We start from the raw sequence: 54,319 nt of genomic DNA on the forward strand, positions 1-54,319 counted from the left end.
GTCGTCTACTTGTGGCGGGCCGCCGCTTCCTTTACCAGGGCCTCGGCCTCACGCGTCACCGCGTCCTCCGCCGCCTTCTCCTTCTCCGGGACCACGAAGCGGTAGCCCACGTTCCGCACCGTGCCGATCAGCGACTCGTGCTCGGGCCCCAGCTTGGCCCGCAGTCGACGGACGTGAACGTCCACCGTGCGCGTGCCGCCGAAGTAGTCGTAGCCCCAGACCTCCTGCAGCAGCTGCGCCCGCGTGAAGACGCGGCCCGGGTGCTGCGCCAGGTACTTCAGCAGCTCGAACTCCTTGAAGGTCAGGTCCAGCACCCGCCCCTTCAGCTTCGCGCTGTAGGTCGCCTCGTCGACCGACAGGTCGCCGTTGCGGATCTCCATCGGGCTGTCGTCGCTCGACAGCTGCTGGCGGCCGGTGGCCAACCGCAGCCGCGCCTCGACCTCGGCCGGGCCCGCGGTGTCGAGGACCACGTCGTCGACGCCCCAGTCGGCCGTCACGGCGGCAAGACCGCCCTCGGTCACGATCAGCACCAGCGGGCACCCGGGCCCGGTGGACCGCAGCAGCTGGCAGAGGGAGCGGACCTGCGGCAGGTCCTTGCGGCCGTCGATGAGGATGACGTCGGCGCTGGGGGCGTCCACCAGGGCCGGGCCCTCGGCGGGGGCGACGCGTACGTTGTGGAGCAGCAGCTCGAGTGCGGGGAGGACTTGCGACGAGGGCTGAAGGGCGTTGGTCAGGAGAAGCAGCGAGCTCATAGCGGGGGCGTTCCTTCCTCAGTCCTGGCGCGGGGACGATTCGAGCGGCTCTGCCCAGAAAACACGGAAGGACCCGGGATGGCGTCAGTGCCCGGATCCTTCTTTCGCGAGCAGCATAGCCGAAACATTTCACCTTGCGCAGGGGCGCGTATCACACTGCCGCCCGCGAGAGCGCGGGCCGGCGCGTGTACCCGTGCGCCCGCACGCGCGCCCGCCGGTCCATCATGGTGCGGCACACCCCGACGGAACCCGAGAGACGTGAGAGACGAGGAGAGGCCGGATGGCGAGCGGCACGATCCGTTACTGGGCGGCGGCCAAGGCCGCCGCTGGGACGGCGGAGGAGGCGTACGAGGCCGCCACGCTCGCCGGGGCGCTTGAGGCGGCCAGGGCGCGCCACGCCGACCGGCCCGAGTTCGCGCGGGTGCTGACGCGCTGCTCCTTCCTGGTGAACGGGGAGCAGGTCGGCCCCCGGACCCACGAGACGGTCACGCTGCCCGAGGGCGGCACGGTCGAGGTGCTGCCGCCCTTCGCGGGCGGCGCGCGGTGAAGGGGGGTCGGGACGTGAACGGGATGGTGAACGTGCGCGCCGACACGGAGCGGCAGCCGGTGGCGGGGCGGCATCGGGCGCGGTCGCCGATCATCAGCCCGGGGATCCAGCCGGCGCTGCTGACGGTCGCGCTGTCCGGGCTCTTCGCGGCGACGGCGCCGCTCGGCCGGTGGGCCCTGCTGCCGGCGCTCGTGGTGCTGCAGGCGGTGACGGCGGCCGGCTGGTTCCGGCTGAACGGGATGTGGCCGGCGCGGCAGGGCATCGCGCTGGCGTTCGCCGGCGGTCTGGCGGCGGACGCGGCGCTGCTCGTGGTGGACGAGGACCGGCAGCCGGAGGCGCTGCTCGCGGTGCTCGGGGTGTGGTTCCTGCTGGTCCTCGTGCTCCAGCTGCGGCACCGGGGCTCGGCCGACGAGCGGCTCGACTCGTTGACGGCGACGGCCGCGGCCACTCTGCTCACGGGCGTGGCCACCGGGCACCTAGCCGCCGCGACGGTCTCGGGGAGCGCGGTGGCGATGACGGCGTGCGGGGTGGCTGCGGCGACGCTGTTCGCGGCGTTGCGCGTGCCGTTCGTCTGGCCGGTGCTGGCGCTCGCGGCCGCGGCGGGCGCGGGCGCGGTGGCGGAGCCGTTGACGGACCTCGGCACGGACGCGGTCGTGTTCGCGGCGGCCGGCGGCGTCGTGGCGCTGATCGGGCTGCGGGTGGCCAGCTACGACTTCCCTTCCCGGTTCGTGCACTTCACCGCGGGCGTCGCGCTGCCGCTCACGGCCGCGGCCCCGGCCGGCTATCTGCTCGCGCTCGCACTGCTCTGACGGCGCCGAGGCCGCGTGTAACGGGCGTGCTGCAAGCGTCGGCCCACCCTCCTGCGGATCATTCGCGCGCGCTACGCTCGCGGCACTTCGCACCAATGACCGGGTGCACCGATGGACCATGGGGGATCTAGGCCCGATGCGCGCACTGCGAATAAGTCTGATCATCTTGGGCGTGCTCGCCGTGCTCGCCGTCATCGCCGACCGGGTGGCGGTCCGGGTCGCGCAGAGCGAGGTCGCCTCGCAGGCCAGAAGCACGCTCGGGCTCAGCAGCGAGCCGAGCGTCACCATCAACGGCTTCCCCTTCCTCACCCAGGCGCTGGGCCGCCACCTGAACCACGTGACCCTCGGTCTCGACGACTACGAGGCCGAGGTGGACGGCCAGGCGCTGCTGATCTCGGAGCTCTCGGCCGACCTGCGGGACGTGGAGATAGCCGGCGACTTCTCGAGCGCCACGGCCGAGCGGGCCGACGGCGAGGGCCTGATCTCCTACGAGGAGATGACCAGGGCCTACGGCGAGCTGCTGGCCGCCGGCGACAGCGGCTTCGGCGTCGAGTTCGGCTACGCGGGGGACGGGCAGCTGCTGCTGACGCTGCAGGCGACCGCGTTCGGCCAGACGCTCGACGTGGGCGAGGTGCCGGGCGAGCTGGTGCTCGACGGCGACTCGGTACGGCTCTCGGTGGACGACTCGGACATCCCGGACGTCGGCGGGGAGCAGATCCAGGGCGCGATCCGGGAGCAGCTGGACACCGGGCGGACCATCACGGGGCTGCCCGACGGCGTGAACCTGGACTCGGTGGACCCGACCGAGGACGGGGTGCGGATCACCATCAGCGGCTCGAACATGAGCCTCGGCTAGCCCCACGGGAACCGGGGAGACACCGGCCGTTCCACATGACAGTCACCCATGTCTCAGCATCTGGAACGGCGGTGACATAACCGGCATCCGACCGGCTACGATCGCCCCCATGACGCGACAGGCTGCGGGCACCCCCGCCGGGGGCCTCACCAAGCGACGGGCGGTCGACCTCTGCCGCGTCGCCGCCATGCTCTGTCGCCGCGTCGGCTGACGGCCCACCTCATCCCCGTGCGGCGCCTCTCGCGCTGCGCGCTCTCCCGCGCCCGGGTGCCGCACCGCGCCCCGTGCGCCCCGCCCCGCAGGTTCCGCAGATCGCCGAAGGAGAACAGCATGAGCCGCAGTGACGTCCTGGTGGACGCCGACTGGGTGCAGGAGCACATCGACGACGCGAAGGTCGTGCTCGTGGAGGTGGACGAGGACACCTCCGCCTACGAGAAGAACCACATCAGGAACGCCGTCCGGATCGACTGGAAGAAGGAGCTCCAGGACCCGGTCCGGCGCGACTTCGTCGACCAGGCCGGCTTCGAGGCGCTGCTCTCCGCGAAGGGCATCGCCAACGACGACACCGTCGTCCTCTACGGCGGCAACAACAACTGGTTCGCGGCCTACGCCTACTGGTACTTCAAGCTCTACGGCCACGAGGACGTCCGCCTGCTGGACGGCGGCCGCAAGAAGTGGGAGCTCGACGCCCGCGAGCTGGTCGACGAGGTCCCGACCAGGGCGGCCACCGAGTACAAGGCCAAGGAGCAGGACACCTCGATCCGCGCCTTCCGCGACGAGGTGGTGGCGGCCATCGGCACCAAGAACCTGGTGGACGTCCGCTCCCCCGACGAGTTCGTCGGGAAGCTGCTGGCCCCGGCGCACCTGCCGCAGGAGCAGTCCCAGGTGGCGGGCCACATCCCGTCGGCCAGGAACATCCCGTGGTCCAAGTCGGCCAACGACGACGGCACCTTCCGCTCCGACGACGAGCTGAAGGAGCTGTACCAGGGCGAGGGCGTGGACCTGGGCAAGGACACCATCGCCTACTGCCGGATCGGTGAGCGCTCGGCGCACACCTGGTTCGTGCTGCACGAGATCCTCGGCGTGCCGAACGTGAAGAACTACGACGGTTCCTGGACCGAGTACGGCTCGCTGGTCGGCGTGCCGGTCGAGACCGGCCCGGCCAAGTAGGCCCGGCCCCCAAGCCCGAAGTCGAAAGGGAGACAGCGATGTGCGGAGCGAAGGCGGGCGGCCCGGACGCCGCCGGGATCAAGGCCGGTGAGACGACCATCCAGGGTTCGGTCACCCGGGACGGCGAGCCGGTGACGGGCTACGTCCGGCTGCTGGACAGCGGCGGCGAGTTCACCGCCGAGGTGCCGACCTCGGCGACCGGCCAGTTCCGCTTCTACGCGGCGGAGGGCACGTGGACGGTGCGCGCCCTCGTCCCCGGCGCCACGGCCGATCGCACGGTGGTCGCCCAGCAGGGCGGCCTCGTCGAGGTCGCCATCGCCGTCTGACCGATCGACGGCACCAGTACGCGACGGAGGCCGCGCCCGACCCGGGCGCGGCCTTCGCTGTTTCCCCCCGTTGCGTCGGACAGCCCCGCTGTCCGTGAAGTGTCCGTGAAGCTCCGGTCGCAGGTTCAGTAGACGAGGGCCCGTACGCCGCCCGGCATGATCTCGCTCACGAAGACCTGAGCGCCGGCGATCCGCACCCCGTCGAGCACATCCTCCTCCTTGATCCCCCTGCGGGCGGCGCACTGCGTACACAGAGTGATCCGCCCCCCCGATTGGATACCGGCGATCAGCTCGGGCAGCGGCGCCGCGTGCGGCAGCTCGAACTCCTCCGCACGCCCCGGGAGCGCGAACCACGCCGACTCCCCGGTCAGCCACAGCGAGACCTCGACCCCGCTGGCGGCGGCCACCGCGGCCACCGTGAAGGCCTGCGAGCAACGCTCTGGAGCGTCAGCCCCAGCCGTCACCTTGATCACCAGTTTCTCAGCCATGCCGTCACCGTAACGTGGCTACGGAACTAACGTGACGTACCACAAATTCCGCAGACCCAGTCTCCCTGTGGGCCCTGATGCATGGTCCCGCCACAGTTCGGACAATTCATGATCACATCCTTTCCACGCCCTTAGACGCACGAAGGCTCAAACGCGTTCATCCGCAGTGATCACAAAACGGTCAAGGGAGCACGCAAGAGGCGAGCCCCCTCGGCGTACCCTCACTGAGCTCTACCCGGAGCGGGCTACTAGACTCACCTTGCAACGTAACGACCGGCCCAAGGAGGCCCTGTGCTCGAGGCATTCTTCATCACCCTGATGGCACTGGTCGTCGTCGGCTCCGCCGCCTTCGCGGGCCTGGTCGTGAAGAAGCTCTACCAGGGCCAGCGCTGAACCGATGATCGAGATCCCCACGGACCTCCACCCCTCCCTCGTCCCCCTCGCCTTCCTGCTCGGCACCTGGCAGGGCGCCGGGGTGGCCGAGGGTTTCGAAAAGCAAGAGGGCCCCGACGCCGAGGCGTGCAACTTCGGCCAGCAGGTCACCTTCGCGCACGACGGCCGGGACTTCCTCGAGTACGTCTCGCACACCTGGCAGCTCGACGACGAGGGCAACCGCGTGCGCCCGCTGGAGTCGGAGCACGGCTACTGGCGGATCAAGGACCGCGAGGTCGAGGTCGTGATGATCCGCGACCAGGGCGTGGCCGAGATCTGGTACGGCGAACTGGCCGAGGGCAAGCCGCAGATCGACCTCGTCACCGACGCCGTCGCCCGCACCCCGGGCTCCCCCGCGTACTCGGGCGGCAAGCGCCTCTACGGCTACGTCAACGGTGACCTGATGTGGGTCGGCGAGAAGGCCACCCCCGACACGCCCCTGCGTCCCTACATGTCGGCGCAGCTGAAGAAGGCGGTGGACCCCCGGGAGTGGGTCGCCGACCTCAAGGACCTCCCGGACGACGGCATCGCCTTCTTCCGCTGACCGCTGAGTCGCGCGCCTCAGATCGTGCGCAGCGCGCCGCCGTCGACGGGGATGATCGACCCGGTGACGTAGCCGGCCGCCGGGGAGAGCAGGAAGGCGGCCGTCCGGCCGAACTCGGCGGGCTCCCCGTAGCGGGCGAGCGGGATGGCGGCGACCGCGCGCTCCCTGGCCGCGGGGCCGAAGGCGGCGTCCAGGTCCCGCATCCGGTCGGTGGCGATCCGCCCCGGCAGCAGGCCGAACACCCGCACCGCGCGCGGCCCGAACTCGTCGGCCAGGTCCTTGGCCACCATGGCGAGCCCGGGGCGCAGCCCGTTGGAGATACCGAGGCCGGCGATGGGCGAGCGGACCGAGGTGGAGAGCACCAGGCCGACCGCGCCGCCCTCCTCGCTCTCGGACAGGCGCCTGGCGACCGTGCGCGCGCCGCGCACCGCGCCGAGGAAGACCGTCTCGAACGCCTCCCGCCACTGCTCGTCGGTGGCGGTCGCGGCCGTGCCGGGCGGCGGGCCGCCGACCGAGAGCAGCGCGCCGTCGAGCCGGCCGAACCGGTCGTGGGCCAGCGCCACGAGGCGCTCGGCCGCGGAGGCGTCGCCCAGGTCGGCCGCCTCGCCGACCGCGATGTCGGGGCCGAGCCGACCGGCGGCGGCGGCCACGGTCGCCTTGTCCCGGGCTGCGAGCACCACCCGCGCGCCGTCGGCGACCAACGCCTCGGCGGTGGCGTAGCCGAGTCCCTTGCTGCCGCCGGTGATGACATAGACCCGCTCACGGAGCCCCAGGTCCATGGGGCCGCTCCCTTCACTCTGGTCCCACCCCGTCCCGGCCATCCTTCCAGGAGCAGGCGTCCTGTGGGAGGCGGGCCGGCAGGACGGGGTCCAGAACGCAGGGCCCAGAGCGGCGGGGTCTAGAACGCCGCCCGCACCTCGCCCACCGCGCGGCCACCGCCGTGCACGACCTCGGGCGGCACCGCCGAGGCGTCCACGCCGAGCCGGCGTAGCGCGGCGGCCAGCACCGGGCCGCGGGCCCGGGCCGCGCCGTCCTCGATCTTGAGCGCGATCGCCCGGCCGTCCGGCAGCGCGAGCGCCTGCACGCCCTCGGCGCCGGCCTTGGACAGGGCGCCCGGCAGCCCGCGCATCACCAGGGTGTCGAGCCGCCCGGTGCCGGCCACGTACTCGGGGTGCGCGCGCATCGCGTCGGCCACCCGCCGCTCCGGACTGCCGGGCTCGGCGAGCACGAAGGCGCGGAAGGCGCGGGCCAGGCCGGTCAGCGAGAACGCCAGCAGCGGCGCCCCGCAGCCGTCCACGGCGACGTGCGCCACCGGCTCGCCGGTGGCGGCCTCGACGGTCTCGGCGACCAGCCGCTGCAGAGGGTGGTCGGGGTCCAGGTACGACGCGACGGGCCAGCCGCGGGTGACGCAGGCGGCGAGCATGGCGGCGTGCTTGCCCGAGCAGTTCATGGCCACCCTGGTCCGCTCGGGGCCGTCCTGCGGGCAGCGCAGCGCCTCCTCGTCAAGGCCGTGCTCGGCCAGCAGTTCGCGCACGAGCCGCTGGTGGAAGTCCTCGCCCGCGTGGCTGGCGGCGGCGATCGCGAGCCGCTCGCCGGCCAGCTCGACGCCGGCCCGCAGCACGGCGGCCGCCTGCATCGGCTTGTTGCTCGACCGGGGGAAGCAGGGCCCGGTGACGTCGCCCAGGGCCAGCTCGACCGTGCCGTCGGCGGCCAGGACTACCAGCGAGCCGCGGTGCCCGCCCTCCACGAAGCCGGAGCGGACCACCTCGGCCAGCACGGGGGCGGTGACTATCTCGGACGGCATCGCGGGGGGCCCTTCTCACGGTCGGCTAGGAGAGCAGGTCGTCCACCTGCGCCTCGCCCTCACGGTACCTGCGGGCGATCTCGGCCCCGCAGCCGTCCGCCGTGCGGTGCAGCGCCTGCCGCCGGCGCGACACCTCGGCCTCCCAACGGGCCAGCCTGGCGAGCGCGTCGTGCAGCACCTCGTCGCTGAGGCCGCCCAGGTTGGACAGCTCGACCTCGCCCAGCATCTCCTCGGCCAACCGCCGGTACTCCTCGCTCGCGGGCGTGGAGAGCGTCACATGGCGGGCCGAGGAGCGCTGTCGGGACGGCGGGTCGGCGAGGATGCGCGGCAGCTGGTCGATCAGCCCGACCTCGGGGGCGATCCGGCGGCGCCGCTCCGCCTCAAGGATGTCGATCCGCCCCTGCAACAGCCGCCGGACGAAGCTGAGATCGGCCTCCTCGCGCTGCGCCGAGCGGCGTAGCTCGCGCAGCTCGGCCAGCCTAAGTGCCCGCAGATCGGGCTGGACGTCACGCCACAGGGCGCCCGGTGTGATCATGCGGTTTTGTCCCCTCATCCCCATTTCGGTGCGGTGGCGCGCGGTACGTACCCCGTGGCACGCATCGTGTCACTGTGTACCCATCGAGCGCAGCGCTTTGGCACCCATCCGGATGGCTCCGGAGCGCGGCGCCCCCGGGCGGAACGTTCCGGCATGATGGGCGGCATGCGAGCGGTGGTGCAACGGGTCGCCGGGGCGGCCGTCGAGGTGGCCGGCGAGACGGTCGGGGAGATCGTGGGCGAGGGGCTGTGCGTGCTGGTCGGCGCCACGCACACGGACACCCCGGAGGCGGCGACCAGGCTGGCCCGCAAGCTGTGGACGCTGCGCGTGCTGGATGGCGAGAAGTCCTGCTCGGACGTGGGGGCGCCGCTGCTGGTGATCTCCCAGTTCACCCTCTACGGTGACGCGCGCAAGGGGCGCCGCCCCACCTGGAACGCGGCGGCGCCCGGCGAGGTGGCCGAGCCCCTGGTGGCCGCGGTGGTGAGCGAACTGCGCGCGCTCGGCGCGACCGTGGCCACCGGCCGCTTCGGCGCGAAAATGCGAGTTGTTCTGACGAACGAGGGGCCGTTCACCGTGCTTTTGGAAGTCTGAGCCAGCGGCGGGTGCGGCCCGGCGGGACAGCGAGCGGCTGGGCCACCGGTTGTCGCGGGCACCCGCCGAGCGCGTCCACGGTCGCTGGCCGGTTCCGCCGGTGCGGTGTCAGGGTTCGACGACGATCTCCTGAGCGGCCGGCGTGGTGCCGGCCAGGAGCTCGGCGTCGGCCGGCACGTTCCGCTTGACCAGGGCGAGCGCGATCGGGCCCAGCTCGTGGTGGCGGGCCGAGGTGGTGACGAAGCCGAGCTGCCGGCCCTCGGGGCCGTCGGCGGCGAGCCGCACCGGGTCGCCGTGCTCCGGGATGGTCACCTCGCTGCCGTCCAGGTGCAGGAAGACCAGGCGCCGGGGCGGCCGGCCCAGGTTCTGCACGCGGGCCACGGTCTCCTGCCCCCGGTAGCAGCCCTTGTGCAGGTGCACCGCCGACTCCAGCCAGCCGAGCTCGTGCGGGATGGTGCGGTGGTCGGTCTCCCGGCCCAGCCGCGGCCGGTGCGCCTCGACGCGCAGCGCCTCGAGCGCCAGCGCCCCGGCCGGCGAGCCGACGCGCTCGGCGAACGACGCGAGCTCGGGGCGCGGCAGGAACAGGTCGCGCCCGCCCGGCGTCTCCCGCACCACCACCCCGGCCGGCGTCTCGACGATGGAACCGGCCGGCAGCCACACCACGGCGAACTCGGCCGTGCGGTCGGCGACGTCCACCCGGTAGAAGAACTTCATGCTCTCCAGGTAGGAGACCAGCGCGGCGGCCTGTCCCGGCTCGGTGTGCAGCCAGGTCGTCTCGCCGTCGTCCACCAGGTAGAGCGCGTGCTCGATGTGGCCCTTGGCCGAGAGGATCAGCGCCTCGGTGGCGTGCCCCGGCTGGAGCTCGGTGACGTGCTGCGTGATCAGCAGGTGCAGCCAGCTCAGCCGCTCGGGGCCGGCGACGGTCACCACGTCGCGGTGCGAGAGGTCGACGAACCCCTCCCCCTTGGCGAGCGAGCGCTGCTCCCGGAACAGATCTCCGTAGTGCGCGGCCACCCCCGCGTCGGGACCCTCGGCGGGCACGGCACCTGGCAGGGACAGCAACGGGCTGGCGTACGACGACATGCCCTCAAGCGTACGACCGGTCAGCGGCCGCGGGCCTGGCACTCCTCGCACCGGCCGAAGATCGCGAAGTGCTTCATGTCGGTGTCGAAGCCGAACCGCTCGCGCAGCCGCGCGGCGAACGGCGCCGCCATGTCCACGTCCGCCTCAATCACCTTCTCGCAGTCCCGGCACATGAGGTGCATGTGGTCGTGCCGCTCGGCGAGGTGGTAGGTGGGGGCGCCGTGGCCGAGGTGGGTGTGGGACACCAGGCCGAGCTCCTCGAGGAGCTCAAGGGTCCGGTAGACGGTCGAGATGTTGACCCCGCCGGCGGTGCGCCGCACCTCGGTGAGGATGTCCTCGGGCGTCGAGTGCTCAAGCCTGTCGACAGCCTCGAGCACCAGCTGCCGCTGCGGGGTCAGCCGGTATCCGCGGTTGCGCAGATCGGTCTGCCAGTCGGTGCTCGCCACGCGACCCAGTGTAGGGCGACGGATGGGCACGGACCCCGCCCGAGGGGAATCGGCGGGGTCCGTGCGAGGAGGCGGTACTCATCGTGCGGCCTCATGCGTCAAGCCACCGTAAGTGCCTCCGGGGGCCGGTCGCGTCCGCGGCAGCCGTTTTCGGCACCGAGTTCGCCGCCGATCGCGAAGAACCCCCTTCGGCAGCCTAGCCGTTCTCACCGCGTCTCGACGATCTTCGTGTCACGCCGCGACAGAGCTGTGAACGTATCGGTACGTGACGGGCTTGACAGCCGGCGCCGGCGGGCCGGGCCCCGGACCGAAAACCCTTGGCCAGGGGTCGGCGGGTCCGCGTAGCCTCGGCCGCATGGGTCTGGAGATTCGCGACGTCGCCGACAGTGCCGCCGACCAGGACGCCTGGTTCCGAGCGGTGTACACCGGGTTCCTGACCGCGGAGCCGCCGAGCGAGGAGCAGCTGGCGGAGCGGCGGGTCCACAGCGACATGAGCCGGGCGCAGGGGGCCTTCGACGGGGACCGCTGCGTGGCGACCTTCCGCAGCTTCGACCAGGAGCTGACGGTGCCGGGCGGCGGCGTGGTGAGGGCCGACGCGGTGTCGGGCGTCACGGTGACGGCGACCCATCGGCGGCGCGGGCTGCTCAGCCGGATGATGGCGGCGGACCTCGCGGCGGCCAAGGAGCGCGGCGACGTGGTGGCCACGCTGGCTGCCGCCGAGTTCCGGATCTACGGCCGGTTCGGGTTCGGTCCCGCGGCGCGGAGCGTCGAGTGGCGCGTCGAGAAGCCGCTGGCGGCACTCGACCCGCGGTGGACGCTGCCGGAGGCCGAGGGCACCGTGGCGTTCGTGGACGGCGCCGAGGCCCGGAAGGAGGGGCCGGGGCTGCACGAGCGCTTCCGGCGCACCAGGGCCGGCGCGGTCGACAACGTGCCGATGTACTGGGAGCGGCTGACCGGCGCGTTGCGCTGGGGCCCGGACACGTGGAAGGAGCCGTTCTACGTGCTCTTCCGCGACCCGGCCGGCCAGGCGCAGGGGATCGCGATCTTCGAGGTGCAGGACGCGTGGCGAGACGCGCAGCCGGCCAACGTGGCCAAGGTGCGGAAGTTGTTCGCCGCGACGCCGGCCGCCGAGCGCGCGCTGTGGCGGCTCCTGCTCTCCGTCGACTGGGTGACCGAGGTGCGCACCGGCGACGAGGGCGACCCGGACGCGCTGCTGCCGCTGCTGCTGCCGAACCAGCGGGCGGCGACCACCATCTCCGACGCGGACCTGCTGTGGGTGCGGCCGCTCGACGTCCCCGGCATGCTCACCGCACGTCGTTACTCGGCCAGCGGTGCGCTCGTGCTGGACATCCGCGACCCCCTGGGGCTGTCTGAGGGGCGCTACTTGCTTGAGGCCTCGGAGGCCGGGGCGAGCTGCGTGCCGACCACGAGGAGCGCCGATCTGACGCTGGACACCGGCGCGTTGTCCGCTCTTTACCTGGGCGACGCCTCGGCCGCGCGGCTGACAGACGCCGGTCTGGTCGACGTGCACACGGACGGGGCGCCGGCCCGTGCGGACGCGCTCTTCCGCACGGGCCGACGCCCTTGGTGCCCTGACGTTTTCTGATTCGCTACGCGATCCGCATCCTCGTCAGACCGCGACCACGAACAGCGTTACCAGCACCGTCGTGCCCACGCATGCGCAGGTGAAATTGCGCTTGCGCAGCCCTGTCCGCAGGATCAGCAGGCCGATGAGACCCGGCAGACCCCACTGGATGTCGACTGCCCGCTCCACCGCGATGCCGAGGGCAGCCACGGCGACCGTCGAGACGATCATGACTCCTCCTCACATCACGTCAACTCGGGAGAACTTCCCGGAAGTTGTCTAAGTTGTACGCCAACTATACGCTTCTTTTCCCCAGTTGGCGGACTACTGGAAACGTCCTCTTTCCAACCTTCCTGATCTGGCCGAAAGTTGTATGGTGTTCGGCGTGAGTCAGGAGATCGCCCCGGCAAGCGAGGCCCCGCAACACCCCGGTGACCTGCTCTCTCCCGACCACCTGGCGGGGGTGTTGCGTGATCGGATACGCAAGGGGGAGCTGCGACAGCACGAGCGGCTGCCCACTCAACGCGCGTTGGTGGAGGAGTTCGGCACCAACCGCACCACCGTGCGCCAGGCGCTGGCCATCCTGGAGCGCGAGGGGTACGTCAGCACCCGAGGCCGCGGCGCACCCGCCGTCGTCTCCGCCCCGAGCCGGGACAGTCCACGACCGGCCAGCGCGGAGGTGGCCGACCGGATCGCCGTCGCCTTCCACGCCGAGGACATCTCGATCGACGCGTTCTGCCTCACCACCGAGACCCTCAACTCGGCGCTCGCCGCGCCGCTGATCGCGATCTCCGCCGGCGAGTTGACGCCCCGCTCGATCTCCATCCGGGTGCTGCTGCCCAACCCGGACGCGCCGCTCGCCTACCCCCGGCTGGTCTCGGACCCGTCCGACCGCCGACCCTTGGCCCGGCTGCGGCAGATCACCCGCACCTTCTCCACCTCGCTGCGCCACCAGCTGACCTCGCTCGGCGAGATGCAGCTGGTGCCCAAGGTGAACGTCGAGATCAGGGCCGTGCCCATCACCCCGGTGCAGAAGCTCTACCTCCTCAACGGGAGCGAGGTGCTGAGCGCCTACTACCAGGTGGTGCCGCGCGTCGTGGAGTACGAGGACGAGCAGATGGAGATCTACGACGTCCTCGGCCTCAGCTCGAAGGTTTTCAGGTCCTCCTCTGACACCGCGTTTGTTGAAGAGTCACAGCAGTGGTTCGAGTCCCTCTGGTCAACGCTTGCCCAACCGCTCACACTCGGTTAGATGAGGGGACTCATCAGTAACGCACACTGTGTTCTCTTCGACTTCGACGGCCCGGTGTGCCGCCTGTTCGCGGTCCGATCGGCGGAGTCGATCGCCCGACGGCTGCGGGACCTCGCGGCCGAGCTGGCCCTGTCGGCGCTGCTGACCGCCGACTTACGGGACTCGCCCGACCCGCACCACGTGCTGCGGGGCATCGCCGGGCAGCGCCCGGGCCACGGAGTCGTCCAGCGCCTCGAGGCGGCGCTCACCCACGAGGAGGTCTCCGCCGCCGCCTCGGCCCAGCCAACTCCCTACGCCGCGGCCCTGATAGCAGCCCTGTCCACGCGCGGCCGGCAGGTGGCCATCGCCACCAACAACTCGCCGCTGGCCGCGGAGCGCTACCTCGCGCAACACAACCTCTCGGGATACATCGGCGGCCGGGTGCACGGCCGCACCCGGGACGTCTCCCGGCTCAAGCCGCACCCCGACTCCCTGCTGCGCGCCCTGGCGTCGACCAGAACCGCGGCGCCCGACGCCCTGATGATCGGCGACAGCGTCGCCGACCTGGCCGCCGCGGAAGCCGCCGGCGTGCCGTTCCTCGGCTACGCCACCAGTGAGGCGGGCGTCGAGGACTTCAGAACGGCCGGAGCGGAACACGTGGTGACCTCGCTCGAGCAGGTGCTGACGGCGCTGATCACCCCGTCCTTCGGCTAAACAGGTCTTTTTGAGCCATCGGCAGCCGAACCGAACGGGGCGTACCGTGCTGCTACTCGTACCAACGGCTCCCGGGGGAAGCACATCATGAGCCAATCGCTGCCACGGCCTACCCTGCGCGGCAACCATCGCGTCTGGCAGGTCGTGGAGGCGGAAGGCGAACTCGCGGCGCTCGGCCGCCTCAAGACGGGCCGGACTCGTCCCGGAGTACACCGATTCGACCCGCGCTGCTTCGTGAACGAGGAGGACGTGCTCATCGAGCTCGCCCTCCTCGGCATGCGACGCATCGCCCCGGTCTACCGATTGGTGGGCGCCGATGACGAACTCCGGGTCCACGGCTACATCGAGGGCCAGCCGCTGTCCGCCATCCGCCCACCAGGAACCGCACTGACCGGATCCGAACTAGGCCAGCTGGTCGATCTGTTCGGCAAGCTGGCCACGATCCGGCCAAGTGCCTTCGCCCTCGTCCACCGCTGCCCGCCGGTGTTACGCCCGCGCGGCAGCCGACAGTTCCTCCAGACCCTGATCCGGTTCACCCGACGAAGGGTCTACGCCGTCCACCGCCCGCTGATGCGGGACCTCTTCACGGCGCTGCGCATCGGCCCCACCGTCCTCTCCGCCACCGGGCCGCTGGCCCGCGAGGCGGCGAAGCTGACGGACCGGCCGTTCTGCCTGCTCCACGGCGACCTGCACCGCGACAACCTGATCGTGGCGGAGTCGGACGGCATGCTGTGGACCATCGACTGGGAGCTGGCGCTCATCGGCGACCCGCTCTACGACCTGGCCACCCACCTTCACCTGATGCGCTACCCGCCCAAGCAGGAGCACGCGCTGTTGCTGCGCTGGGCCAGGACCATGGACGCCGCCCTGCCGGGCAGCGCGGCCGCGCTCGCCCGCGACCTGCCGCGCTACCTGGCGTACAAGCGGGTGCAGTCCGTGTTCACCGACGTGATCCGGCAGGCGTACGTGGTGCAGGCCACCCCGCCCGCGCAGCTGGCCGAGCAACTGCCACGCACCGTCGAGATGGTGCACGGCGTGATGCGGCGGGCCGCGCGGATGCTGGGGCTCGGCCGGGTGCCGAGCCCCAGGGCCATCGAGGCCGCCTACGCCACCTGGTACGTCAACGCCCCTCCACCGCCAAGTGTGGCAACAGCCGACCAAGCCAGGACGGCAGCCACCAGGCCCGGCGGCCCATGAGCCGCATGGCCGCCGGCACCATCAGGCAGCGGATCACCACCGCGTCCACGAAGATCGCCACCGCCATGCCGAAGCCCATCTGCTGCAGCATCCGGTCGGCGCTGAGCAGGAAGGAGCCGAACACCACGATCATGATGGCGCCGGCCGCCGTGATCACCGAGCCGGTGTGCGCGAGACCCTCGCGCACGGCGCGCGCGTGGTCGCCGGTGCGCACCCACTCCTCGTGGATCCGGGAGACCAGGAAGATCTCGTAGTCCATGGAAAGGCCGAAGGCGATGGCGAAGATCATCACCGGCAGGAAGGCCTCGACGGGGCCCGGCTCCGCGATGCCGAGCGCGCCCTCCTGGAACACCAGGGTCATCGCGCCCAGCGCGGCGCCGATGCTGACCAGGTTGAGCAGCGCCGCCTTGAGCGGGATCAGCACCGAACGGAACACCGCCATCAGCAGGACGACCGACACCCCGACGACGATGGCGACGAACAGCGGCATCCGCTCGGCGACCTTGGCCGCGTAGTCGTCGACGGCCGCCGTGGCGCCGCCCACCAGGTACTCGGCGCCGGTGCGCCCGGCGAGCTCGGGCAGGACGTCGTCCCGCAGCTCGGAGACCAGCTCGGCGGTCGCCTCGTCCTGCGGTGCCGAGTCGGGGAAGGCGATCACGGTGGCCACCGCGCCGTCCTCGGTGGGGATGGGCCCGGCCGCGTGGGCTATGCCCGCAATGTCGTTCAACGTCTCGACGGCGGCGGCCGCCGCCTGCTCGGCTCCTTCACGGCCGCCGTCGGCGACCACCACGAGCGGCCCGTTGAAGCCGGGGCCGAAGCCCTCGGCCAGCAGGTCGTACGCCTTGCGGCTGGTGTTGGCCGCCGGGTCGTTGCCGGCGTCCGCGAAACCGAGGCGCATGCCGAGCGCGGGGGCCGCGAGCGCGCCGAGCGCGACCACGGCCAGCACCAGCACGGCGAGCGGGCGGCGCTGCACGAACTCGCCGAGCCGCCGCCACGCCCGCCCCTCGGCGGCCCTGCCCTTCGCGGCGCGCTTCGCGGCCTTGGCGGTGAACTGGCGGGCGAAGCGCTTTCCGAAGATCCCGAGCAGCGCCGGCAGCAGGGAGAGCGCGGCCAGCATCGTCATCAGCACGGTCAGCGCCACGGCGAGCGCGATGCCCTGGAGCGAGCCGAGGCCGAGCGCCACCAGGCCGAGCAGGGCGACGATCACGGTGCAGCCGGCGAAGAACACGGTGCGTCCCGCGGCGTCGAGCGCGGTGGCGGCGGCGTGCTCCGGGTCGGCGCCGGCGATCAGCTCGCCGCGGTAGCGGGCGAAGATCAGCAGCGCGTAGTCGATGCCGACGCCGAGGCCGACCAGCATCATCACGTAGGGCGTGTAGTCGGCGACGGTGAACAGGTGCGAGGCGAGCACCACCAGGCCGAGCGCGGAGCCGACCGCGAACAGCGCGGTGATCACCGGGAGTCCGGCGGCGATGACCGTGCCGAAGAGGAAGACGCAGATCACCAGCGCGGCCAGGATGCCCATGCCCTCGGCGGCGCCGCCGCTCTCCTCGGTGAGCTGCCTGGCCGCGTCGCCGCCGAGCTCCACCTGGAGCCCTTCGCCCTGGGCGGTGCGGGCGGCGTCGAGCACCGCCTCCGTCTCGGCGAGCTCCATGCTCTCCGACGGCACGTCGAGGACCACGGTGACGTAGCCGACCGTGCCGTCCTCCGAGATGGCGGTGGCGTCGTCGTAGGGGCTCACCACCTGGGCGACCCGTGGGAGCTCGGCGACCTCGGCCAGCATGTCGGCGATCCGCCGTTCGACGGCCACGTCGCCCCGCAGCCCGTCGGGGTCGTGCAGCACGATGCTGAGGCTGTCGCCGGCCTGGGTCGAGCCGTGCTCGGCCAGCAGCTCGGCGGCGCGCTGCGACTCGGTGCCGGGCAGCGAGTAATCCTCGCGGTAGCCGTCGCCGGCGGCCGAGGCGCCGGCCCAGACGCCGACCAGCACCAGGACCCACAGGACGAGCGCGAGCCAGCGACGCCGGTAGGAGAAGCCGGCGATCCTGGCGAACACGCCGGGGTCCGCCGAGGGTTGGGATGGGGTGGTGTACATGTGAGTGCTCCTCGAACGGTGAGTCAGCGCCGCTTGGCGCGGCGGGCGATCAGCGGGCCGACGAACAGGCCGGCGGCGGCGAGTGGGGTGCGCATGGTCAGCTCTCCCCCGGGTGGTGGTTGTGGTGTGCCGTGGTTCTCGCCGTGCGTCCGAGCCACCACTGGGCCGCCAGCAGCAGCGGCAACGCGACGCACGAAACCGGGAGTTGGAGCAACAGGGCGGTGTCGCTCGCCGCGTGCTCGGTCAGCGGCAGGCGGGCGCCGGCCAGCACCGGCAGGGCGGCCATCACGGCCGGGGTCAGCAGCCGGGACGCGGCGTCCGTCCGGCTGCCGGCCAACTGTCGTGCGCGCAGCAACGGTTCGCCGACCAGTCGGCGGACGGAGAGGCTCAGTCCGTGGGCGAGGAAGAGCAGCGCGACGACGGCCGCCGTCAGCGCGCCGGTCACGACCGGCGCGGGCCGGGGCTGTTCGCCACCGACCAGGAGCGAGGCGAGCAACCAACCCCAGGAGCCGGCCAACAGCCAACTCCCCGCCACCACCAGGGCGTCGAGCACGGGCGCCGCCGACACCCGCCGCCACCAGAGACCCGCGTCCCGCAGCAGCCAGCCGGCGAGCAGCGGCACGAGGACCGGCAGCAGCCCGCCGAACAGCTCCCCCTCCAGGGCGGGGAAGCAGCCGGCGAACACCCCCGCGGCGGCGACCAGCCACACCTCGTTCGCGAAGAACAGCGGCCCGATGCCGGCGGCCAGCACCGAACCCCGCTCGGCCCGGCCCCGGCCGAGCAGCGGCAGCAGCATCCCGAGGCCGATGTCGGCCCCCGCCAGCACGAAGTAGCCGGCCACGAAGGTCGCGAGCAGCAGCGCGGCAAGCGTTTCCATGGTCCCCTCCTCACCCGACGCGGAGGTCCGCGTGGCGCGGCCCCCGGGCGGCGGCACGCAGCAGCAGCCACCAGTTGACGGCGATCAGCGCGGCGAACAGCGGCACGAAGACGGCGAGCGACAGGCGCATCTGGACCGCGGACACCTGCGAGACGGCGTCCTCAGTGCGCAGCAGCCCGTACACCACCCACGGCTGCCGGCCGGCCTCCCGGAACACCCAGCCGGCGATCATCGCCACGTAGGGCAGCGGCACCAGCGCCATCAGCGTCAGGTGCCAGATCCGCAGCCGCCGCACCGCCCACGGCCACAGCGCGAGCAGCCCGCTGGCCAGCAGCGGCAGCGTCAGCAGCGCGAAGGCGAGCAGCATCGTGAGCCCCGCGCCCCTGGTCACCGCGGCGTCAGGCAGGTAGTCGCCCGGGCCGAAGCGCGCCACCATCTCGGCCTGCACGCGGGCGAGTTCGGCGGTGTCGTGGTCGAACGTGGCCGCCTTGGCCGGCTGCCACTCGCGGATCGCCGCCATCTGCGTGCCGCCGAAGACGACGGTGACGAACAGCGCCGGCAGCGCCGTGAAGACCCCGACGCGCAGCGACCGCCGGAAGAAGCCGTCCGGCTCCTCGCCACCCCTGAACAGGTGGTAGGCGCTCACCCCCGCCATGAACACGGCCGCCGTGAGCAGCGCCCCCGCCGTGATGTGCCCGAAGGCCAGCAGCGTGTTGGGGTTGGTCAACAGCGCGACCGGCTCCGCCAGTTCGAGCCGCCCTTCGGCCGTCTCGGCGTGCCCGCGCGGGTGGTTGAGGAAGCCGTTGGCGACGAGGATCCAGTAGGCGGACAGGTAGGCGGTGAGGGTGACCACCCACAGCGTCGCCAGGTGCACCCAGCGGTTGAACCGGTCCCAGCCGAGCAGCCACAGTGCGAGGAACGTCGACTCGACGAAGAACGCCAGCACGGTCTCCAGCGCCAGCGAGGCCCCGAACGCGTCGCCCGCGTAGTGCCCGAGCCCGGCCCAGGCCATGCCGAGCTGGAACTCCATGAGGATGCCGGTGACGATGCCGACGCCGTAGTTGATGACGTAGAGCCGCCCCCAGTACCTGACCACGCGCAGGCGCGTCTCGCCGCCACCGCGCACCGTCGCCCACGTCTGGAGCACCGCCAGGATGGTCGCGAGACCGAGGGTCAGCGCCACGAACAGGAAGTGCCCGCCGGCGGTCAGGGCGAACTGCCACCGGGCCAGGTCAAGGGTCTCCGCTTCCACGTCCCCCACGGTCGCGGCACGACATGGCGGCCCGCGTCCCCCGCCGGCTGACACCGGGCGTACCCCAGCGGTTGCGGCCGGGCGTGGCGCCGTACCACCCGGGTTGTCAGTGGTGTGGGTGCGCGGGCTCCGGGTTCTCGCACCACGGGTCCTGGCAGTGGGTGACGTACTCCTCCCGCGTGGGCGTGTCGAGGCGCCGCCCACCGAGGTCGCCTGCGGTCCAGCTGACGCGACCTGGCCGGTCGCCGGTTCGGGAACGGCAGAACTCCGTCACGGCGGCACGGAGGAGGCCGACCGGCAGGGTGCTGCGCCGATGGTGGTAGCGCGGAACGCAGGGGTCGGCGACGACCTCGGGATCGACCGACGGCGGCGTTGGGTTGTCCGAGATCCACACCTGGTCGGCGACGCTCGGATCCAGCCGCGCCGTGGAGCCCTGCGGAACGAGCCAGGTGAGGGCGCCGTGGCCGGTCCTGGCGTTCACCACGACGCGCAGCAGGCTGACGAACCCGCCCAGGTGGTCGGCGGCGCCGGGCTGCCGAGCGGCGAAGCCGAACTCGGCCGTCACCCCGCCGTACGGCCGGTCAAGGGCCGGCAGGCCGGCGAGCACCGCGCGCAGCCCCGTCGCGACGTGCTCAGGCACGGCCTCCGCCACGGGGCGCGGTTCCGGGATCGGGCTGTTCTCGATCAGCTCGGTGATCAGCCGCTCCGTCTCCGACCACGAGGCCGGCCGGCGCCATCGGCCGTGCAGGAAGACGTACAGGTCCACGGTCAGGCCCTAGCTCAGCCAGCCCGGCGTGATCATGCCGGACTCGTAGGCCAGGATGACCAGTTGGGCCCGGTCGCGGACGTCGAGCTTCGTCATGACGCGGCTGACGTGCGTCTTGGCGGTCGCCGGGCTGAGGACGAGCCGGCGCGCGATCTCGTCGTTGGTGAGCCCCGCCCCCACCAGACCCATCACCTCGCGCTCCCGCTCGGTCAGCGCGTTGAGCCGAGGGCTCGGCTCCGGCTGGCGCGCCCTGCGGCTGGCGAACTCCGCGATCAGCCGGCGGGTGATCGCCGGCGCGATCAGCGCGTCGCCGCGCGCGCAGACCCGGATCCCGTGCAGCAGCTCCATGGGCTCGGTGTCCTTCACCAGGAACCCGGACGCCCCGGCGCGCAGCGCGCCGTACACGTAGTCGTCCACGTCGAACGTGGTGAGGATGACGACCCGCACGTCCGCGAGACGCTCGTCCGCGACGATGGCCCCGGTGGCCGCGAGACCGTCCATCTCCGGCATCCGGATGTCCATCAGCACCACGTCCGGGCGGGTTTCCCGCGCCAGCGCCACGGCCTCCGTCCCGGTGGCCGCCTCGCCGACGACCTCGATGTCGTCCTCGTCCTCCAGGATCGACCGGAACCCGGCCCGAACGAGCCGCTGGTCGTCGGCGAGCAGGACACGGATGCGGTTGGTCGCGGTCATGCCGGCCAGCGTAAACGGGCCGGCTGTCGGGCCGGCGGCCACCGAGGCCATCGTCGCGGCGCTCAGAGGCTGCGGGCGGTGACGTCGCCGTGCGAGGTGGTGGCGCGGATGTCGAGTTCGGCGGTGCCGTCGTTCCTGAGGGCGTTGCTGACGCGGCCGTAGCCGGTGCCGGCGTCCAGGGCGGCCGAGACGCCGGCGGCCGCGGTGACCGAGATGTCGCCGGACTGGGTGGTCAGCGTCACCGTGCCGCGCGTGGCCTCGGCGATCCGGATGTCGCCCCGCGCGGTGCTGAGCTCCGCGGGGCCGCCCAGCCGGCCGACCTCGACGGTGGTGTCGGCGCGGTCGGCGGTGATGGACGGGACGCGCCCGGCGGGGATGTCCAGGATGGCGACACTCCCGTTGCAATCGATCGAAAGCGAACGCTACGCGCGAGACGGCGGACGGCCGGCCGAGGAGACCTGCTGGCACCAGGCGGTGAGGCGTTCCGCGAGGGGGTGCCAGGGGCGGTCGGACGGGCCCGTCAGGGAGAGGTGGCGGGAGACGGTGCGGGTGAGCGGGACCATGGTCAGCCGGTGGTCGAGCAGCGTCGCCAGCAGCCCCGGCACCACGGAGACGCCGACGCCGCCGCGCACCATGGCGAGCAGCGTGCCCATGTCCCGCACCTCGTGCGCCCATTGGAACCGGGCGCCGGCCAGCCGGTAGGCGCGCTCGATGTAGGGCTGGCAGCCGCCGGTGGAGAGGATGAAGGGGTCGTCCTCCAGGTCCACGAGGTCGATCACCGGCTCGGCGGCCAGCGGGTGGTCGCGGCGCAGCAGCGCCTGGAAGGTGTCGGTCGCCAACGAGACTCCGGGGGGCGGCTCCTGGCCGACGAGGATGGCGAGCTCCACGACGCCGTCGCGCAGCCACTCCCCCACCTCGTCGTCCTCGCCCTCCAACACCTCGACCCGAACGCCGGGGAACGCGTCCTTCCAGCCCTCAAGCAGCGCCGGGACCACGCCGAGACAGGCCGACAGCGTCGCGGCGAGCCGCATGGTCCCGGCCGGCTCGCCGCGGGCGCCGGCGGCCAGCTCGCAGACGGTGGCGTGCGCGTCGACGGCCTGGCGGGCCGGGGTGAGGATCCGCTCGCCGAACGCCGTCGGCCGGGGCCGGCCCGGGCCGCGCACCAACACGGGTACGCCGAGGGCGCGTTCGAGCGCGGCCACCGAGTGGGAGATGGCCGACTGGCTGATGCCGAGCTCGTCGGCCGCGCTGCCGAAGCCGCCGTGGTCGAGGACAGCGAGGAAGGCCCGCAGGTGGGTGATGCCGACGTTCATCCCACTCATGGTCCGCGCCCACCCGGAGCGTCGCAACGACTTTGCGCCGTGCGGCGCCGGTAGGTCATGAGCGGCGCTCATGGGGGCCGCGCGCCGCTTGTTGGCGACTCGCGCCGGCGCGCCGGCAGCATTGCCGGCACGACGCTGACGAGAGGGCGAGAGGGGCGGTTGTGGAGCGGCGCGACGAGACGCGGTGGCTGCCGGGCTTTCTGGGCCTGTCACTGATGTGGGGGTCGAGCTTCGCGCTGATCAAGGTCGCGGTGGACGCGGACGTGCCGCCGGTGTGGGTGGCGCTGTGGCGTTGCCTGTTCGGGGCGTTGGCGCTGGCCGCCATCACGGCGGCGCGGCGCGACGCGTTCCCGCGTTCGCCGGCCACCTGGGGCCACGCCCTGGTGGTGGCGCTGATGCTGAACTCGGTGCCGTTCGCGCTGCTCGCCTACGGCGAGACCCGGGTCAGCTCGGTGCTGGCCGGGATGATCAACGCGGCCACGCCGCTGTCCACGCTGCTGTTCACCCTGGCGCTGGTGCCGGGCGAACGGCTGACGCGTGGCCGGCTGGCCGGCCTCGCCACCGGCTTCTGCGGGGTGCTGGCGATGCTGGGCGGCGACATCGGCGGCGTCGGCGACGTGACGCTGGCCGGCGCCGCCGCCTGCCTCGGCTCGACCCTCTGCTACGGCGCCGGCTTCGCCTACACGCGCCGCTTCTTCGCCGACCGGCCCGGCTCGGCCGCCGCGCTCTCCACCAGCCAGCTGACGTGCGCCACGGCGCAGTTGGCGCTCGCCGCCCCGCTGCTGGGCGGCCCGCCGTCGTGGCCGGGGTGGTCGGCGGCGGCCGCGCTCGTCACCCTCGGCGCGCTGGGCACCGGCGTCGCCTACATCCTCAACCTCCGCGTCATCCGCGAGGCGGGGCCCACCGTGGCGTCGACCGTCACCTACCTGATCCCGCTGTGGTCCACGCTGCTCGGCATGCTGCTCCTCGCGGAGCCGCTGGGCTGGCGAACGGCCGCCGGCGCGCTGCTGGTGCTCGCCGGGGTCGCCCTGACGCGGGCGCGCGGCGCGGGCGGTGGGAAGCTGGACCATGCCCGTGACGAACCCATGGCTGGCCGGCCCGGCGCCCGACCGCAAGCTTGACCGCGCGCGTCTCGAGGAGCGCGTCCTCAACCTCCTGTCGTCGCAGAACATGTGCGTCGTGGCGACGACCGGCCCGAACGGGCCACTGGCCACGCCCGTGCGCTACTTCCACCTCGACTTCACGCTGCTGTTCACGGCCGTGGCCACCTCGCCGAAGATGCGGAACATCGCGGCCGACCCCCGCGTCTCGCTCGGAGTGTTCGCGCCGCTGGTCGGCCAGGCCAGCAGCCGTGGCGCACAACTCTTCGGCCGCGCCAGGGTGTTGGCCCCGGAGGATCCGGAGTTCGACCACTACTGGCCGGCCTACCGCTGGCAGTCGGACCACGTCGAGCGCTCCCGCCCGCTGGACGAGCCACCGACCGCCCCGCTGGTGGTGGTCGAGGCCGAGCGGATCGTGTACACGGAGCACTGGCTGCGGCGCGAGGGCTACGCGCCACGGCAGTTCTGGCGGCGGTAGGGCTGGCGCGCCGGGCCGAAGCATCCCCGACCCGGGCGTCAGGTCCTGGCGACGCCGTGGTGCCAGGCCCAGGCGGCGATGCCGACGCGGTTACGAACGCCGAGCTTCGCCTGGATGTGCGCGACGTGGGTTTTCGCCGTGCCCGCGCTGATGAACAGTTCGCCGCCGATCTCGGCGTTGGTCAGGCCCCGGGCGACCAACGCCGCGATCTCGGTCTCGCGTTCGGTGAGGGGGGCGACTGCCGGTGCCGTCGGGGTGGCGGGGGTGGTCAGGCTGCTCAGCAGCCGCACGGTCAACTGCGGACTGATGAGGGTGTCGCCCGCCATCGCCGCGCGCACGCCCTCGATCAGCAGGGTGGGTCCTGAACGTTTGAGCAGGAAACCGCACGCGCCGTCGCTCAGCGCGGTGTGCACATACTCGTCCAGGTCGAAGGTGGACACGACGACGACCCGGGTCACCGCCGCCAGTCGCCTGGTGACCTCCAGGCCGTCAAGCCCCGGCATGCGGACGTCGGTGACCAGCACGTCCGGCTTCAACGAGCGGGCCAGTTCGACGGCGGCGAGGCCGTCGGCCGCCTCGCCGACGACCGACATGTCGGGCTGGGAGTCCAGCACCATGCGGAAGCCGCCCCGGATGTCGTCCTGGTCGTCCGCCAGCAGAACGCGTATCGTCACCGGCTCATGATCCCGGAGCGTCGCGGAGAGCGGGAAACGAGGCGACGACCCGCCAGCCGTGCCGGCCGGCACCGGCGTGGGGACCCGCGGTCAGCTCGCCCCCCGCCACGGTGACGCTCTCCCGCAGGCCGACGAGCCCGTGGCCGCCGTGGCGGCGGGTCCCGGGGATGCACCCGCGCCCGGGGTGGTCTCCGGTGACCTCGTCGACCACCTCGACCTCCACCCGTCCCCTCGCTCCCCACCGCACGGCGACGGTCACCGCCGCGGCGGCGGTCGCGTGCCGGCGGACGTTGGTCAGTGCCTCGCTGACCACCCGGTAGCCCACGGCCTGTGCCTCCCGACCGAGCGCGCCGGACGCCTCCGGGTCGGCCGCCAGACGGACGGGCGTCCCGTCGGCCAACTGGAACCGGCGGACCAGGTCGGGGAGATGCCCCAGGTCGTGGGGGGAGGACGTGGTGGGCCGGGCGCCGTCCGCCTCGCGCAGCGCCTGGACCGTCCGGTCCATGGTCTCCAGCGCGTGCAGGCCGGCCGACTCGATGCGTTCCAGGGCGGGCAACGCCTGGCCCGGATCCGTGTCCGCGACGAACCGTGCGGCCTGCGCCTGCGCGACGATGGCGCTCACGTCGTGCGCGACGAAGTCGTGGAGGTCCCGGGCCAGTTGCAGCTGCTGACGCCGCCTCGCCGCGGCGACCACGCGGCGGGTGCGGCGGGCCAGCCGCCGTGGGTAGGCCCCCAGCCCAACGGCGACGCACACCGGCAGGAGCCAGGTCGCGGCCGCCCCCACGCGTTCAAGCCACGACACCGGCCCGTCAAGCAGGACGGCCGGCCACAGGGCGCAGGCGGCGCCTGCCGGCAGCGCGGCGAGAACCGCCTCCCGGGCCGGCGCCCACCGTGCCGTCGCCGCCAGCAGGGCCAGCAGCGCGCCCACTTCGGCGAGCTTCCATCCGGCGGCGGCCTCACCGACCGGGCGCGGCTGTGCGAGCGTCGCGGTGAGGGACAGCGTCGACGCGGCCGCGAGCAGCCAGCCGAGGCGGGCGCGGACGGCTCGGTGCCGGATCGCGACGGCCGTCCACAGGGTGAGGCAGACGGTGACGGCGGCCGGAACGGTGTGCCACGGACCGGTCTCCCCCGCGAGGGTCACGGCCGCGACCGCCGCTGACGCCAGGGCGACGGCAGCGGCCGTCTCAAGGACCGGCACGCGGCCAGGGCACAGGGGTGACATGGCGCGAGCGTACGTCCACCGCCGGGGCGGGCGTATCCGCCGTTCGGCAGGGACCCGGCACCGTGCCAGGCCCGGCGCGTCTGCCGAAACGCCGATGTGGCGGGGCGGGAGGCGGCGGGACGCTGAGCCGGTCACGCCACGCCGGTTCCGAAGGGATCCCGACCATGACCTCGCCCCTCAAGCCCCTGCCCGCTCCGCCGAGTCGGCGGGTCCGCGCCAGCTCCGGCGGCCCGTCCGTTCCGGTCTCCCGACCCGTCCGCTGGGCCGCGCACGCGGCGGCGCTCACCCTGGTGCCCTCCGGCCTGTGGCGGGTGGCCGTCGCGTTGGGGGTGCCGTCCGGCTTCGCCGAGGGGAGCGGTCTCGGCCCGGACAGCTTCCCGGGCCCGTTCTCGTTCTACCTGATCGGGCTGAGCATCGTGGCGGAGGCGCTCGGCCTCCTCGCCCTCGGTCTGGTGCGGCCGTGGGGCGAGGTGGTACCTGGCTGGGTGCCGTGGCTGGGCGGGCGCCGGGTGCCCGTCCGGGCGGTCGTGATACCAGCCGGGCTCGGCGCGCTGGTGGTCACCACCGCGGCGGTGCTGGGCGCGATCGGCTGGAACGGGTCGGAGAACATGGCGCACCCGGACGCCCCCGACGGCGCCGCGTACTGGGTGATGACAGCCGCGTACGCCCCGCTGCTGCTGTGGGGACCACTGCTCGCGATCGTCACCGTCGCCTACTACCGGCGCCGCACCCGCCCGCGGCGACAAGCCGGCGGCACCGCGTGGCAGGGGCTGCCCGCCTGACTCCCGTGCCGGCGCGGCGTCCACCGAGCGGCGTCTGCCAAACGGCATACGAGACACGCCCGGCACCATGCCTCTTTCCTGCCGATCGGCAGATGGTTCCCGGCCCGCGCGGGGACGAGGCTTCAACCACCGATCAGGCCGGCCCAAGGGGGCGGAGAGCCAAGGGAGTTCAGCCGTGTCCCCCAACACCAACCGTCGCCGTCTCACCCCGCGCCGGGCCGCCGCGGTGGCAGCGCTGCTCGCGCTGGCCACGGCGACGGGTTCGCACGCGTCCGCGACGACGCCAGGCGGCGCCCCGGAACGGGCGCACCGGGATCGGGCGTCCGACAACGCCCGCGTGCGGGGATCAGCCGACATCCACTACGCCTTCTCGCCGAACGACACCATCCACTTCACCGTCAACGCGGTCGCCGACCCGTTCTCGCGCCCCTACCCCGGTCCGGACGGCACACAGCCCGGCCTGCCGACCGACGCCCACGGCACCATCAGCTGGTCGCACCGCGTGGCGTCCACCGGGGAACTGATGGAGTCCGAGGCGGCGGTCGACTGCCTGGTGACCGGCGGCCGCACAGCCACCGTCACGGCCGTCGTCACCGCGGTCAACGACGAGAGGCTGAACGACACCATCGGCCAACGCGTCGGCATCAGCGTCCAGGACGGTGGGCCCGGCCCAAGGCATGACCGCCTCGGGTTCTCCTGGGGCGTGGGGAACCTCGACATCGACGACGACGGCAACCTGACGGCCGGACGTACCGGCACCTGCATGGCACCGGCGCCGTTCGCGCCCGTGATCCACGGCGGCTACACCGTCCACCACTCCGAGCTCCCCACGTCCCCCTGAGGACGCGGCGTTGGCCGGTCGCCGCGTCCGCACGGGCGTCGCCCACATGGTCGATCGCACGGCCGCCCTACGGGGACCGTGGCGCCGACCGTGATAAGCGCGTGCCATGACGAAACCCACGCGTATCGGTGCGAAGCCGGCGCCTACTCGGTGGCCGCTGGCCGCCGTGGCGGCCGGCTTCGCGGCGCTGTCCCTGCTGCTGGTGCCGCCGTCGCTGGCGCTGGGCTGGGACGAGATCGTGTACGTCAGCCAGTGGCCGTCCTTCGGCCCGACCGCGCCGTTCAGCGCGCCGCGGTCACGCGGGGTGCCGCTGCTGGTGGCGCCGGTGGCGGCGGTGACGGACTCGGTGGTGGCGCTGCGCTGCTGGCTCGCGGCGGCGGCCGGTCTCGCGCTCTACCTCGGCTATCTGCCGTGGCTCGCGCTCCTCCCGGGGCGACGCGCGCTGGTGCCGGTCGCGGCGGCGGCGTACGGCACGCTGTGGTTCGCGCTCTTCTACGGCGGCTCGGCGATGCCGAACCACTACGTGGCGATGGCCGCGGTCGGCGCGGTGGGCGCCTTCGCCCGGCGCCGCTGGCTGGCGCTGGCCGCGGCGGTGACGGCCGCGGGCCTGATGCGGGCCAGCGACGCGTTCTGGCTCGCCCTGCCGCTGCTTTTCTGGCCAGCCGCAGCGGGCCTGGCGGTCCGCGTGGCGACGGCCTCCGGCGGCGCGAGGTCCCCCGTGAACCCACGGGATCGCTGCGCGACGGCCCCAGCCGACCGGCAAACGGGCATGGCGCGTCTGGCGGCCCGCGTGGCGACTGCCGCCGGACGGCCGCGCGTAGCGGGCCTCGCGGCCCGCCTGCGGGGCCGCCGCGCGGCGGCCTCAGCGGCCGGAGAGGCCGGAAGTCGGCGGCGCCCGCACGGCGCGTGGCAGGCCACGACGAACGCCCGCGCCGACGCGGGCAGCGTCCGGGCGACGACCGCGCCGGACGGCGCGGACGACGCCACGGTCCCTGCCCCGCCGGACGGCGCACGCAGCGCCGCGGTCCCGCCCACGCCGAACGGCCCGCGCGACGCCGAAGCCCCGGCCGCCCCAGACGGCACCTCGTCGCCGCGCCGCAGCCACGCGACGACCGCGCCGGACGACACGGCCGATGCCGGAGCCACGACCACGCCGCACGGCGCCACCTCCGCCGCGCCGCACGGCGCCCGGTGGTCGCGCCGCGTGTGGGCCGCCGTCTCAGCCCGCGCGGCCAGCGCCCTCGCGGTCGTCGCCAGGCCTGACACGGCCAGCGCCCGCGCGGTCGTGGTGGGGTTGGTGGCCGGTGTGGGGCCGTGGGTGGTGGAGGCGGAGGCGCGGTTCGGTGGAGTGTGGGAGAGGCTGCGGGAGGCGAGTGAGATCCAGGGTGGGGCGGGGCTGACGTTCTCGTTGCCGGCGCACGCCGCCGCGCTCGACGGACCGTTGCTGTGTCGGCCGTGCGAGGGGGATCCCGTGGTGTGGCCGCTGCTGGCGTGGTGGCTGGCGCTGCCGCCGCTCACCGCCGTCGGTCTGTACGTCGGCAGGCGGCTGCCGGCCGCGAACGCCCTGTGGCTCGCGGTGGTCACCGCGGGCTCCCTCTCCTTCACCTACCTGTTCCTCATCGACTACGCGGCCACCCGCTTCCTGCTGCCGGTCTACGCGCTGCTGGCGATCCCGGCGATGTTGGGCGCGCGGGACCTGGCCCGTCGGTTGCCGTGGCGGGCCGGTGCCGTCAACGCGGTCGTCGCCGTCGTCGTGTTGGCCCACCTGGCGCCCCAACTGGCCGCCCTGCGCGCCCACGCCGGGATTCAGCGGCAGGCCCGAGCGGACTTCGCGCGCGTCGCGGCGGTGCTGCGCGGGCACGGCGTCGGGCCGCCGTGCGCGCTCGGCGGCGGGCAGGCGATCCCGGTGGCGCACGCGCTCGGCTGCCGCACGGCGGGCCGGGACGAGACGCCGACCGCGCTGGTGCTCAGGGACGAGGAGCCGCCGCGCGAGGCACGGGAGTGGACGGTGGCCGACGTGCCGGACACCTACAACGCGGGCTGGCGCGTCGCCGTCCCGCCGGCGGCCGGGGCGGGGTGAGGCGGCCACGGGCCGAGGTCGGGCAGCCCGGCGGCGGCCGTGGGCGGGATGGTGGGCGCGCGCCCGGCCAGCCAGGCCGCCAGGTCGCGCAGCCGGCCGGTCACCACGACCACGACCGCGCCCGCGCCGCCGTCGACGGACCACTCGCGCGGCACGTCCTCGGCGCGGAGGCGGGTGCCCGCCGGCAGCCGGCCGAGCAGGAAGTCGACGGCGTGCGCGGCCAACTCCGCGGGCCAGTCGTCGGGCCGCACGCCGAGGTCCAGGTCCACCGCGTGGATCCAGGACTCGCGCCAGCGCGCGAAGACCGTCGTGCCGATCGAGCCGTTGCGGAAGGTGACGGGACGGGACCAGTCCGCCTCGCGGACGCGGTCCCAGACCGCCGTCAACCGCGCGGTCTGGCGAGCGAGTTCGGCGCGGTGCTCGGCGGCCGAGCGCCCGGCCGCGGCCTCGATGATCGCGTCGCGCTCGGCCATGCCGCCGTCATAGGTCGGCACGAGCTCGCCGCGCAGGGCGTGTTCCGCGAGGCGGGCGAACATCCGCGCGTTGTCGGTGAGGTGCGCGAGCACGTGGCCGCGCGTCCAGCCGGGCAGCGGGGACGCCGCCCCGACCTGCGCGTCGGTGAGCCCGGCGACGAGCGCTTCCAGGGCGCGGTGGCCTTCGAGCACCGCGGTGACGGGAGGTCGCATGGGTCTTCAGCCTAGGACGCGATGGCCAGGGCGGCGATCGTCTCGACGGCGCGGTCGAGTTCGGCCTCGGTGTTGTAGTAGTGCGGGGAGAGCCGCACCAGCGGGTGCACGCCCCGGTCCTCGGTGTCGAACTGGGTCTGCTCGGGGTGTGTGGTGGTGACATTGATCCCCCGCGCCGCCAGCGCGGCGGCCACCTCGGCCGTGGGCACGCCGTCGACCTTGGCCGTGACGATCGCGCAGCGGCGCTCGCCCTGGTCGTGCACGCTGACGCCCGGCAGTTCGGCCAACCGGGCGCGGAGCGTGGCGCCGAGCGCCAGCGCCCGCTCGCCGACGGCGTCAAGGCCGAGGTCGAGCGCCTGCCGTACGGCCGAGCCGAGGCCGAGGACGGCGGCGTAGTTCTTCTCCCAGGTCTCGAAGCGCGCGGCGCCCTCGTGCCAGGTGAAGCCGCGGCCACCGTCCCAGGTGGCGGAGGCGATCTCGGTGACGAAGGGTTCGACGCGCTCCAGCGTCTCGGGACGCACCCACAGGAAGCCCGTTCCGCGTGGCCCGCGCAGGAACTTGCGGCCGGTGCCGGTGAGCAGGTCGCAGCCGATCTCGGCGACGTCGACCGGGAACTGGCCGACCGACTGGGTGGCGTCCAGCAGGAACGGCACGCCCGCCGCCCGCGTGATCCGGCCGACCTCGACGACCGGATTGACCAGGCCGCCGCCGGTGGGCACATGGCTGAGGCCGACCAGCCTGACGCGCTCGTCCATCAGCTCGGCGAGCGCCGCCACGTCCAGCTGCCCGCTGGCGTCGTTGGGCACGACGACGACCTCCACGCCGGCGCGGCGCGCGAGCTGGAGGTACGCCAGCACGTTGCTGCCGTACTCGGCGCGCCCTGTCAGGATCCGGTCCCCGGGGCGGAAGGAGAACGCGAGGGAGTAGAAGCCGGCCTGCCAGGCGCGCGTCGAGTTGTCGAACAGCGCGATCTCCGTCGGCCGCCCGCCCACCAGCTCGGCGACGTCGGCGTGGACCCGCTCGATCCGCTCCCGCTCGCGATCGGCCGCCTCGTACCCGCCGATCTCCGCCTCGAGCTCCAGGTGCTCGGTCATCGTCCGCAGCGTGCGGCCCGAGAGAAGGCCGGCCCCCGCGTTGTTCAGGTGCGTCCGGCGCTCGACCCCGGGGGTCGCCCTGCGCAGTGCCTCGATGTCCATGGCTCCACGCTGCCGGGCCACGTCTCGACAGTAAAGTGAATCTTTCCGGTGTTCACCCGTCAGAGATGGTGATGAATGGGGGTGGCGCGTCCGTGTACAACCTGCGCCGGCTCGAGATCCTGCGGGAGCTGCGGCACCGCGGCACGCTGGCGGCCGTAGCCGCGGCCCTCTCCTACAGCCCGTCCGCCGTCTCCCAGCAGCTGTCGCAGCTGGAGCGTGAGGTCGGCGCGCCCCTGCTCGAGCCGCACGGCCGCCGGGTGCGGCTGACGCCGCAGGCCGAGATCCTGGTCGCCCACACCGAGGCGGTGCTGCGGCGGCTCGACCGGGCGGCGGCCGACATCGCCGCGTCGCTGGCCGAGGTGACGGGGACGCTGCGGGTGGCCGGGTTCCAGACGGCCGCGCTCGCGCTGTTGCCGTCCGCGCTGAGCTGGCTGCGCGAGACCCACCCGGGGGTGCGGCTGACGTTCACGCAGGCCGAGCCGGACACCGCGCTGCCCGCGCTGCTCGCCCGGGACTGCGACCTGGTCGTCGACGAGGTCTTCCCCGGCCGGCCGCAGGCCCGCGCCGCCGAGGTCGAGCACCGGCCGCTGTGGCGCGACCCGATGCGTCTTGCCACGCGGGGGCCGGCGGATCTCGCGGCGCTCGCCGGGCGGCCGTGGGTGATGGAGCCGGTGGGCACGCCCGCGCGGGAGTGGACGACGGCCGTGTGCCGGGAGGCCGGGTTCGAGCCGGACGTCGTGTTCGAGAGCGCCGACATGCTGGTGCACGCGGAGCTGGTGGCGGCCGGCCACGCGGCGGCGTTCCTGCCCGACCTGCTGTGGTACGACCGCCGGCCGCCGGTCGCGCTGCGCCACCTGGCGGCCGACCACTACCGGGACGTGCTGGTCACCGTGCGCTCCGGCGCGGCCGAACACCCCCTGGTGCGGGCGGTGTTGACCGCGCTCTCGGCTGCGGCCGACACCGCGAGGGGCAAGGTGCGCCGACGCCTGGCAGAGCAATACAACTAGGTCCTGTCCTGTCGAGCTTGTCGGATCTGCCCGCGGCGTCAGACGCGGTGCTCCCCCAGGCTTCGTCCGGGTGGGGGCACCCCCACCCAGGCCGCCAGGCCTGAGGGAGTCGCGGGCCCGAAGAAGATCGGCAGGACAGGGCCCAGACCGGGGGCCTCCGCCTCGACCGGCCTGGTGCGGCGGCCGGCGCCCCGGGATCTCGATCTCGACGACGTCGCCGGGGCGCAGGGCGCACCGGCGGTACTGGACCACGGGACCACGGCGGACACCCAGTCCCGGAGCGACGGCCGGACAGGAACGGCCAGGGCAAGAACGGCCGGGCCGGCCGACCGGCCGAACACCGGCTCGCCGTCACGCCCGCGGTAGCGGTAGCGGCAGCCGGGCGCTGACCCGGAAGCCGGCGGCCGCTTCGCGGTTGGCGGCGGTGAGCTCGCCGCCGAGCGCACGGGCCCGGGCGGCCATGCCGGAGATGCCGCTGCCCAGCGCGCCGGCATCGGGCGCACCGGCGCCGTCGTCGTCCACGCGCAGCCGCAACTCGCCCGGCGCGTAGTCGAGGTGCACCTCGGCCGTGGTGGCGCCCGCGTGCCGGGTGACGTTGGTCAGCGACTCCTGGACGATCCGGTAGGCGGCCAGCGATATCTGCGCCGGCACCACCGGCGGCTCGCCCTCCGTGGTGACCCGCACCCGCAGCCCACCCACCGAGGCGCGCTCGGCGAGCTCCGCGATCCGCTCAAGACCCGCGGGCGCCGGCTCGGTCGGCGCGGCCTCGTCGACCTGCCGCAACACCCCGAGGGTGGCGCGCAGTTCGCGCAGCGCCTCCTTGCTGGCGTCCCGCACGAACTCCAGCGCCGTCACCAACTCGGCCGTCTCACCTGGGCGTTTGGCGCTACGGTGCAGGGCAGCCGCCGACTGCACGTTGATCAACGAGATGTTGTGGCCCAACACGTCGTGCAGCTCGCGGGCGATCCGCAGCCGCTCCTCGGTCGCCGACTGGCGCGCCCGGCCGTCACGCTCCCGCTCGGCGGCCAGCATCCGCTGCTCCACCTCGTGCTGGTAGGCGGCGCGCACCCGCATGGAGTGCCCCAGCGCGATCAGGCTCACCACCCAGCCGCTGAGCATCACCAGCGCCACGTCGTCCACGTGCCGCACCCCGCCGTCCGCCAGCGTCTCGCCGTAGGCGACGCACAGCACGGCGATCCCGGCCAGCGTGACGGCGGCGGCCAGCTGGCCGGCCCTGGCCACGGTGTAGAGGGCGACGACCAGGGCGATCATCGGCGTGGCGCCGTCGGCGACGGACAGCGGGTAGTAGACGAAGCAGGCCAGCAGCGTGCCGGCGGCTACGGCCACCGGCCACCGGTGCCGCACCCCGAAGGCGACCCAGCAGGCGGCGCGCAGCGCGATGTCGCCGAGCAGCGCGAGCGGGGCCAGGTCCAGGTCCCGGAGGAACATCGCGCCGGTCTCCGCCAGCGCCACCAGGCCGAGCAGGACCATGAGGGTGTCCACCCGGAACCACGTCTCGGCCGCGCCAAAGGACCTGCGGGGGAATGTGAGGGCCATGCCGGCCAGAGTACGTAGGCTTGGGCCAAGCAGCGCGGTTCCGCTCCCGCCTGCGGTTTCAAACCGAGGAGGCGTCCCCATGACCGGCCCCGCACCGGAGAGCAACGAGCCCGCGCACGACCCCGAGGTGCTCCAGCTCGCCGCCAAGGTCTTCGACCTGGCCCGGCAGGGCGACACCGACACCGTCGCCGCCTACGTCGACGCGGGCGTGCCGGCGAATCTCAGCAACGACAGGGGCGACACGCTGCTGATGCTGGCCGCGTACCACGGGCACGCGGACACGGTGCGGGCGCTGCTCGAACGCGGCGCCGACGCCACGCGGGTGAACGACCGCGGCCAGACGCCCATCGCGGGCGCCGTCTTCAAGGGCGCCATCGACGTCGTCCGCACCCTCCTGGACGCCGGCGCCGACCCAGCGGCCGGCCAACCCTCCGCCATCGACACGGCCCGCATGTTCGGCCGCACGGAGCTTCTGGCCCTCTTCGGAACGGAATAGCCTGCGGCCGGCCCGACCACACCGCGAAACGCCCACCGCCACGCGGCGAAGCGGAGACGCCGCGAAGCGGCAACCCGACCACCGTACGGCCACCACGCCGCGCGGTGGCGCGGAACCGGGCGGCGCGAACCGCCAGCGGTCCCGTCCACGCCTGCCACCACGCAGGCGGGCCCAGCGGTGTGGCGCAGCCGGCCGCAGGCGGCCGCATCGGGCGAGCGTGCTGTCGGCCGAAGGTTGACAACCGCCGCGAGACGGCGCGCAGCGCCGTCGGCCGCGCCGCTCAGGCGCCCCGCAGGCCGTAGAGGCGGCGCGCGTTCCCGCCGGCGATCAGCGCGGCGACGCGCGCCGCGTCGGCCGGCGCCCAGGAGCCGTCCTTGACCCAGCCGTCGAGGAGTTCGCCGAGCCCGGCGGTGAAGGCGCGGGAGCCCACCAGGTAGAGCTCGGGCAGCCCGTAGGCGTCGGTGGAGAACAGCAGCTTGCCGAACGGCGTCAGTTCGAGCGCCTCGGCGAGCACGGCCCGCGCCCGGGCGCCGGTGTGGCCGAGGGTGAGGCCGAGGTCCGCGTAGACGTGCGGGTGGACGGCGGCCAGGTATCCGGCGCCCCGGTGGTAGGGGTAGCAGTGCAGCAGCACCAGGCGGCAGCCGGTGGGGCGGACGGCCCGGATGAAGTCGGTGAGCAGCAGAGGGTCGGCGTCGGGCAGCCGCAGGTCGGGGTCACCGAAGCCGGTGTGGATCTGGAGCGGCAGCCCGCTCTCGGCCGCCGACCACAGCAGGTGGCGCAGCAGCACCGGGTCCGTGAGCCGGTCGCCGGTCCCGCGGTCGGCGAGCCAGCGGCCGGCGGCGGACCGGAGTTCGGCGGCGGACGGCGGGGCCGGGTCGAGGGCGAGGCCGTGCCGGTAGGCGGCGATGGACTTGAACGCGACGGCGGTGCGGGCCGCCTCGGCGACGGCCTCGGCGAGCCGGCCGGGGAACGCGGCGGCGTCCGGGCCCAGGTCGGCCACCGTCTCGGCGAGCGTCTCGAGCCGGACGACCTCGCGCGCGGGCGCGCCGGCGGCCTCGGCGAGCTCGGCCGGGGTGAGCAGGTCGCCTGGAAGCCCGGTGTCGACAAGGAGAGCAGTGAGGCCGGCGGCGCGCAGCAGCCGGCGGGTGACCTCCGGGGTGCCGAGCTCGCGGCGCCGCGAAAGGTAGTCGTCGGGTGGGCAGTTGGCCGGCAGGTCGAGGACGGGGGCGCACCAGCGGCGGACGGCGAAGCCGAGTTGGCTGTCGAAGTGGCTGGTACCGGGCGCGGGCGGCGCGTCGGACTCGGTCAGCAACGCGCCGAAGTGGGCGGTGTCGACGGGGCCTTGGCGCAACACGCCGTGGCAGTGCTGGTCGACGAGGTCCATGCTGCTCATCACTAGTACCGCTCCCTGGTGGCGGCGGCGATCTCCTCGGGGGTGGCGGTGGCGAACAGGGCGACCTCGCCCTGCCGGACGGCGAGGATCGCGCCGTACAACTCCTCGCCGAGCGCGGTGCGCAGCACGGTGGCGGACTCCAGGTGGTCGAGGGCGGCCGGCAGCGACTCGGGCAGCCGGGGCGGCGGGGCGACGCGGCGTTCGGCCGGGTCGCCGGCGACGGGCTGCGGCAGGGTGAGCCCGTCGGCGACCCCGGCGAGACCGGCGGCGATGACGGCGCCGGTCACCAGGTACGGGTTGGCGGCGCCGTCGAAGCACTTGATCTCGGCATTGGCGGCGTCCTGGTCGTCGGGCGCGCCGGTGACGAAGCGGACGGCGGCCTCGCGGTTCTCCAGGCCCCAGCACTGGAAGGCGCCGGCCCAGACGGAGGGCCGCAGCCGCAGGTAGCTGGCGGGGCTCGGGGCGCCGATGGCGAGCAGCGCGGGCAGTTCGCGCAGCACGCCGGCGAGGAACGCCTCGCAGACCGCGCTCATGCCGAACGGGCCGTCGCCGTCGCGGCAGGCGTTCTTGCCGCCGCGCCACAGGCTGAGGTGCAGGTGGCGGCCGTTGCCGAGGCCCGCGGTGTCGACGACGGGGGCGAAGGAGGCGGCGAGGCCGTGCCGCTGGGAGACGGCGCGCACGGTCTCCCGGACCAGCACGGCGTCGTCGGCGGCGGTGACGGGGGCGGCGGGTCTGGCGGAGATCTCGAACTGTCCCGGCGAGTACTCGGGGTGGAGCTGGAGCAGCGGCAGCCCCTGGGCGGCGAACGCCTCGGCGAGGTCCCGGAGGTAGTCGGAGCTCTCGACGAGCCGGCTCATGCCGTAGGCGGGCCCGGCGCCGCCCGCCGGCACCCGCGCGTCCCCGAGATCACCCGGACGTGTGACGACCCATTCGGTCTCGAAGCCCATCCGCAGTTCGAGACCGTGCTCGGCGAGCGCCCGCTCGGCCTGCCGGCGGACGAACCGGCGCTGGCAGGCCGCGTAGGGGGCGCGGGTCTGCTCGTAGCGGTCGGCGGGCGCCCAGGCCCAGCCGGGTTGGGCGGCGAGCACGGTGAGCCGGTCGAGGTCGGGGACGAGCCGCAGGTCGCCGTCGGGGCCGCCGATCCTGGGGCTGCTGGTGATGGAGTCGTCGACGAGGAAGACGTCGAAGACGGGCGACATCCCGACGCCGCGCCGCACGGCTTCCGCGAGCCGGGACACGGGGACCGCCTTGACGCGGGTGAGCCCGGCGTTGTCGACCCAGGTGAGGGCGACGGCGCTGACCTTGGCGGCGTTGAGGCGCTGCATGAGCTGCTGTTCCGGCTCCATGCGCGCACCTTGCCGTCGCGGGGGGCTTGGCGCAACCGGCCCGCCACGGCGTGTCACGGCACGGAGGGTCCCGAGAGGTAGGTGCCGTTCTCGTCGTGGGGCCAGGCGTTGGCGACGCAGCCGTCCAGGCCCCTGATCTGCTGCATCATCGCGGGGGCCGGCGCGCCGGGCTCCGGGCAACCCTCGTGGCCGTGGCCGAGGTAGTGGCCGACCTCGTGGTTGATGATCAGCGCCCGGTACTCCTCGACGGGGCCCGGGAACTGCGGCGAACCCTCCACCCAGCGGCGGAGGTTGACGACGACGGTCTGGGCGACGCTGCAGTTGACCTCGCCGCCGGTGTCGAGGCCGTACTGGCCGCAGATGTCGTCGACGGTCCCCGGGGTGGCGATCTGGACGACGAAGTCCGCCGGCCCCTCGCCGACCAGGTGGAAGCCGGTGTCGCCCTCGGCGGTCCAGCCGCGCGGGTCGGCGAGGATGTCCTGGACCTCGGTGGCGGCCTCGTCGGGGGCGATCTCGATGCCGTCCTCGACCTCGAGACGGTAGGTGAGGACGGTGTCGCCCCCGACCGGCTCGCCGCCACCCCGCGCGACGCGGAAGGTGCCGGGGCCGGTCTCGGGAACGGGTATCCGCTCCTCGTCGGTGGGCTCGGAGTCGGGTGCCGGCTCCGAGTCCTGCTCCTGCTCCTGCTCCTGCTCGGGCTCGGGCTCAGGCGGTGTGGGGTCGCCGGCGGCGGGGATCTCGGCGACCGGCGGCGGTTCGGCTTCCGGGCGCGTCTCGGCCAGCACGTCGTCCCGCATCACGATCCGCAGCGTCACCACCGCGACGGCGAGCACGACGAGCAGCGCGGCGCCCCTGACGACGCGGGCCGCGCGGCCGGTGCGTCTGCGGCGTCGCGTGCGCCGTCTCGACGAATGGGCACGACGGGCTCGGGTGCCCATGGTGGTTCCTCTCCGTGGTGCTTGTGATGCTGTCGTGACCCCCGTGCGTCGGAGATCAGATCATGACGCCATCGCCTGGGCCAACTCGGCACCCTCCAGTAGGAGTTCGCGCGCCTCCTGGCTCTCGGCCAGGGCCGCCAGGTCGGCGGAGTCCACCGGCACCGCGCTGCCCGTGCCCGCGTCGGCGGCCACCCCGATCGTGGCCACGACGCCACCGAAGGCGAAGCGCGCCCAGAGATCGAAGACCGTCCCACCCGCCGAGTTCTCGTTCACGGCGAGGGGGGTTCCGTCGGAGAGTCGCACCTCGGTGCAGCGGCCGGGGGCCGCGTTCTCGTCGCAGCGGCCGGCGTCGGGGTCGATGTCCGCGCGGGTGGCCGAGAAGGTGACCAGCGAGTCGACGCCGTTCTCGGCCGAGGCCCGGTAGCCGGCGATGTCGTAGTCGGTCGTCGAGACGGCGCCGAGTTCCTCGGGCAACTGCTCGCTCAGCATCGCGACGACGCGGGCGCGGTAGTCGACGGCGCGCTCGTGGTAGTCCTCGGCGTCCTCGGTCGGGACCGGGGTGGCCAGGGTCGGGCCCACCGGCCCCGGCTCGGCCACGGTGGACGTGGGCGGCTGGGCCCTCGCGTCGTCGTCCCGCGGCACGAAGCCGATGACCAGGACCGTGGCGAGCGTCGCCGCGGCGACGCCGCCGCCGGCCGTGGCCAGCCGGACCCTCGCCGCCCGGCGCCGCCGGCCCAGCGCGAGCGCCGCGGGCACCAGGTCGACGGGGGGCGCCAGGCCACCGACCGCCTGTTCCATCGCCCGCCTGAGCTCTGGCTCCTCGGCGTGGAAGTCGTGCACGGTCGTCCCCATTCGTTGTCTGTCCTGTTCGTGATGTTGCGCTGTTCGTCTCAGTGGTGCGGCTCGGCGCCGAGGCTCGCGTAGAAGTCGGCATAGGGCTCGGCGCGCAGCTCGGCGTCGTCGAGGCGGTCGCGCAGCAGCGCGAGGGAGCGGGAGCAGGTGCTTCTGACGGTGGACTGGCCGCACCGCATAAGGCCGGCCACGGTCGCCACGCTCAGGTCCTCCCAGTAGCGCAGGATGAGCATCGCCCGCGCCCTCGGCGGCAGTTCGCCGAGCGCGGCGAGCAGCGTCACGCGCAGCGCCGGGTCGCCGGGCGCGGTGGGGTTGTCCTGGACCGCGTGCGCGCGCCGGCTGAGCAGTCCCCTCCGCTGCTCGGCCAGGAACGTGCGGGTGAGCACCGCGCGCGCGTAGGCGTCGATGTTGTCCGCGCGCATCGCCCGCGGCCAGTAACGCAGCAGCCGTACCAGGGTGTTCTGGACGAGGTCCTGCGCCCCGTGGGTGTCGCCGCACAGCAGCACCGCCGTGCGGTAGAGCCGGCTCTGGCGGGCGCGCGCGTACTCCTCGAACTCCTGGTAGTAGCCCATCCACTCTCCGTCTCGAAGCGCTGCGCCCTTCTCGCGCCTGTCACTCACTACTGAGTCGCCGAGGGCGGCAGAAGGCTGAGTAACGATCGCATAACGCACGGACGCCCGCGCGCTCCCGGAGGTTTGGGGAGCACGCGGGCGCGACGTACGGCAACCGCCGTCGAGCGGGCGAGCGGCGGCCGGACATCGGGGGCGGCCCGCCACCGACCGACGGCCGAACCGCCGCCTCCGGCCACCGGCAGCGCGGACCGCGCGGTGCGGCCCGCACCGTCCGGCGCCCCCTCGAACCGGTAGGCCGGCAGTCCGATCGGGCCGGCCACCCATCAGACCAACAGGCCACGCCGACCCAGCCGGCCACCCTTCGAACCGGTAGGCCGGCAGGCCGATCCGGCAGGCCGATCCGGCAGGCCGTGACGTCAGACGCGCTCGACGACCGGCCTGTCCTCGTCGGACGGCCCGTCGCCCGGGCCGCCGCGCAGCGGGACCTCCTCGACGAACAGCGCCAGCGCGAACGCCGCCACCGCGATCAACCCGCCGACCAGGAAGGCGATACTGGTGCCGGAGGCCACCGCGTGCTCGTACGCCGCACGCACCTGGTCGGGCAGCGCGGCCAGGCTCGACGCGTCGAGCGCCGCCGACTCCTGGGTGGCTCCGCCGGCCGCCGCCCCGCTGGCGGCCATCTCGTCGTTCACCCGGGAGGTGAACAGCGCTCCCATGATGGCGACGCCGAACGAGCTGCCCACGGTGCGGAAGAGGGTGGAGGTGGAGGAGGCCACGCCCATGTCCTTGAGCTCCACGCTGTTCTGCGCGACCAGCATGGTGGTCTGCATCAGGAAGCCCATGCCGGCGCCGAGCACCGCCATGTAGAGACCCGAGGCCAGCCGGCCGGTGTCGGTGTCCATGGTGGAGAGCAGCAGCAGGCCGAGCACCATCAGCGCGCCGCCGACGATGGGAAACATCCGGTAGCGGCCGGTCGCGGTGGTGGCGCGGCCGGCGACCATGGAGACCGCCATCATCGACAGCAGCATCGGGAGGAGCTGGAGCCCGGAGTTGGTGGCGGAGGCGCCCTGCACGGCCTGCTGGAACAGCGGCAGGTAGAGCGTGGCGCCGAACATCACAAAGCCGACGAGGAAGCCGATCAGCGCCATCAGCGTGAAGTTGCGGCTGCGGAAGATGTGCAGCGGCATCACCGGCTCGGCGGCCCTGGTCTGGGACCAGACGAAGGCGACCAGCGCGAGCACGCCGAGCACGGTGAGGCCGACGATCTGGGCGGAGGCCCAGTGGTACTCGGTGCCACCCCAGGTGGTGACCAGCACGATCGAGGTGATGCCGACCACCAGCAGCGCGGCGCCCAGGTAGTCGATGCGGTGCGGGGAGCGCCGCTTGGGCAGGTGCAGCACCAGCGCCAGCATGACGAGGACGGCGCCGCCGAGCGGCAGGTTGATGTAGAAGGTCCAGCGCCAGCCGAGGTGGTCGGTGATCAGGCCGCCGAGCGAGGGGCCGCCGATCATCGCCAGCGCCATCACGCCGGCCATCATGCCCTGGTAGCGGCCGCGCTCCCGGGGCGGCACCAGGTCGCCGATGATCGCCATCACGCCGACGAGCAGGCCGCCGGCGCCCAGGCCCTGGACGGCCCGGAAGGCGATCAGCTGGCCCATGTCCTGGGCGAGCCCGGAGAGCGCCGAGCCGACGAGGAAGATCACGATGGAGGTCAGGAAGGAGCCCTTCCTGCCGTACATGTCGCCGATCTTGCCCCAGATCGGCGTGGCGGCGGCCGTGGCCAGCGTGTAGGCCGTGACCACCCAGGACAGATGCTCGGTGCCGCCGAGTTCGCCCACGATGGTGGGCATGGCGGTGCCGATGATCATGTTGTCCAGCATCGCGAGCATGATCGCGATCACCAGGGCCAGGACGACCGGCGTCAGGTTGCGCTGCGCCGCCCCCTCGACCTGCCCCTGGTCTACGACCCGTTCCTGGGACACGATGAGACACCTCTCTCACTTACTTGCCGCCCGGCAAGTTGGGTACCCTGGAGACGCTAGAGCGGCTACTAGCCGGCCGTCAAGTAAGTAATGAGTAAAGTGGGAGCAGAACGATGAACGGCACGCGCCCTTCGCGCCGGTCCGACACCCGGCAGCGCATCCAGGAGGTCGCCCTGGAACTCTTCGCCGAGCAGGGCTACGAGAAGACCTCACTGCGCGAGATCGCCGAGCGCCTCGATGTCACCAAGGCCGCGCTGTACTACCACTTCAAGACCAAGGAAGACATCATCAGCAGCATCTTCGAGGACCTGACCAGGCCCGTCGACGAGCTGATCGGCTGGGCGCGCGAGCAGCCCCGCACGCTGGAGACCAAGCACGAGGTCCTGCGCCGCTACGGCGCGAACCTGGCCGCCGCACAACCGCTCTTCCGCTTCATGCACGAGAACCAGGCCACCGTGCGCGACCTCCAGATCCGCGACGCCCTCAAGGTACGGATGGGCGACATGCTCGGCCTGCTCGTCCCCGAGGGCGCCCCGCTCCCCGCCCGGCTCCGCGCCGTCACCGCCTTCATGAGCCTGCACGCCGCCGTCTTCGCCCTCGACGCGCTCGACGTGGTCGACGCCACGGTCGACGAACGCCTCGCCACCGCCCTCGAACTCGCCAACGAACTGATCGAGTCGGCCGACGCCCTCGCGACGAACTGACCGCCGCGCTCGCCGACGCCGTCTTGACCTTCACGCCGGCGGCAGGGTGAACGCTCGCTCCCTCCCCGCCCGCGCGGCCTGAACCGTCACCGGGTGACCGGCGGAGCCGGCGGGAGCGTCCCGAAGTCGAGGGCGACACGGGCGGCGACGGAGCGGGGCCCGTGCCGCAGCGCCCATGCGAGAACCTTGTAGCGCCGGCTCGGAATGCTGGTGATCCTGCCCGCGCGCAGGTCACGGAGCGCGTCGCGGACGAGCCGCTCGGCGGACAGCCAGCGCCAGTCGGGCGTGGTCGAGTCGGGGATTCCCGCCCTCGCGTTGAACTCCGTGCGGGTGTCCCCGGGCAGAAGCGCCATCAGGCGGACTCCGCTGCGCCTGACCCGCGCGCTGTAGGCCAGGGACTCGGTCGCCGCCAGCAGGTACGCCTGGCTGGCGCCATAGGTGGAGTCGAGCCAGGCGGGACCGAGCGCGGCGACCGATGACACGTTGACGATCTCCCCGCTCCCCCGGCCGCCCATCGCGCGCAGGGCGTGCAGCGTGAGCTCCAGCTTCGACCGGGCGTTGATGTCGAGGAGATACTCCTCCCGCTCGAAGGTGTTCGACGTGGTGGGCACGGAGTACCCCATTCCGGCCGCGTTGATGAGCAGGTCGACGGGCGTCGCCTGATCGGTGAGCCGGTCGATGACGCGCCGCCGGTCGGCGGGCACGGTCAGGTCGGCGGCGATCACCTCGGCCTCCGTCGCGTGGTGGTCGCGGAGTTCCCCGGCGAAGGCGTCCAGGATCGCCGCCGAACGTGCGACGAGGACCAGTCGGTGTCCCCCTTGGGCGGCGAGGTGCCGAGCGAACGCACGCCCGATTCCGGCGCTGGCCCCCGTGACCAGTGCGATCCGCATATCGGCCTCTCCTCCGGGCGACACCCGTAACGGAACGTATCATCGTGACCACCCAGAGCACCCTGCGGGTGATCGGCCGACTCAGGCGGCCAGGTGCCAGGAGATCGTCGAGTCGTTCGCGGCCAGCGCCGCCAGCAGGGCCAGGTCGGCGGCGCCGAGCGCCGCGCCGGCCAGCGCGCGGCCTGGCCGCCCCGTCCCGCCGGTCAGCGCCAGCGCCCCGAGCTCCAGCGCCAGCGGGCCGAGCACGATGTTGAACACCAACAGGCCGACCAGGCCGCAGACGAACGACCACAGGGCCATCGAGTCGGCGGTCTCGACGTCCCGCGCCACATCCCGGGTGCTCATCGCCGCGCCCCCGCCCCGGCGCGCCGCCGCTCCCCGACCGCGAGAACCACGAGCACACCCGAGCAGGGCGTCAGGGCTTGAACACCGACGTCGCGGCTCACTCCCGCGCCGCCGGTGCCAGGGAGATGTGCCAGTAGTCGGCGTAGTCGCCACCCAGGCGCAGCAGCTCGTCGTGGCTGCCCGCCGCCACGATTCGGCCGCCGTCCAGGAAGACGACGCGGTCGGCGCGGCGCACGGTGCGCATCCGGTGCGCGACCATCACCACCGTCCGGCCCGCCATCAGGCGCTCGACCCCCTCGTGGACGGCCGCCTCGTTCACCGGGTCGAGCGCGGAGGTCACCTCGTCGAGCAGCACGATGGGCGCGTTCTTCAGCAGGGCCCGCGCGATCGAGACGCGCTGGCGCTCGCCACCCGACAGCAGCGCCCCGCCCTCGCCGACGTTCGTCGCCCAGCCGCCGGGCAGGCGCTCGATCACCTCGTCAAGCCGGGCCGCCCTCGCCGCCGCCCGCACCTCGGCCTCGTCGGCGTCGGGGCGGCCGAGCCGCACGTTCTCCTCGATCGTGCCGTCGAAGAGGTAGACGTCCTGGAAGACGATCGCGACGCGTTCCATCAGCGCCTCGGTGCTGATCTCGCGCACGTCGACACCCCCCACGCGCACCGCGCCCGCATGCACGTCGTGGAACCGGGCGAGCAGTTGCAGCAGGGTGGTCTTGCCCGCGCCCGACGGGCCGACGACGGCGAGCCGCTGCCCCTCGGGCACGGACAACGACAGCCCGTCGAGCACCGTGCGGCCCCCGTGCCGGAACACGACGGACGCGAACTCCAGGTCATGGCCCACCGGTTGGACCGGCTCCTGGGCCTCGGGCAGCGGCTCGGTGCGCAACACCGTGTCGAGTCTCGCCAGCACGGAGCGCGCGGCGCGGAGCTTGCCGGCCATGTCCGACAGCGACAGCAGCGGGTCCGCGCAGCGCGCGGCGAGCACCAGGATCGCCAGCACCTCCGCCACACCGGTGTCACCGTCGAGCGCGAGGTGGGTACCGAGCACCAGGAGACCGGTGAACACCGCCTGGACCGTGAGCGTCAGGCCAAGCACGCCGGGCAGCGCCGCCAGCGTGGACCTGCGGGACGCGCGCTGGACCTCGCGCAGCGACTCGTCGAGCAGCCGGAAGCGTTCGCCGGTACGACCGCCGGCGCGCAGCACCGGCTGGGCCTGGACGTACTCCATGACCCGCCCGGCTGCCTCGTGGTCGCGTTCGGCGCGCTCCGCGTCCTCGGCGGCCATCGAGCGTCCCGCCAGGGCCTGGATCAGCGCCACGACCGGCGCGGCGAGCAACGCGGCGAGCCCCATCCGCCAGTCGAAGGCGCACATCACGACGACGGTCGTCAGGGGCGTCACACAGGCCGCTACGAACGGCGCCAGCAGGTGCGCGATCACGCCCATCGCCTGCAGGACGCCGCCGCTGGCCAGGACGGACACCTCGCCGAGGCGGCCGGCGCCGTACCAGCCGATCGGCAGCCGGGCCAGATGGTCGCCGAGCCGGTGGTACATGCCGCGCAACAGCGTGCCCCCGACGCGGAAACCGGACAGGTCGCCGACGTAGCGCAGCGTCGCGTAGCCCGCGACCGCGGCCCCGAACGCGAGCAGCCAGGGCCAGGCATCCCCGGGGGTGTCCCCGAACAGTGCCCGCAGCACGGGCACCAGCAGCGCGTAGGACAGTCCCTCGGCCACCGAGGTCGCCGTCATCAGGGCCACGGTGCGACGCACCGGCCGGGCGTACTCAGGTCCCAGCACGCGCAGCAGCATGCGGATCATCGGGGCTCGTCTCCTCGGGGTGCGTCGTCGTCGGCTTGGGTCTCGTCGGCCACCGCGGACCGGTGGGATCGCCAGAAGGCGGCGAATCTCCCGTTCCGCGCCAGCAGTTCGGCGGGTCTGCCGCGCTCGACGATCGCCCCGTCGGCCAGCATCACGACGGTGTCGGCGTCCGCGACCGTCTCCAGGCGGTGGGCGATCACCAGCACCGTCCGATCGCCCGCCGGCGTCGCCAGGGCCCGGCGCACCGCCTGTTCGGTCCGCGGGTCGGCGAAGGAGGTCGCCTCGTCGAGGACCAGCACGGGCGCGTCGGCGAGCAGCGCGCGGGCGATCGCGATCCGCTGCGCCTCACCGCCGGAAAGACCGGCCTCCTCCCCGATCACCGTGTCGTAGCCGCGCGGCAGTTCGAGCACGCGCTCGTGGATCTGGGCGCGCCTGGCGGCGCGCACCACGGCGTCGCGGTCGGCGTGTGGGGCGGCCAGCGCGATGTTGTCCGCGACCGAGGCGCGCAGCAGGCGCACGTCCTGGAAGACGAAGGAGACGTTCCGGTAGAGCTCCCGGCTGCCGAGCTCGCGCAGGTCGACACCGCCCAGGCGGATCGATCCCCGGGTCGGGTCGAAGAACCTCGGCAACAGTTTGACCAGCGTTGACTTCCCGCTGCCCGACGGCCCGACGACCGCGGTGACCGTCCCCGGCTCGAGCACCAGATCGATCCCGCGCAGCACCTCGCGTCCGCCCTCGTAGCCGAACCAGACGTCACACAGCTCCACCCGGTGCCCCCGGGGCGCGACCGGTCGTGCGGGCTCCGGCAGCGGCGGCACCGCGAGCACGTCACGGATCCGGCCGACCGCGGCCCGGGCGGTCCGCAGGTCGTCGAAGCCATGGCCGAGGGCCGCCACCGGAGCGGTCAGGCCGAGGCCGAGCAGCAGGAAGGGCAGCAGGTCGGCCGGGGCCAGGCGGCCGGTCGTGATCAGCGTCGCACCGCCGATGAGCACGACCAGCAGCACGAACGGCGGCGACAGCGCCGTCTGCATCCCCGCGGCGACGCCGGAGACGCCACGCACCCACCGGTGGAAGGTGTCGACGAAGGCGTCCGCGGCCGTGCGGAACTCTCGGTGGGCTCGCCCGGCGCCGCCGAACGCCTTGACCACCGAGATGCCCTGCACGAACTCGACCACGGAGTGCGAGATCCGGCCCATGGCGGCGTCGAACTCGGTCTGCTCCCGCTGCCTGGCCGGGGTCATCAGCAGCGGGACCAGCGCCACCGCGAGCAGCATCGGGATCAGCGTGATCAGCGTCAGCCGCCAGTCGATGGTGACCAGGTAGGCCAGCGATACCAGCGGCACCACGAAAGCGGAGACGAGTTCGCCCGGGGTGTGGGCGATGACCGGGTGCACGGCGCTGACGTCGTCCCCCACCACCTTCGCCAGCTCGCCGGTCCTGCGGTGGGAGAACCAGCCGATCGGCACCCGCCCGAGCCGCGCGGCCAACTGCCGGCGGAACGCCAGTTGCACCCGGCCGTCGAGCAGGTGACCGACTCCGGACGACGCGGCCGTGAACAGCAGCCTGACCAGTAGACCGGCCGCGCCGGCGAGCACGACGGTCCAGACGTGCCCGCGATCGACCGGGCCGGGCGACAGCAGCGCGCGGCCCAGTTCGACGACCGCCAACAGCGGCGCAAGACCGGCGACGGCGCCGATCACCCGCAGGACGACGACGGCCGCGAAATCCCGTCCGTGGGGCCGCAACAGCCCCGCGACGCTCGGTCCCGTCGTCTCTCCGTGCGCGGCGTGCGGGCCAGGAGGACTCAGTGGGTCGTTCACCATGTGCCCACCGTCCGGGATCCGGCCGGGCCCGGTCTTGGACGAATGTCCGGGCGGGGCCACCCGGCTCTCCCCCGGGTCCGCCGAGTGCGGTTCGTAGCATGGGGTCATGCGGCCCGCCAGAGAGAAGCCCGCCATGTTCGCCCTCGTGCCGCCGTCGCGCCCCAGCCGGCTGCGGGGCGTCAGCATGGCGGGCTTCCACGACCAGGGCCCGGAGCCGGTCGTCATGCGGGCGGTGCCGCATCCGGCGGTGAACCTCTCCTTCGACCTGAGCCCCGGCGCGCTCCTCGTCGACGGCGGGACCGGCAGCCGGCAGGGGAACCTCGTCGCCGGTCCCGCGCTCGGCGACCTGCGAGTGAGCGGCCGGGGCGTCGAGATCGTGCGGGTGCGGCTGTCGCCCGTCGTCGCGTACACCGTGCTGGGCACCTCCCCCGCGGAGGTGGCGGGCGCCCTGGTCGACCTCGACGAGCTGTGGGGCCGGGACACCGCACGGCTGTGGGAGCGGTTGCGGCAGGCCCGCTCGTGGCAGGACCGGTTCGCGCTGACGGACGACCTCGTCGCCCGTCGGTACGAGGCGGGACGCGAGGGCCGGTCCGTGCCCCACGAGGTGACCCGGGCCTGGGGCCTGATCGTCCGGAACGGTGGCCGGATCCGGGTGGAGGCGCTGGCGGCCGAGATCGGTTGGAGCCGCAAGCGCCTGTGGTCCAGGTTCCGGGCGCACATCGGCCTCACCCCGCACCGCGCGGCGAAGCTGGTCCGCTTCCACCACGCGGCCCACCGGCTGGCCGGCGGCCAGAGCCCCGCCCGTGCCGCGGCCGACTCCGGCTACTACGACCAGTCCCACCTCCACCGGGATGTGCGGGCGTTCACGGGGGACACACCGGTCGCCCTGGCCGGCGAGCCCCTCCTGGCGGTGGACGACCTCGCCTGGCCGGCGGGGCCGCGTGACCGCGAGGCGTCACGCGCCATGCCGGCCCGCCGGTAGCCGGCGCCCATCTGTTCAACCGTCGAGGCCGGGATCGGGTGCCAGATGGGAGGCGGGAGCCCGAGACTCGCCGTGCGCCGGCGGCGCGGCGGCCGACGTGACCGGAGCCGGCTCTTCTCCGGCGTGCCAACGCCGGTCCGGCGCGGCGGCCGACGCGGCCGGTGCCGGCTCCTCTCCGGCGTGCAGACGCCGGCTCGCCAGGTCGGAGAGGGCGAGGCCGCCGGCCACCACCAGCACGCCGCCGACCACGTCCAGCAGGTAGTGGTTGGCGGTGCCCATGATGACGACCGTGGTCAGCAGCGGGTAGGCGAAGCCGGCCACCCGCAGCCAGCGGTACGGCGCGTGCCGCCACAGCATCACCGCACACCACAGGGACCAGCCCACGTGCAGCGACGGCATGGCCGCGTACGGGTTGGTGATGCCGGTGAGATGGCCGTAGCGCGGGTCGTTCAGGTCCTGCACGCCGTTGGCCGTGTCGATGTAGCCGAGGCCCGGCATCAGCCGGGGCGGAGCGAGCGGGTAGAGCCAGAAGCCGACGAGCCCGAGCAGCGTGGTGAACGCCAGCGCCCGGCGACCGGCCCGGTAGGCGGCCGGGTGGTTGACCAGCAGCCAGCCGAGGATGGTGAGCGGCACCGCGAAGTGGAAGGTGGCGTAGGCGAAGTCCATCGCGTCGGCCAGCCAACCGACGTCCGCCACCGCCTGGTTGAGCGCGTACTCGACGTCGATCCGCAACGCGCGCTCGAGATCGAGGAGTTGGTGGCCGTGCGCCTCGGCCGCCTCCCGGTCGCCCCTGGCCTGGCCGCGCACCCAGGAGTAGATGAAGTAGCCGACGCGGATCAGCAGCAGTTCGAGCAGCAGGTTCGGCCGGCTCGCCTGGCCGGCCCGCACCGGCCGCTCCCACAGCGGCGAGGAGCGCGGCAGGAAGCGGACGACGCAGGCCGCCGCCAGGGCGGCGAGCAACGGGACGTTCTCGCCGATCGGGGCCAACGACTCCAACTTCGGCACCAGCGCGTCGCCGTCGAAGACCAGCGTGAGCCCCAACAGCACCGGCCAGACCGGGCGGTCGGCGGTGCGGCGCCCCACCCGGCCGGCGAGCGCGGCCACCAGCCACAGGTGGCCGGCGGCCCAGGCGACCGGCGTGACGGCGAGGGTGGCGCAGCCCAGCACGGCGGCGGCGAGCAACGGCTGTTCGTCGCGCGCGAGGCGGGCCGCGCGGCGCAGCGCGAGGGCGCAGACGGCGGCGGTGAACAGCAGCAGGAGCGCGATCTCGGCCGGCCCGCGCTGGCCGAGGCGGAGGAGCGCGCCGTGCAGGGACTGGTTGGCGAGGGCGTCCGCCGCGACCCCGGACGACCAGGGGGCGTCCGAGCCGGCCACCCCGGCGAACGCGGCGCCGGCGACGAACGCGGCGCCGGCGGCGTAACCCGCGCCCCGCCGCCCGGTGAGCCACAGCAGCGCGCCGAACAGCAGCAGCGCCGGCTGGAACACGGCGCCGAGGCCGACGAGTCCGCCGCCCCGCCGGCCGCCCCACAGCCAGCCGGCCAGCGTCAACACCACCGGCAGCGGCCCGGGATCGGCGAGCTCCCACGCCTCCCAGGCAGGGCGGGCGGCGGCGAGCAGCGTCAGCACCGCGGGCGCCACCCACCGCCCGCCGCCGGGCAGGGCGCGCGCCACCAGCAGCCCGAAGGCGAGCAGCAGCACCGTGCTGGCGACCAACTCCCCCACGGATTCTGGGGGTTGGTCGGCGGCGCGGGCCACGAGCCGCCAGCCCGTCGCCACGCCAGCCGACGCCCACCACAGGCCCGGGACCCACCAGGTCCCGGGCCGCTCCCGCGTGTCCGCGCCTTCGGCCACCCGCCGCCCCTGTGCCATGACCCGCCGATGTCGGCGGGATGAACAAACCGACGACAGAAAGCTACCGCTCGATTACCGCACCTTCGGGAACGAACGCCGCGTGCCGGTCGGCGAACACCAGCTCGTTGAAGCGCTCGCCGATGCGGCGGTGGGTGGCGGCGTCCGGGTGCAGCCCATCGGGCAGCGGCAGTTCGGCGAAGTCGGCCTCGCCGTAGAGCTCGCGCCCGTCGAGGTGACGCAGGTGCGGGTCCCCGGCCGCGCGCCGCGCCACGATCCCGGCCAGCTCGTCCCTGATGACGCCGAGCGTCAGCTTCCCGGCGGCGCGCTCGGCGGGGTCGCCGGTGGCCACGAACCGCAGCCGGCCGGCGGCGAGGGCGTCAAGGTCGAAGGCGCCGGGCCCCGGGGTCTCCTCGTGGAGGGGGCAGTGGAGGGGCGAGACGACGAGCAGCGGAGTGTCGGGGTGGCCCTCGCGGATCGTGTCGAGGAAGCCGTGGACGGCCGGTCCGAAGGCGCGCAGCCGCATCAGGTCGGCGTTGACCAGGTTGATGCCGATCTTGACGCTGATCAGGTCGGCCGGGGTGTCCCGGATCGCGCGGGCGGTGAACTGGTCGAGCAGGGCGCCGCCGCCGAAGCCGAGGTTGATCAGCTCCACTCCGCCGAGCGCGGCGGCGATCGCCGGCCAGGTGGTGGTCGGGCCCGCGGCGTCCGAGCCCTGGCTGATGGAGCTGCCGTGGTGCAGCCACACCGGGCGCCCGCGCGCCGGCGCCGGCTCGACGGGGGCATCGGTGCGCAGCGCGACCAGCTCGGTGGTCTCGTTGTGCGGCAGCCAGATCTCGACGTCCTTGGCCTTGGCGCGACCGGGCAGCTCGGCGAAGCGGAGGGTCGCGACCGGTCCCGGCTCCTTCGTCGCGGTCCCGGTGGCCAGGTCGACGGTCAGGACGTCCCCGCCGGTGGCGGTGGCCCGCCCGGCGGGGCGGCCGTCGACGAGCAGCTCGTAGACACCGTCCGGGCGCGGCGGGGCGCCGACATAGACCCGCCTGGTGGGCAGCGTGTCCAGCTCGACGACGGTGGCCCGGGTGCGGAACGCCAGCCGCACGCCGGACGGCTGGGACTCGGCCATGGCGAGCTGGCCGTCGGCGCACTGGGCGCGGGCCGCGGCGGGCAGCCGGTGCGGCAGCAAGCCGCGCCCGGTCGGCTCCAGGTCGAGGGCGCCGCGCAGCAGTTCGGCGGTGATGGGAGTGGTGAGGGTTGTGAGGGTGGCGAGATGCGCGGCGTCGTTCATGTCGTCAGTCCGTGGGAGGGGTGGGGGGCCAGTTCCGCAGCAGGGCGTCGAGGGCGTCGAGAATCCGGGACCAGCTCTCCGCCGGGTCCGGCGCGCTGTGGTCGAATCCGCCGGCGAGCTCCAGGTCGACGTAGCCGTGGAAGACGCTGCCGAGCATCCGGACGGCGTGCGTCTGCTCCGGCTCGGGCACCTCGTAGCCGCGCAGGATCGCCCGCGTCATCCGCGCGTGCCGGGGCCCGGAGCTGGCGGCGGCCGCCGCCGGGCCGAGCCGGAACCGGGCCGCCGCGTAGCGGCCCGGATGCTCCCGGGCGTAGTCCCGGTAGACGTTGGCGAACGCCGCGAGCGCGTCCTTGCCCGACCGCCCGGCCAGCGCCTCGGCGGCCCGGTCGGCGAGCTCCTCGAGCGCGAGCAGCGCGATCCTGACCCTGAGGTCGTGGGAGCTCCTGACGTGCGAGTACAGGCTGGCGACCTTGACGTCGAACCGCCTGGCCAGCGCCGAGACGGTCACCTGCTCGAAGCCGACCTCGTCGGCCAGCTCCGCCCCCGCCCGCGCCAACCGCTCGGCGCTGAGCCCCACGCGTGCCACGGCTCTCCTTCCGCCTGCCTGCCTGCCTGCCTTAACAGATTAAGCATCTACCTAAAGACTTTAGGCAAGCGGCGAAGGAGTCTCGCCCGCTACGGTCCCGGCCGGCGACGCCGTTCCCAGGCCACTGACCAGGTCGGCCGTGCCGAGCAGCGGCAGCCCGACCGTGACGCACAGGGCGACGGTGGCCTCGCCGCGCCCGGCTCGGCTGGCGGCCGCGTGTCGGCTCAGCGCAGGTTCTCGTTACCGCGTGCGCTCCAGACCGCGAGCGTGGCCGCCAGGGCGCAGGCGCCGCCGAGCCACAGCGCGCCCTGGAGGGAGAGCGAGTCGACGACGAGGCCGCCGGTCAGCGCGCCGAGGCCGATCGACAGGTTGAAGACCGCCACCCACAGTGCGGAGGCCGCCTCCACGGCGTGCGGCGCCGCCTTGATCATCCAGGTCTGCAGGCCGACCGACGCCCCGCCGAAGGCCAGGCCCCAGGCGATCAGCAGCGCGACCCCGCCGACCGGTCCCCGGCCGAGCAGCACGTAGAGCGGCATCGCCGCCGCCAGGGCCACGGCGATGACCAACACGGTCCGGTGCGGGGAACGCGCCAGCGCGGCGCCGGCGACGAAGTTGCCGACCATGCCGGCCGCGCCGAAGCCGAACAGCAGCGGGCCGACGAGCCGTTCGTCGATCCCTGACAGTTCCTGGAGCGCCGGGCTCACGAAGGTGTAGGCGGCGAAGTGCCCGGTCACGATGAGGAAGGTCGCGAGGATGCCGACGCGGACGCCCGGGTCGCGGAACTGTTCGGCGAGCAGCCGCGGCCGGACCGGCCGGGCGGCGGTCAACGACGGCAGCACGGCGAGCAGGGCGAGCAGCGCGACGAGCGCCAGGGCGCTCAGCGTCACGAAGGCGACGCGCCAACCGGTGAACTCGCCGACCAGGGTGCCGAGCGGGACGCCGAACACGTTCGCGGCGCCCACGCCGCCGAAGACGACCGCGGTGGCCCGTGGCACGTTCGCCGGGGCCACGAGCCGGACGGCCAGGCCGCTGGCGATGGCCCAGAAGCCGCCGATCGCCACCCCGACCAGCACGCGGGAGGCCACGAGGACGGCGAAGTTCGGCGCCAGGGCCGAGGCCACGTTGGCGAGGGTCATCAGACCCATGAGCCCGAGCAGCAGGAGCCGCCGGTCCATCCCGCCGACGAGCACTGGGACCAGCGGCGCCGCGACCGCGGCGACCAGGCTCGGCACGGTCACCATCAGCCCCGCGGTCCCCTCGGATACCGCCAGCGCCGAGCCCACCGAGGTCAGCAGGCCGATCGGCAGTTGTTCGGCCGTCACCAGCAGGAACGTCCCCAGGGCCACGGCGGCGACCGCCGGCCAGTGGTTCCGCTGTGGGGCCCGCGGGTCGTCCGCCCGGGCGGCGGTCTGTTCCGTGGTCGTCACGGATCCTCCTCCTCGAATCTTTCGGGAGCGACCGCTCCCAAATCAACGCGGAGGGGACCCTAGTACGGGAACGATCGCTCCACAAGTCGGCTAGACTCGCCGCCATGGCACGCCCCCGACAGTTCGACGAGCAGGACGTCGTCGCCAGGGCCACCGACCTGTTCTGGCGCCGCGGCTACCACGCCACCTCGGTGCGCGACCTGGGCGAGGAGCTCGAGCTCACGCCCAGCAGCATGTACCGGACGTTCAAGGACAAGCACACCCTGTTCCTCCGCGCGCTCGACCACTACCGGGCCACCGAGTCCGCCGAGGCCGAGCAGCGCCTCGGCGCCGCCGACCGCCCGGCCCGCCAGGCCCTGCGGGACTGGCTGCTGTGGCTGGTCACCTGCCCGACCGGCGACGAGCCGGCCCGCGGCTGCCTCGTCGTCAACACGGCCACCGAGCTCGGGACCACCGACGCCCTCGTCCACCAGCGGACCGAGGCCGCCTTCGAGGTCACCCGAGAGGCGCTGCGATCGCTGCTGACCGAGGGCCGCGCCCAGGGCGAACTCCCCGCCGACCTCGACCTCGACGCCGCCGTGGAGCTCCTCTTCACCACGGTGCTCGGGCTGCGGGTACGGGAGCGCGCCGGCCACGACCACGCGCGCCTGACCACCGCCGTCGACGCCGCGATCCGAGCCCTGCCCACGGCCGCGGGACCCGCCTGACCACCGGCGCGCACCGGGCGCGCGGGCTCAGGTGATCTCGAGGTTGGCCATCATCCCCATGTCCTCGTGTTCCGCGTTGTGGCAGTGGAAGAGATAGCGGCCGCGGTAGCCGTCGAAGCGGGTGATGATCTCCGCGGACTCGCCCGGCCGCAGCGACACGGTGTCCTTGAGGCCCGCGTCGTGCGGCAGCGGCGGCCGGCCGCCGCGCGAGAGCACCCGGAAGCCGACCAGGTGCAGGTGGACGGGATGGTGGACGTCGGCGACCAGCCGCCACACCTCGACGTCGCCGAGCCGGGTGGTGACGTCGGAGCGCGCGGGGTCGAACGGCAGCCCGGCGATGAGCCAGCCGTGGCCGCCGCGCATCCGCCCGGCCCGGAAGGCGAAGTCCCGCACCCGCGTGGCGTCCGACCGGCGCCACGTCGGCAGGTCCGCGGAGAGGACACGCGGCACGCGGCTGTCGTCGGCCGCGCGGCGTGCGACGCGGAAGGCCAGCACGTCGCGGGTGCGCCCGGAGCCGAGCCGGTTGACGATCCTGACGCGGCCGCCCACTGGGACTCGCGCGAAGTCGACGATCACGTCGTAGCGCTCGGCCGGCGCC

56 protein-coding genes and 1 pseudogene (1 of these 57 cut by a window edge) are annotated in these 54,319 nt (G+C 73.7%); 22 read left to right on the forward strand and 35 right to left on the reverse strand.

The annotated features are described in order from the left end of the window. Positions 1–5 precede the first annotated feature (5 nt). The gene (locus E1265_RS01920; RefSeq protein WP_132928431.1) at positions 6–752 is read right to left on the reverse strand and encodes a response regulator transcription factor; all 747 of its coding nucleotides are present in this window, start codon (positions 750–752) and stop codon (positions 6–8) included. A gap of 280 nt (positions 753–1,032) precedes the next feature. Here E1265_RS01920 and E1265_RS01925 point away from each other — a divergent pair, with 280 nt between their 5' ends. The 6 genes and pseudogenes from E1265_RS01925 to E1265_RS01945 all read left to right on the forward strand — a co-directional run bounded on the left by E1265_RS01925 (position 1,033) and on the right by E1265_RS01945 (position 4,460). Continuing rightward, a complete protein-coding gene (locus E1265_RS01925; protein ID WP_132928432.1) occupies positions 1,033–1,299 on the forward strand; it encodes a MoaD/ThiS family protein in 267 nt (88 codons plus the stop codon). An 80-nt stretch (positions 1,300–1,379) separates the two neighbouring features. Beyond that, positions 1,380–2,108: pseudogene (locus tag E1265_RS01930) on the forward strand (hypothetical protein); the annotation flags it as partial. Positions 2,109–2,244: 136 nt separating this feature from the next. Continuing rightward, positions 2,245–2,964, forward strand: coding sequence for a DUF2993 domain-containing protein (locus tag E1265_RS01935; protein WP_165953618.1), 720 nt, complete (start codon positions 2,245–2,247; stop codon positions 2,962–2,964). A gap of 109 nt (positions 2,965–3,073) precedes the next feature. Further along, positions 3,074–3,175, forward strand: a complete 102-nt coding sequence (locus E1265_RS40580; protein ID WP_347877143.1) for a putative leader peptide — start codon at positions 3,074–3,076, stop codon at positions 3,173–3,175. Between the two features lie 119 nt (positions 3,176–3,294). Next, positions 3,295–4,134, forward strand: a complete 840-nt coding sequence (locus E1265_RS01940) for a sulfurtransferase (RefSeq protein WP_132928435.1) — start codon at positions 3,295–3,297, stop codon at positions 4,132–4,134. Between the two features lie 38 nt (positions 4,135–4,172). Then, positions 4,173–4,460 carry a DUF1416 domain-containing protein gene (locus tag E1265_RS01945; protein WP_132928436.1) on the forward strand — a complete coding sequence of 96 codons (288 nt, stop codon included), beginning with the start codon at positions 4,173–4,175 and terminating at the stop codon, positions 4,458–4,460. Positions 4,461–4,585: 125 nt separating this feature from the next. On the opposite strand, the gene E1265_RS01950 is transcribed toward E1265_RS01945, so the two are convergent. Continuing rightward, entirely contained in the window at positions 4,586–4,948 is a 363-nt protein-coding gene (locus E1265_RS01950) for a DsrE family protein (protein WP_132928437.1), read from the reverse strand. A gap of 397 nt (positions 4,949–5,345) precedes the next feature. Between E1265_RS01950 and E1265_RS01955 the strand changes: the two genes are divergently transcribed. Further along, complete coding sequence (locus tag E1265_RS01955) at positions 5,346–5,924, forward strand: FABP family protein (RefSeq protein WP_132928438.1); 579 nt, start codon at positions 5,346–5,348, stop codon at positions 5,922–5,924. A gap of 17 nt (positions 5,925–5,941) precedes the next feature. Here the strand turns inward: E1265_RS01955 and E1265_RS01960 are convergent, their stop codons facing one another. From E1265_RS01960 to E1265_RS01970, 3 genes are all read right to left on the reverse strand, one after another. Beyond that, positions 5,942–6,703 carry an SDR family oxidoreductase gene (locus E1265_RS01960; RefSeq protein WP_132928439.1) on the reverse strand — a complete coding sequence of 254 codons (762 nt, stop codon included), beginning with the start codon at positions 6,701–6,703 and terminating at the stop codon, positions 5,942–5,944. 119 nt (positions 6,704–6,822) lie between these two features. After that, complete coding sequence (locus E1265_RS01965; RefSeq protein WP_132928440.1) at positions 6,823–7,728, reverse strand: asparaginase; 906 nt, start codon at positions 7,726–7,728, stop codon at positions 6,823–6,825. 25 nt (positions 7,729–7,753) lie between these two features. Next, complete coding sequence (locus tag E1265_RS01970) at positions 7,754–8,263, reverse strand: ABC transporter substrate-binding protein (RefSeq protein ID WP_243740469.1); 510 nt, start codon at positions 8,261–8,263, stop codon at positions 7,754–7,756. Between the two features lie 165 nt (positions 8,264–8,428). Here E1265_RS01970 and dtd point away from each other — a divergent pair, with 165 nt between their 5' ends. Then, the gene (gene dtd, locus E1265_RS01975) at positions 8,429–8,854 is read left to right on the forward strand and encodes a D-aminoacyl-tRNA deacylase (RefSeq protein WP_132928442.1); all 426 of its coding nucleotides are present in this window, start codon (positions 8,429–8,431) and stop codon (positions 8,852–8,854) included. A gap of 108 nt (positions 8,855–8,962) precedes the next feature. Here dtd and E1265_RS01980 read toward each other — a convergent pair whose 3' ends face one another. Beyond that, positions 8,963–9,937: a glycine cleavage T C-terminal barrel domain-containing protein gene (locus tag E1265_RS01980; RefSeq protein ID WP_132928443.1), complete on the reverse strand. Its 975-nt coding sequence runs from the start codon at positions 9,935–9,937 to the stop codon at positions 8,963–8,965. 20 nt (positions 9,938–9,957) lie between these two features. Continuing rightward, positions 9,958–10,383 carry a Fur family transcriptional regulator gene (locus E1265_RS01985; protein WP_132928444.1) on the reverse strand — a complete coding sequence of 142 codons (426 nt, stop codon included), beginning with the start codon at positions 10,381–10,383 and terminating at the stop codon, positions 9,958–9,960. A gap of 355 nt (positions 10,384–10,738) precedes the next feature. Between E1265_RS01985 and E1265_RS01990 the strand changes: the two genes are divergently transcribed. Next, the gene (locus E1265_RS01990) at positions 10,739–11,989 is read left to right on the forward strand and encodes a GNAT family N-acetyltransferase (protein WP_132928445.1); all 1,251 of its coding nucleotides are present in this window, start codon (positions 10,739–10,741) and stop codon (positions 11,987–11,989) included. 24 nt (positions 11,990–12,013) lie between these two features. Here the strand turns inward: E1265_RS01990 and E1265_RS01995 are convergent, their stop codons facing one another. Then, the gene (locus E1265_RS01995) at positions 12,014–12,199 is read right to left on the reverse strand and encodes a hypothetical protein (RefSeq protein ID WP_132928446.1); all 186 of its coding nucleotides are present in this window, start codon (positions 12,197–12,199) and stop codon (positions 12,014–12,016) included. 154 nt (positions 12,200–12,353) lie between these two features. Between E1265_RS01995 and E1265_RS02000 the strand changes: the two genes are divergently transcribed. The 3 genes from E1265_RS02000 to E1265_RS02010 all read left to right on the forward strand — a co-directional run bounded on the left by E1265_RS02000 (position 12,354) and on the right by E1265_RS02010 (position 15,110). Then, positions 12,354–13,220: a GntR family transcriptional regulator gene (locus tag E1265_RS02000; protein WP_165953619.1), complete on the forward strand. Its 867-nt coding sequence runs from the start codon at positions 12,354–12,356 to the stop codon at positions 13,218–13,220. After that, positions 13,221–13,913, forward strand: coding sequence for an HAD-IA family hydrolase (locus E1265_RS02005; protein WP_132928448.1), 693 nt, complete (start codon positions 13,221–13,223; stop codon positions 13,911–13,913). A gap of 87 nt (positions 13,914–14,000) precedes the next feature. Continuing rightward, positions 14,001–15,110, forward strand: coding sequence for an aminoglycoside phosphotransferase family protein (locus E1265_RS02010; protein ID WP_132928449.1), 1,110 nt, complete (start codon positions 14,001–14,003; stop codon positions 15,108–15,110). Here E1265_RS02010 and E1265_RS02015 read toward each other — a convergent pair. The 7 genes from E1265_RS02015 to E1265_RS02045 all read right to left on the reverse strand — a co-directional run bounded on the left by E1265_RS02015 (position 15,034) and on the right by E1265_RS02045 (position 22,100). Further along, positions 15,034–17,199, reverse strand: coding sequence for an MMPL family transporter (locus tag E1265_RS02015; protein WP_207930919.1), 2,166 nt, complete (start codon positions 17,197–17,199; stop codon positions 15,034–15,036). The genes E1265_RS02010 and E1265_RS02015 overlap by 77 nt on opposite strands. Before the next feature lie 97 nt (positions 17,200–17,296). Beyond that, entirely contained in the window at positions 17,297–18,076 is a 780-nt protein-coding gene (locus tag E1265_RS02020) for a cytochrome d ubiquinol oxidase subunit II (RefSeq protein WP_132928450.1), read from the reverse strand. 10 nt (positions 18,077–18,086) lie between these two features. Further along, positions 18,087–19,328: a cytochrome ubiquinol oxidase subunit I gene (locus E1265_RS02025; RefSeq protein WP_132928451.1), complete on the reverse strand. Its 1,242-nt coding sequence runs from the start codon at positions 19,326–19,328 to the stop codon at positions 18,087–18,089. A gap of 106 nt (positions 19,329–19,434) precedes the next feature. Next, positions 19,435–20,094 carry an Imm1 family immunity protein gene (locus E1265_RS02030; RefSeq protein WP_165953620.1) on the reverse strand — a complete coding sequence of 220 codons (660 nt, stop codon included), beginning with the start codon at positions 20,092–20,094 and terminating at the stop codon, positions 19,435–19,437. Positions 20,095–20,103: 9 nt separating this feature from the next. Then, a complete protein-coding gene (locus E1265_RS02035; RefSeq protein WP_132928453.1) occupies positions 20,104–20,787 on the reverse strand; it encodes a response regulator transcription factor in 684 nt (227 codons plus the stop codon). 62 nt (positions 20,788–20,849) lie between these two features. Continuing rightward, positions 20,850–21,164, reverse strand: a complete 315-nt coding sequence (locus E1265_RS02040) for a DUF4097 family beta strand repeat-containing protein (protein WP_279571388.1) — start codon at positions 21,162–21,164, stop codon at positions 20,850–20,852. A gap of 45 nt (positions 21,165–21,209) precedes the next feature. Beyond that, a complete protein-coding gene (locus tag E1265_RS02045) occupies positions 21,210–22,100 on the reverse strand; it encodes a LysR family transcriptional regulator (RefSeq protein ID WP_132928455.1) in 891 nt (296 codons plus the stop codon). Positions 22,101–22,270: 170 nt separating this feature from the next. Here E1265_RS02045 and E1265_RS02050 point away from each other — a divergent pair, with 170 nt between their 5' ends. Further along, the gene (locus tag E1265_RS02050) at positions 22,271–23,230 is read left to right on the forward strand and encodes a DMT family transporter (RefSeq protein ID WP_243740470.1); all 960 of its coding nucleotides are present in this window, start codon (positions 22,271–22,273) and stop codon (positions 23,228–23,230) included. Continuing rightward, on the forward strand, positions 23,178–23,687 hold the full coding sequence (locus E1265_RS02055) for a pyridoxamine 5'-phosphate oxidase family protein (protein WP_132928456.1): 510 nt from the start codon (positions 23,178–23,180) through the stop codon (positions 23,685–23,687). Before E1265_RS02050 ends, E1265_RS02055 begins: the two co-directional genes overlap by 53 nt. Positions 23,688–23,725: 38 nt before the next feature. Here the strand turns inward: E1265_RS02055 and E1265_RS02060 are convergent, their stop codons facing one another. Beyond that, positions 23,726–24,361, reverse strand: a complete 636-nt coding sequence (locus E1265_RS02060) for a response regulator transcription factor (RefSeq protein WP_132928457.1) — start codon at positions 24,359–24,361, stop codon at positions 23,726–23,728. Positions 24,362–24,365: 4 nt separating this feature from the next. After that, positions 24,366–25,583, reverse strand: coding sequence for a histidine kinase (locus E1265_RS02065; RefSeq protein ID WP_132928458.1), 1,218 nt, complete (start codon positions 25,581–25,583; stop codon positions 24,366–24,368). Positions 25,584–25,747: 164 nt separating this feature from the next. On the opposite strand from E1265_RS02065, the gene E1265_RS02070 reads away from it, so the two are divergent. From E1265_RS02070 to E1265_RS02080, 3 genes are all read left to right on the forward strand, one after another. Beyond that, positions 25,748–26,365 carry a hypothetical protein gene (locus E1265_RS02070; protein ID WP_243740471.1) on the forward strand — a complete coding sequence of 206 codons (618 nt, stop codon included), beginning with the start codon at positions 25,748–25,750 and terminating at the stop codon, positions 26,363–26,365. 175 nt (positions 26,366–26,540) lie between these two features. Then, positions 26,541–27,206 (forward strand): hypothetical protein, encoded by a 666-nt coding sequence (locus E1265_RS02075; RefSeq protein ID WP_132928459.1) that lies wholly within the window; start codon positions 26,541–26,543, stop codon positions 27,204–27,206. 106 nt (positions 27,207–27,312) lie between these two features. Next, positions 27,313–29,286: a hypothetical protein gene (locus E1265_RS02080; protein WP_132928460.1), complete on the forward strand. Its 1,974-nt coding sequence runs from the start codon at positions 27,313–27,315 to the stop codon at positions 29,284–29,286. Here E1265_RS02080 and E1265_RS02085 read toward each other — a convergent pair. Both E1265_RS02085 and E1265_RS02090 read right to left on the reverse strand, forming a co-directional pair. Then, a complete protein-coding gene (locus E1265_RS02085; protein WP_132928461.1) occupies positions 29,235–29,972 on the reverse strand; it encodes a maleylpyruvate isomerase family mycothiol-dependent enzyme in 738 nt (245 codons plus the stop codon). The two genes, E1265_RS02080 and E1265_RS02085, sit on opposite strands and share 52 nt — an antisense overlap. Positions 29,973–29,983: 11 nt before the next feature. Continuing rightward, positions 29,984–31,168: an aminotransferase class V-fold PLP-dependent enzyme gene (locus E1265_RS02090; RefSeq protein ID WP_132928462.1), complete on the reverse strand. Its 1,185-nt coding sequence runs from the start codon at positions 31,166–31,168 to the stop codon at positions 29,984–29,986. 92 nt (positions 31,169–31,260) lie between these two features. Here E1265_RS02090 and E1265_RS02095 point away from each other — a divergent pair, with 92 nt between their 5' ends. Continuing rightward, complete coding sequence (locus tag E1265_RS02095) at positions 31,261–32,175, forward strand: LysR family transcriptional regulator (RefSeq protein ID WP_132928463.1); 915 nt, start codon at positions 31,261–31,263, stop codon at positions 32,173–32,175. Between the two features lie 351 nt (positions 32,176–32,526). On the opposite strand, the gene E1265_RS02100 is transcribed toward E1265_RS02095, so the two are convergent. Continuing rightward, positions 32,527–33,732 (reverse strand): sensor histidine kinase, encoded by a 1,206-nt coding sequence (locus E1265_RS02100; protein ID WP_243740472.1) that lies wholly within the window; start codon positions 33,730–33,732, stop codon positions 32,527–32,529. Between the two features lie 79 nt (positions 33,733–33,811). Between E1265_RS02100 and E1265_RS02105 the strand changes: the two genes are divergently transcribed. Next, positions 33,812–34,228 (forward strand): ankyrin repeat domain-containing protein, encoded by a 417-nt coding sequence (locus E1265_RS02105; RefSeq protein ID WP_132928464.1) that lies wholly within the window; start codon positions 33,812–33,814, stop codon positions 34,226–34,228. Positions 34,229–34,508: 280 nt separating this feature from the next. Here E1265_RS02105 and E1265_RS02110 read toward each other — a convergent pair whose 3' ends face one another. From E1265_RS02110 to E1265_RS02135, 6 genes are all read right to left on the reverse strand, one after another. Next, positions 34,509–35,612 (reverse strand): amidohydrolase family protein, encoded by a 1,104-nt coding sequence (locus E1265_RS02110; protein ID WP_132928496.1) that lies wholly within the window; start codon positions 35,610–35,612, stop codon positions 34,509–34,511. A gap of 11 nt (positions 35,613–35,623) precedes the next feature. Continuing rightward, positions 35,624–36,967, reverse strand: coding sequence for a glutamine synthetase family protein (locus E1265_RS02115; protein ID WP_132928465.1), 1,344 nt, complete (start codon positions 36,965–36,967; stop codon positions 35,624–35,626). A 53-nt stretch (positions 36,968–37,020) separates the two neighbouring features. After that, positions 37,021–37,905 carry a DUF3152 domain-containing protein gene (locus tag E1265_RS02120; RefSeq protein ID WP_132928466.1) on the reverse strand — a complete coding sequence of 295 codons (885 nt, stop codon included), beginning with the start codon at positions 37,903–37,905 and terminating at the stop codon, positions 37,021–37,023. A gap of 60 nt (positions 37,906–37,965) precedes the next feature. Further along, positions 37,966–38,757, reverse strand: coding sequence for a hypothetical protein (locus E1265_RS02125; RefSeq protein ID WP_132928467.1), 792 nt, complete (start codon positions 38,755–38,757; stop codon positions 37,966–37,968). Between the two features lie 38 nt (positions 38,758–38,795). Then, a complete protein-coding gene (locus E1265_RS02130) occupies positions 38,796–39,329 on the reverse strand; it encodes a SigE family RNA polymerase sigma factor (protein WP_132928468.1) in 534 nt (177 codons plus the stop codon). A 416-nt stretch (positions 39,330–39,745) separates the two neighbouring features. Then, positions 39,746–41,311 (reverse strand): MDR family MFS transporter, encoded by a 1,566-nt coding sequence (locus E1265_RS02135; RefSeq protein ID WP_279571386.1) that lies wholly within the window; start codon positions 41,309–41,311, stop codon positions 39,746–39,748. 113 nt (positions 41,312–41,424) lie between these two features. Between E1265_RS02135 and E1265_RS02140 the strand changes: the two genes are divergently transcribed. Beyond that, positions 41,425–42,015, forward strand: a complete 591-nt coding sequence (locus E1265_RS02140) for a TetR/AcrR family transcriptional regulator (protein WP_132928469.1) — start codon at positions 41,425–41,427, stop codon at positions 42,013–42,015. Positions 42,016–42,101: 86 nt separating this feature from the next. Here E1265_RS02140 and E1265_RS02145 read toward each other — a convergent pair whose 3' ends face one another. The 4 genes from E1265_RS02145 to E1265_RS02160 form a co-directional block, all read right to left on the reverse strand. Next, positions 42,102–42,905: an SDR family NAD(P)-dependent oxidoreductase gene (locus E1265_RS02145; protein ID WP_132928470.1), complete on the reverse strand. Its 804-nt coding sequence runs from the start codon at positions 42,903–42,905 to the stop codon at positions 42,102–42,104. A gap of 81 nt (positions 42,906–42,986) precedes the next feature. Then, positions 42,987–43,250, reverse strand: coding sequence for a hypothetical protein (locus E1265_RS02150; protein WP_132928471.1), 264 nt, complete (start codon positions 43,248–43,250; stop codon positions 42,987–42,989). Between the two features lie 97 nt (positions 43,251–43,347). After that, positions 43,348–45,063 carry an ABC transporter ATP-binding protein gene (locus E1265_RS02155; RefSeq protein ID WP_132928472.1) on the reverse strand — a complete coding sequence of 572 codons (1,716 nt, stop codon included), beginning with the start codon at positions 45,061–45,063 and terminating at the stop codon, positions 43,348–43,350. Beyond that, complete coding sequence (locus tag E1265_RS02160) at positions 45,060–46,886, reverse strand: ABC transporter ATP-binding protein (protein WP_132928473.1); 1,827 nt, start codon at positions 46,884–46,886, stop codon at positions 45,060–45,062. The genes E1265_RS02155 and E1265_RS02160 overlap by 4 nt, the downstream gene beginning before the upstream one ends. 106 nt (positions 46,887–46,992) lie before the next feature. Between E1265_RS02160 and E1265_RS02165 the strand changes: the two genes are divergently transcribed. Further along, positions 46,993–47,868 (forward strand): helix-turn-helix domain-containing protein, encoded by an 876-nt coding sequence (locus tag E1265_RS02165; RefSeq protein WP_243740473.1) that lies wholly within the window; start codon positions 46,993–46,995, stop codon positions 47,866–47,868. 15 nt (positions 47,869–47,883) lie between these two features. Here the strand turns inward: E1265_RS02165 and E1265_RS02170 are convergent, their stop codons facing one another. From E1265_RS02170 to E1265_RS02185, 4 genes are all read right to left on the reverse strand, one after another. After that, positions 47,884–49,737: a phosphatase PAP2 family protein gene (locus E1265_RS02170; RefSeq protein WP_132928474.1), complete on the reverse strand. Its 1,854-nt coding sequence runs from the start codon at positions 49,735–49,737 to the stop codon at positions 47,884–47,886. A 43-nt stretch (positions 49,738–49,780) separates the two neighbouring features. Continuing rightward, positions 49,781–51,001 (reverse strand): GDSL-type esterase/lipase family protein, encoded by a 1,221-nt coding sequence (locus tag E1265_RS02175; protein WP_132928475.1) that lies wholly within the window; start codon positions 50,999–51,001, stop codon positions 49,781–49,783. Between the two features lie 4 nt (positions 51,002–51,005). After that, entirely contained in the window at positions 51,006–51,587 is a 582-nt protein-coding gene (locus tag E1265_RS02180; protein ID WP_132928476.1) for a TetR/AcrR family transcriptional regulator, read from the reverse strand. A gap of 224 nt (positions 51,588–51,811) precedes the next feature. After that, positions 51,812–53,014 carry an MFS transporter gene (locus E1265_RS02185; RefSeq protein WP_132928477.1) on the reverse strand — a complete coding sequence of 401 codons (1,203 nt, stop codon included), beginning with the start codon at positions 53,012–53,014 and terminating at the stop codon, positions 51,812–51,814. A 104-nt stretch (positions 53,015–53,118) separates the two neighbouring features. Here E1265_RS02185 and E1265_RS02190 point away from each other — a divergent pair, with 104 nt between their 5' ends. Further along, positions 53,119–53,721: a TetR/AcrR family transcriptional regulator gene (locus E1265_RS02190; protein ID WP_132928478.1), complete on the forward strand. Its 603-nt coding sequence runs from the start codon at positions 53,119–53,121 to the stop codon at positions 53,719–53,721. A 27-nt stretch (positions 53,722–53,748) separates the two neighbouring features. On the opposite strand, the gene E1265_RS02195 is transcribed toward E1265_RS02190, so the two are convergent. Next, positions 53,749–54,319: the 3' portion of a multicopper oxidase domain-containing protein gene (locus E1265_RS02195; RefSeq protein ID WP_207930920.1), read on the reverse strand. It continues 2 nt past the right edge of the window; 571 of the gene's 573 nt are visible here — the last part of the coding sequence; its start codon straddles the right edge of the window (only 1 of its three bases is visible, at position 54,319); the stop codon is at positions 53,749–53,751.

Source organism: Streptomyces sp. 8K308, from assembly GCF_004348315.1.
In the GTDB taxonomy this organism is placed as follows: Bacteria; Actinomycetota; Actinomycetes; order Streptomycetales; family Streptomycetaceae; genus Streptomyces.

Bases quoted from the DNA above. Each gene is read 5' to 3' on its own strand.
- E1265_RS02190 (WP_132928478.1), top strand. From the start codon at position 53,119: ATGGCACGCCCCCGACAGTTCGACGAGCAGGACGTCGTCGCCAGGGCC.
- E1265_RS02160 (WP_132928473.1), bottom strand. From the start codon at position 46,886: ATGGTGAACGACCCACTGAGTCCTCCTGGCCCGCACGCCGCGCACGGA.
- E1265_RS02175 (WP_132928475.1), bottom strand. From the start codon at position 51,001: ATGAACGACGCCGCGCATCTCGCCACCCTCACAACCCTCACCACTCCC.
- E1265_RS02145 (WP_132928470.1), bottom strand. From the start codon at position 42,905: ATGCGGATCGCACTGGTCACGGGGGCCAGCGCCGGAATCGGGCGTGCG.
- E1265_RS01990 (WP_132928445.1), top strand. From the start codon at position 10,739: ATGGGTCTGGAGATTCGCGACGTCGCCGACAGTGCCGCCGACCAGGAC.
- E1265_RS02115 (WP_132928465.1), bottom strand. From the start codon at position 36,967: ATGGAGCCGGAACAGCAGCTCATGCAGCGCCTCAACGCCGCCAAGGTC.
- E1265_RS02045 (WP_132928455.1), bottom strand. From the start codon at position 22,100: ATGAACGTCGGCATCACCCACCTGCGGGCCTTCCTCGCTGTCCTCGAC.
- E1265_RS02125 (WP_132928467.1), bottom strand. From the start codon at position 38,757: ATGGGGACGACCGTGCACGACTTCCACGCCGAGGAGCCAGAGCTCAGG.
- E1265_RS40580 (WP_347877143.1), top strand. From the start codon at position 3,074: ATGACGCGACAGGCTGCGGGCACCCCCGCCGGGGGCCTCACCAAGCGA.
- E1265_RS02020 (WP_132928450.1), bottom strand. From the start codon at position 18,076: ATGGAAACGCTTGCCGCGCTGCTGCTCGCGACCTTCGTGGCCGGCTAC.
- E1265_RS02080 (WP_132928460.1), top strand. From the start codon at position 27,313: ATGACGAAACCCACGCGTATCGGTGCGAAGCCGGCGCCTACTCGGTGG.
- E1265_RS01925 (WP_132928432.1), top strand. From the start codon at position 1,033: ATGGCGAGCGGCACGATCCGTTACTGGGCGGCGGCCAAGGCCGCCGCT.
- E1265_RS02100 (WP_243740472.1), bottom strand. From the start codon at position 33,732: ATGGCCCTCACATTCCCCCGCAGGTCCTTTGGCGCGGCCGAGACGTGG.
- E1265_RS01965 (WP_132928440.1), bottom strand. From the start codon at position 7,728: ATGCCGTCCGAGATAGTCACCGCCCCCGTGCTGGCCGAGGTGGTCCGC.
- E1265_RS02035 (WP_132928453.1), bottom strand. From the start codon at position 20,787: ATGACCGCGACCAACCGCATCCGTGTCCTGCTCGCCGACGACCAGCGG.
- dtd (WP_132928442.1), top strand. From the start codon at position 8,429: ATGCGAGCGGTGGTGCAACGGGTCGCCGGGGCGGCCGTCGAGGTGGCC.
- E1265_RS02165 (WP_243740473.1), top strand. From the start codon at position 46,993: ATGCGGCCCGCCAGAGAGAAGCCCGCCATGTTCGCCCTCGTGCCGCCG.
- E1265_RS02105 (WP_132928464.1), top strand. From the start codon at position 33,812: ATGACCGGCCCCGCACCGGAGAGCAACGAGCCCGCGCACGACCCCGAG.
- E1265_RS02120 (WP_132928466.1), bottom strand. From the start codon at position 37,905: ATGGGCACCCGAGCCCGTCGTGCCCATTCGTCGAGACGGCGCACGCGA.
- E1265_RS01955 (WP_132928438.1), top strand. From the start codon at position 5,346: ATGATCGAGATCCCCACGGACCTCCACCCCTCCCTCGTCCCCCTCGCC.
- E1265_RS02150 (WP_132928471.1), bottom strand. From the start codon at position 43,250: ATGAGCACCCGGGATGTGGCGCGGGACGTCGAGACCGCCGACTCGATG.
- E1265_RS02055 (WP_132928456.1), top strand. From the start codon at position 23,178: ATGCCCGTGACGAACCCATGGCTGGCCGGCCCGGCGCCCGACCGCAAG.
- E1265_RS02130 (WP_132928468.1), bottom strand. From the start codon at position 39,329: ATGGGCTACTACCAGGAGTTCGAGGAGTACGCGCGCGCCCGCCAGAGC.
- E1265_RS01945 (WP_132928436.1), top strand. From the start codon at position 4,173: ATGTGCGGAGCGAAGGCGGGCGGCCCGGACGCCGCCGGGATCAAGGCC.
- E1265_RS02065 (WP_132928458.1), bottom strand. From the start codon at position 25,583: ATGTCACCCCTGTGCCCTGGCCGCGTGCCGGTCCTTGAGACGGCCGCT.
- E1265_RS01940 (WP_132928435.1), top strand. From the start codon at position 3,295: ATGAGCCGCAGTGACGTCCTGGTGGACGCCGACTGGGTGCAGGAGCAC.
- E1265_RS02015 (WP_207930919.1), bottom strand. From the start codon at position 17,199: ATGTACACCACCCCATCCCAACCCTCGGCGGACCCCGGCGTGTTCGCC.
- E1265_RS02085 (WP_132928461.1), bottom strand. From the start codon at position 29,972: ATGCGACCTCCCGTCACCGCGGTGCTCGAAGGCCACCGCGCCCTGGAA.
- E1265_RS01920 (WP_132928431.1), bottom strand. From the start codon at position 752: ATGAGCTCGCTGCTTCTCCTGACCAACGCCCTTCAGCCCTCGTCGCAA.
- E1265_RS01995 (WP_132928446.1), bottom strand. From the start codon at position 12,199: ATGATCGTCTCGACGGTCGCCGTGGCTGCCCTCGGCATCGCGGTGGAG.
- E1265_RS02005 (WP_132928448.1), top strand. From the start codon at position 13,221: ATGAGGGGACTCATCAGTAACGCACACTGTGTTCTCTTCGACTTCGAC.
- E1265_RS02070 (WP_243740471.1), top strand. From the start codon at position 25,748: ATGACCTCGCCCCTCAAGCCCCTGCCCGCTCCGCCGAGTCGGCGGGTC.
- E1265_RS02010 (WP_132928449.1), top strand. From the start codon at position 14,001: ATGAGCCAATCGCTGCCACGGCCTACCCTGCGCGGCAACCATCGCGTC.
- E1265_RS01935 (WP_165953618.1), top strand. From the start codon at position 2,245: ATGCGCGCACTGCGAATAAGTCTGATCATCTTGGGCGTGCTCGCCGTG.
- E1265_RS02155 (WP_132928472.1), bottom strand. From the start codon at position 45,063: ATGATCCGCATGCTGCTGCGCGTGCTGGGACCTGAGTACGCCCGGCCG.
- E1265_RS02090 (WP_132928462.1), bottom strand. From the start codon at position 31,168: ATGGACATCGAGGCACTGCGCAGGGCGACCCCCGGGGTCGAGCGCCGG.
- E1265_RS02170 (WP_132928474.1), bottom strand. From the start codon at position 49,737: ATGGCACAGGGGCGGCGGGTGGCCGAAGGCGCGGACACGCGGGAGCGG.
- E1265_RS01950 (WP_132928437.1), bottom strand. From the start codon at position 4,948: ATGGCTGAGAAACTGGTGATCAAGGTGACGGCTGGGGCTGACGCTCCA.
- E1265_RS02110 (WP_132928496.1), bottom strand. From the start codon at position 35,612: ATGGACCTCGTCGACCAGCACTGCCACGGCGTGTTGCGCCAAGGCCCC.
- E1265_RS01980 (WP_132928443.1), bottom strand. From the start codon at position 9,937: ATGTCGTCGTACGCCAGCCCGTTGCTGTCCCTGCCAGGTGCCGTGCCC.
- E1265_RS01960 (WP_132928439.1), bottom strand. From the start codon at position 6,703: ATGGACCTGGGGCTCCGTGAGCGGGTCTATGTCATCACCGGCGGCAGC.
- E1265_RS01970 (WP_243740469.1), bottom strand. From the start codon at position 8,263: ATGATCACACCGGGCGCCCTGTGGCGTGACGTCCAGCCCGATCTGCGG.
- E1265_RS02140 (WP_132928469.1), top strand. From the start codon at position 41,425: ATGAACGGCACGCGCCCTTCGCGCCGGTCCGACACCCGGCAGCGCATC.